This is a genomic window from Mesorhizobium sp. WSM4828, assembly GCF_055811175.1.
The window spans coordinates 1-56,560 of the sequence record NZ_JBVVQK010000021.1 but is presented as its reverse complement, the minus strand read 5'-3'; the positions used below and the strand labels follow the sequence as shown (position 1 = coordinate 56,560).

Here is a 56,560-nt window from a genome sequence, read left to right as displayed (position 1 = left end):
GCCTTTCACCTGCTCCGCGAGCTGGACTCTGAGGGCCGCGAGGCGCTCGGCGAGATCTCGGCGATCGCAGGCGCGATCCACGACGGCTTGATCAACGGCAGCTATCTCTCCGCTGCAGCTCGTTTCATCGATTACTGGAGCGGAGTCGGCACCTTCGACGCGATGAAGCCGGAACTTCAGGCGGCACTCGTGCGGTTTCTGCCGAAGGCCAGCCTCGACTTCCACGCGTTGATCCATGAGTCGATGCCGGCAAGCGAATATGCCCGATTTGACTTTCCGGTCTTGGTATTGCGCGGCGAATTTGCACCAGTTCCGACGCGGCTTATCGCTCGCGAACTCATTTCCCGCGTTCCGGCCGCGATCGGGGCGATTGTTCCTGGCGCCGGACACATGGGGCCGCTGACCCACGCAGATTTGGTGGCGGATCGTTTCCGGCAGATTTTGTTCCATGACACCGCGGGGTCGCGAGCTGCCTGACCGCGGCTTGCTTGCCCTACAGGCAGCGCCAACCTTCAAAGCAGATCCTTGGATATGGAGGAATCACACCGTAGCTTCTATGCGATCACGCACGATATTTCCGGCTGGGTCCTCCGTGTCGGAGAAATCCTCGCGCATCCGCATTTCTGTGTAGAGCCTGTCCGCTTCCGCGAGAGTGGCAACCGCGCCAGCGATCTTGCCGCGCCGCTTCGCGAGCCCGAGAGCTAGCAAGGAGCGGGCAAGCTCTGGCCGCAATTCAACCCGCCTGGCAAGGCTGCAGGCCTGTTCGAGCAAGCTAATGGCCGATCTGGAAGGTTTCAGCTCGGCAAGGCCGCGCAGTACGATGATCTCGCTCCACGGATCGCCGCGTCCCTGTGCAAGCTCGAGCGCATGGCCGAGATTGGCCGCAGCTTCCGGCTCACAGAGGCGCGCGCGCACGCATGCGAGCACGGCGCGCGCGTGACATTCGAACTGGGCAAGATCGAGCCGCTCAGACTCGGTCACCGCCATTTCCAAGGTGGCGCCCGCGTCGTGGTTGCGGCCGAGCAGGAATTCCGCATGCCCGAGCACCGTCAACAGCCACGGCCGCAGTAGAATAGATGCGCTGGTCGCGGCTTCGGAGGACCAAAATTGCAGCGCCTCGACAAGCGTCGGCTCCGGCCCGCGCAGGATGCCCACGACACCGGTGAAATAGGCGGCCGCGCAGCTGTCGATCGGGCGCGCCACTTCGGCAGCGACCTTCTGCAACTCGCCAAGCGAACACTCCGCATCATCGAACCGGCCAAGGCGCGCTTCCGCCTGCGCGCGGTGCCCCAGGTACCAAACCGCACGAGCACCGAGCTGTCCGAAACGCTCAAGACGCCAAGCTTTGGTGAATCTCTCCTCATGCGGAACAAGCCGCTCCAGCACCTGCCGCGCCTCGCTGCGGATCAGAAGCGCCTGTGAAGCGGCCAGATCCGACTCGCTTATGCAGCGCTGCACCCCGTTTGCCGTCGCGCCGCGCTTGAGTGTATCGGCCGGTTCCAGCGCCTCCTCGTAGCGGCCGTGGGAGCTGTTGAGATAGCTCAAATGGAGCAACACGTCGGAGATGAGTTGCGGATCGCCCAGTTCCATGGCCAGTTCGCGCGCTTCCAACAACTGCGGCAGCGCTTTCCGGTAGGCCCCAAGGGCTCCGTAGGCGGGCCGCATCCGCACCCGCAGGTTGATTGCCTGGGCGAGTGTTTTCGGATTTCGGGGCAACGCGGCGACGGCCTTGCGGGCGCTTTCGAGGAACTGGACCGCGGCCGAATAGGCCGAGCGTTCCTCTGCCCGACCCGCCGCTTGCAGCAGATAGTCAGCGGCCGGTTCCCATGCCTCGGCACGAAGCGCGTGTTCGGCCAGTTCCTCGATGTGGTGGTTCAGAGATCCGGCATACAGTCTGTCCATCGCAACCAATGCAGCCCGATGCAGCCTTTTTCGATCCTCCGCCAGCAGGGATTCATAGGTTACCTTCAGGGTCAAGGCGTGCTTGAACGTATATTCCACATGAGGATAGCTCTGGACCTCGAACAGGAATTCCAGACTCTGCAGTTTGGCCAGGCATAGCTCCAGCTCCGTCTCGGGCAGCGGCGATAGTGCCCTCAGCAGCGGATACGGAACATTCTTGCCGATAACCGAAGCGAGTTGGAGTGCCTGCCTTTCCGAGTCGCCCAGCTGCTGAATCCGTGCGGCGATGAGCGATTGAACCGTCGACGGGATGGTGATGGACTCCACCGGCCTCTTGAGCTCGTAGCGGCCGGACTGGCCAGCAAGGGCACCGTCCGCAATCAGTCCGCGCACCATTTCTTCCAGGAAGAGCGGCGTGCCCTCGGCGCGCTCGGCGAGCGATTGCCGAAGTTCCCCTAGGCTGGGATCGGATCCCAGCAGTTCGGTGAGGAACTGCTCCATTTCATCCCGCGCGAACCGCTCCAGCCTTATCTGCTGGAAATAGCCGCGGCGGTTCCATTCGTGCCGGTACTGCGGCCTGTAGGTGGCGAGCAGCATGATACGGTTGGCCCCCATGACCTCGACCAGCCTGTTCATAACGGCCTCGCTCTCGTCATCCATCCAGTGCAGATCCTCGATAAGCACGGCTACGGGCGCGGTTCGGCTCAACGCAACGAGAAAAGCGCTCATCGCCTCGGACACCCGTGAGGTCCGCTCCCGCGCATCGAGATGCCGCCAGGAGGAATCGTTGACCGGCAGGTCCGCGAGGAAGGAAAGCGGTGCCGTATGACGTGGATCCAGATCCAGTTCCGCCTGTTTGAACGCGAACAGGCGCTGGGCTTCCGCCAAGCCGTCTTCGCCGCGGATGCCGCAAGCCGAGAGCAACAGCTTCTTTACAGCGCCGAGAGTAACTGACGAATCAAACTCCAGACCGCCGCATTCAAGCACGGTAAAACCGGCCACCTCGTCGAGGGAGAGAAATTCATGGGCAAGCCTCGACTTACCCATGCCGGGATCGGCGACGATCCCGACGACCTGGCCGTGGCCCTCCCTGACCCTGCGCCACGTTGCAAGAAGGATTTTGAGTTCGAGCTCGCGCGCGACCAGTCCGGTGAGGCCGCGGTTGGCCCTCAGGTGCCAGCGCGACAGAGCGTGATTTTCGCCCAACAGCTCGTAAATGCGTTCGTCGCGGCCAAGGTGCGGATGCTCCGAATGCGCTAAGCGGTGCATCTGCACATAGCCTCCGGCGGCTGCGCGCGCCCGGCCCGTCGCGGCGATCGTCGCACGGTGCAAGGCACGCATCAGCCGGTTGGCCGCACGCGGCGCGGCTCCAGCCAGTTCAACCTTGCTGGCTTCGGTCGTCCATTGCTGCCGTACGATCACCTCGCCGGTGTCTATTCCGGCCCTCAACTGGATCCCGCCCTGGGAAAGCTCCTCCACTGCCAGCTTGGCCGCAAGCGCGGCGCGGCATGCAAGATAAGCGTGATCCTCGGTGGCGCGAGCAAGGCCGAATGCTGCGGTGATTGTCCCGTCAGCAGCCGAGGTGACGACGCCGCCGTGGCTCTCCACGACCTGTATCACCCGATCCTCGACGGGCTGGAATTCGCGGATCGCCTCTTCCGGATCTTCCGCTTCGAGGAGATGCAGGGCACTGACCACTTCCGCAGCGAGTACGGTGATGTACTGCCGAGAGCGGTTGATTCCCAAGGACGCCGGAGGGCCGGCCAATTGCTGCGTCTGTTCAGGGTCGGCAAGGAAACGGCGCGTTTCGTCCGCGAAGATCGCAAATGCCGGTTCATGACCAAGCAGCACATGGTTGACGCTGTCGAGCGCGACGAAACGTGCGCCGGGGATTTTGCCAGCCATCGCCTGGCCATGATCGAACGGAATGACTGCGTCCCCCGTGGCATGCATCACCAGGGTCGGAACGCGGACCCGCGGTAACAGCTCGTCCACGTCGATGACGGCGCCTTCCTCGAAGATGCGATGGGCAATCTCGGGCGAGACAGTATTGCGTTGCAGCTCGTTATACCAATTCCTCTGTTCCGGCGTTGCTTGCGGAATGAAGAGGGAAGTGAACATCTGCCGGAACACCGGGTCGTCTTGGCCCCAGCCTTCCTGTATCAGCGCTCCCATCGCTTCGCGGCGCGCTATTTCGCGCTCATTGCCCCGTTTGCGCCAGCCTTTGGTAAATCCGCCATACAGCACCATCCCGGCCACGCGCTCGGGATGCCGGACGGCATAGGCTATCGAAACGGCGCATCCCTGGGAAATGCCAAGCAGGGAGACGCGGCGCAGACCGGCCGCATCGATGATGCTCTCCAGGTCGGCGACCATGGCTTCGAAGGATAGGTCGGCGGGATACCGGTCCGATAAGCCGTTGCCACGCTGGTCGTAGCGTATCAGCTGGTAGTGCGCGGAGAGGCCCTCGATCCAATGCTTCCACACCGGACTGTCCCATTCGAGCTCGAGATGGGACATCCAGTGCGCGGCCCTTACCAAAGGCGGGCCTTGACCACTCAAGGAATAGGCGAGGCGCGCGCCGTCGGGTGTCGTGCACCGGCGGATCTCCTGCGCGAGGACCCGCTCCGGCGCGGGGCGGAGCTGTATCTCCGCCGCCGGCCAAACCTGTGGGGTGACGGTCTCGCCGGTGGGAGCGGCCTCGGGGTCGGTTGTCGAAGCGCGGCTCTGTACCATGGCGGATTGCCGTGCTGCCTCGCTCAGCCGACGGATGTCGGCTCGAAGAGCCTCGTCTCTGGGCTCCAGCCCGTGCAGGACATGGGCGAACGGAAGCGCCCGCGCCGGCTCATCCGCTAAACGGTCGACGAGTACCCGAAGGATGCGCAGATGCGTCACGTGCAGTTCGTCGGCGGTCGCAATGCGCCAGGCTTCGAATTCCGGACAGCGCGGCAGTGAGACGTCATCCAGGAAACGTCCGCGAAACGCTCCGGCGAGGGCCTCCAGTTTCTCGGGTTCGAGAGCCTCTATGTCGCGAACCCCAAGGCCGCGGAGCGGCGCGATGTCCATTACGATTTCGCTGGTGTTCAGGCGAACTGCGTTGCGGTCGGCTTGCAGGACCTCGCCGTCCCCGAGGTCGACGACCTGTCGGATTTTGGAGAGACTCCAGCGCAGGGCGCCGCGCGGATCGTCCGGTACCTCCCAGAACATTTCGCAAAGGCGCTCGCGCCGCTGGGGGCGCTCTACCAGCGCAAGATAGGCCAGCAGCGCCCGCGTCTTTTTCGAAGGCGGCAAGGAAACGACCTCGCCATGGCGAAGGACCGTCAGATCTCCGAGAACGCGAATTTCGAGCGACACTTTGTTGATCCTAGTGCGCCTGCCAAATTAGCGATGGATTGTATCAAGTCCGTGCCGCTGCCGAAAGCGTTCGTTTCCGGAGCGCGAGATTCCCGCCTGCGCTGATTTGCTCTTCTCTTGGTGGGAAGGCCGACACGGATAAGTACAGGTGAAAGCCGAGCCGGAAGGGATCACGCCCGTTCCGCTCGCTTGACGGTGGCGACGGCACTCTGAAAAGCTCCGGAGGCGAGATCTCACGCTGCCGCGCGCGCCCATCGAGGCAGCAGGCTCTCGGGATTTGCGCATGCGCCGGGCGTGTAGTTTGCGCCGATGAACTCCAGCCGGGCGGCGAGCATGCCTTCCCGCCAGGCGGCAAGCGTATCCATGCAGCCACCGATATGCTCGCCGCCGACAAAGACCTGCGGAATTGTAGGTGAACCGACCCGGGCCCTCAGGGCTTTGCGGATTTCTCCGTCCAGGCCGTTCTTCTGGAATTCAGGAGTATCGATTTCGATGGACCTGTAGGCGATTCCAACACGGTCGAAAAGCTTTCTTACCGTCCAGCAGAATTCGCACCATGTCAGAGCGAACATGACCATCGGACGCTCCGGATCATTGATCGCCTTGTCGACAAGCGCATGCGCTGACTGATCGATTTGGATTTCGTTTACAGGTGCCGATGAAAGGGCGAAGGATGGCGGCCGGTCGAAGCGGTAGCCGGGTGTGGAGCGAGAGATCGCCTCTTCGGCGGGCGACATTTCCTCGCTGATGTGATCGAACAAGATCGTGCTGAGATACCGCTCACCCGTATCAGGCAACATACAGAGCACGTTCCGGTCTGGGCCGACGCGTCGAGCAATTTCCAGTGCCCCGCTCAAGGTTGCTCCGCCGGAGATGCCCGCCAATATTCCTTCTTCCGTCGCAAGCCGGCGCGCGGCTTCCAGAGCACTGGCGCCTGAAACGGGTAAGATCTCGTCCACAAGATCGTCAGCCATCGCGTTGCCGACGATCTGTGGAATGAAATCAGGGCTCCAACCCTGCATCGGGTGTGGCCGGAAGCGAGTATGCGCCCGAGTCGGCAGTCCCTGTTCGTCGAAGGTTTGGGGAATGCCACTCGACAGCAGCGCCGAATTGTCGGGCTCGCAGACTATGATCCGCGTTTCCGCCCGCTCGCGCTTGAGCACTCGCGCCACACCGGCAAGCGTTCCGCCGGTCCCGGTGCCGGTGACCCAGTAGTCGAGTGGACGGTCCTGGAACGCCGCAAGAATTTCGAGCGCTGTCGTGCGGGCATGAATATCGGCGTTGACGGGCGTCTCGAATTGCCGGCAGAGGAACCAGCCGTGCGCTCCGGCCAGTTGGACCGCCTTGGCGAGCATGCCGCTGCCTCGCTCTACCGCAGGGGTCAATACGACCTTGGCACCGAAGAAGCGCATCAGCTTGCGGCGTTCGAGGCTGGCGTTTTCCGGCATGACGATGACGAGAGGGTAGCTTTTCCTCGCGCAAACCATGGCAAGTCCTATCCCCGTGTTGCCGCTTGTCGCCTCGATTACCGTCTGGCCAGGGCGAAGTGCACCGGAACTCTCCGCCTCTTCGATGACCGCGGCGGCGAAACGGTCCTTGACCGAGCCGCCAGGATTGAATGCCTCGAGCTTGGCATAGAGGGAAGCGGAGCCGTTATTGATGCGGGAAAGGCGGACGACCGGCGTGCCGCCGATCGTGTCGAGAATGCTGTCATAGATACTGCTCATCTCAGCTGTCCTTGCTTGGTGACGACGGCACGCCGTCGATTCCTTCGGTCTCTTAAAATGGTAGGGAAGCCGTGGTTTGCTGCGTTCGAACCAACGTGGAATTGAACGGATTTCGACGTTTGAATCAGCGGCTCATCGCCGGGTCGGGAAGGCGGCCGCATGGGACCTGCGCTCTCGCGCCATATGATGCGGCCAATACGCCCAGAACCACGAGATTGGCCGCACCTGCGACAAATGCCGCCAGGAAAGCGGGCCCATAGCTGCCGAAGGTGTCATAGACAAAGCCGCCGAAATAGCCGGCCACGCCCATGCCTACCCAGGCAATCAGCATGACGATGCCGAGTGAATGGCCGAAGCGTTCGGCTGGCGCAAATTGGCGCACGCAAAGGATCAGGCACGTCATGTTTCCGGCAAAGCCGAAGCCAAAAACCGCCGACAGCGCCAGCAGGCTGAGCTGCTGGTCCAGCGCGGGAAAAATCGCGACGCATGCAGTCTGAATAAACGACGCCAGGGCGTAGGCAGAAATGTTACCTGCCCGGTCGGCGAGGAGCCCGAATGCGATCCGCCCGATGGCGCCGAACAGCATGGCGATCAGCAGGCTGAGCGATCCGACATCCGACGATCCGCACACGGCCGTGACGAAGCTCGTGAGATGCATCAGCGGCACGCCCATGCAGGCGCAGCAGAGGAAGGCTGCGGCAGATAGCAGCGTGACCGGGGAAAGATGGCCGCCCTGGAAGCCTGGCTTCGCTGAAAAATGCGCCGGTGCGGCGAGGATCCGATTGACCGGCGGCGCCTGAACCGCCGGCATGAAGATCGCCAGCGCAGCCGTCGTCGCCACAGCCATGATCGCATATGCGAGGCGCCAGCCGACGGTGTCGATCAATGCATTTGCGGCGTAGGGCAGTATACCCTGGCCCAGGGCTCCGCCTGCTGTGACGATCCCTATCGCCAAGCCGCGGCGGCGGTCGAACCAGAGCCCGGTCACAGCAAGTACGGGTGCATAGAGACAGGCAAAGCCTAACCCGCCTAAAGCGAAGTTCGCGGCATAGATCTGCCAGAGCGAAGTGGCGAAGGAAAGCGCGGCGAGCGCGATCACCATGCCAGCCGAGCCGATAAATAGCAGGGTCCTGATATTCAAACGGTCCGCAAGCCGGCCCCAGAACAGCCCGCCCAGGGCCATGCCGACGCTCGACAGTGTGTAGGCAAGGCTTATGTCGGCTCGCGACCAGCCAAACTCAGCCTCAAGCGGCCTGATGAAAACGGATGTGAGCGCCAGGCTGCCAAATCCGAAAGCCATGGCGATCGTGGCGCCGGCCGCAGCCAACAGGCCGCGCAGCCGTATTGCGCTGTCACGAACCTTCCTGCCTGCCGCTGGTGATATTTGATGATTCCACATGTTCCTGCCTCGAAAGACCTCTTCGAAGCGGTCATCGGCCAGCGGTATGGAAGCAGGCGTGTGCGTCAGCGTGGAAAGCTCCAACGCAGGCCGTGGAAACGGCGGTACTAGATGGGGAGCTGCAGCAGCTCGGAAATGACCAGACCGGCTGCTCCTAGGAGGGCGGCCCGGTCACCTGCATCGCCGGCAATGAATTCGATCGCGCCGCCCGGTCGTGACGGAACCATGGCGCGGACATGCTCCGCGATTGCGCCGAGCAGGCAATCGCCGCCGAGCACTACATCGCCATGAATGATGAAAATGTTGGGCGCGACCGTCTGCTGCAGATTGGCAATGCCCACCGCCACATTGCGGGCATAACGGTCGAGCAGCTCAGCCGCCCCTGGCAGCCCCCGTGCCGCCATGTCGACTAGGCGGGCCGAGTCGATCAGGTCGGGTTCGGGCAGAGCCGCGCGGGAGGCCTCGCGCCGGAGCCAGCTCAAGGTGGCGATTGTGTCCCAGCAACCGCGCCTACCACAGCGGCAGGGCTCGCCGTCGAGCTGCACGAAAGTGTGTCCGAGTTCGCCGCCTGCGCCTGCTGTGCCGCGATAGAGATGGCCGTCGAAATAGAGTGCGCCGCCCAACACTTCGCCCGTGTAGACGACCGCGAACTGCCTGACGCCGCGCCCGGCGCCGAACCAGCGGTCACCCACCAGCAAGGCGCGCGGATGGTGGTCGAGCTTGACTGGCAGGCTGAAGCGTCGCCCGAGATCGTCGGCAAGCGGGTAGCGGTCGAGCGCCGGCGCGAGATTGACAGCGACGATCGACCCGCGATCCGTGTCAACCATGCCGCCGACGCCAACACCGATGCCGAGGGGCTTGCGTCGCGCCCTCGAGAGCGTGTCGCCGACGCATTCGGCGATCGCCTCGATGATTGGCTGTACCGGCCCCCTGCCGTCCGGCAGGGCGATCTTGCGTTCCGACTCGATCTTGCCGTCGAGCGTCGCCACGCAGGCGTGCACGGAATCCGGCATAAGCAGCACGCCGCAGATCGGACGGGCATTGGGCGAGAACCATAGCGGCCGGGCCGGCTTGCCGCCGCCTGGACTGGCAGGAATTGGGTCGCTCTCGACCAGTACCTGATCGTCGATCAGCGGCTGCACGATTCCAGAAATAGTGGTGCGGTTGACGCCGGCGATGCGCGCCAATTCGGCGCGACTGGTCGGTCCGAGATCGAACAGGGCTTGCAGCACACGGCCGCGATTGGTCGAGCCGACCATCGAGGAAGACAGCAGCGCCTTGCGCCGGCGCGAAACCCGCTCCGCGCCGGACGCATCGCCGGGCGGCGTGAACAGAGCGCTGCGTCCGCCATTCGGGCGCCCATCGTCGGAATCGTCCATCGTCGGGTTTTTCATAAGGGACATCCTGCCAACTCTTCTAACCTAGGACCTTACCGCTTTCGAGCACTTTGTGCGGGCAAGCAACAAACTATGCATTGCCGGGACAAGATGCGTCGCCAATGTTCAAAGATACGCCATCTATCAGCTCGGCGTCGCCTGACCCGGCCGTTTCCCTATTGGTCGGCGTTTGCCTCTTGAAGAAGCAAAGGCGTTCGCGTTTGCTGCGCCAAAGGTTCCAAGCCTGTTGCTGCTGCATGGTAAGATTTCTGCGATGTCCCCATCGCAACTCTTCTTCGGCTTTGGACGAAGCTCCACCAGAACGGCTTCGTCGGAAACCCTTGCGTTCCAGTCGTAAACTAGTGAAGCAGTGACGCTACCCGCGAGCGTGGTCCCCCAGGTTGGGCGCCATTGTGTTAGCGAAGCCGCGCGCCGATGCAGCATCGATCGTCATGCGGCCGGAAGCATCGAGACCCTGGTCAACCATCCCCGTTTGAGGGATGCTGCAAAACCTGCTCTACCGGCAAAGCGTGAGGCGATAGCTGCATCTCGAGGCAGCAAAAGTGTTACAAAGCACCGGGCTATGCGTGCGACGGACCGGGCGCCGATCCGGTTATCAGCCAATGACACCGAGGGACGGGTCAGCTACGCTGACGCGGCGGCGGACCTGATTCCGCCTGGCCGGCACCTATCCCATGCCCTCCCTCGCTCCCGATGGGTGCCGGCCATCTCTGCACAACGCGAGCGCTTCAGTTCCTCCGGAGCTTAGTGGATCCCACCCTCACCGGCCGGCGCTGTCGCAGCTCGTGCAGACTGCGCTCCCGATCGTGCTGCTGCCGGAGAGTCAGGAACTGGCGCAGACCGGTGCCGCTTGGTCGGCGAGCGGCGTTCATCGGCGATCAAGTAGTCTCGTCACCGCCTCGCGCACAAGCGCGGGGACGCTTTCGGCATCATCCAGATAGGCACTTTCCATCAGGCCGTCCGAAAGCGCGACGAGGAGTGACGCGGTGACGGAAGGAGCTGGATCGCCGTCCTCTGCGAGAAGGTTCTCAAGGCTGTTGTGATACCAAACGCGGCGCGCATTGATCGCCTGCCGCACAGGGCTGGCCGGATCGGGATATTCGGCCGCCGCGTTGAGGAACGGACAACCCCGCCAGCCTCCCGCGGTCACAGCCTCGCTGATACGCGCCATGATAGCCGAGATCATTTTCCGAGGAGATTGCTTCGGAAGCGCCGCCACTGCCGCTCGCCCGAGCCGGTCTAGCTCTTCGAGATAGGCGAGGACGAGGTCATCCTTCGATGGAAAATGATTGTAGAAGGTCGCTTTGGCCACGCCGGCTTCCGCGATGATGCGGTCAATGCCGACGGCATGGATGCCCCCTTCGTAGAAAAGTCGTGTTGCGGTGTCGAGCAAACGATGACGCGCGGAACCTGCTTCAGGGTGGCTTTCGGATTTTTTTTGCTTCATCGCTTGACGTTAACAGACAGGTCTGTATGCTACAAGCAGACAGACAGGTCTATCCAGTGAGGAGTTTGCGACATGGCATCGGTAATCAGGGAAATCATCGTGGAGGCGCCCCCGGAAAACGTGTGGGACGTAGTCGGCGACTTCGCGAACGGGCCGCCGCGCTTTGCGCCCGGCATGCTTGTGGACTGCCGGGTGGACGAGGCCGGCGTCAGGACCATCACCTTCGCCGACGGCACGGCGGCCCGTGAGCGGCTTATCGCTCGCGACGAGCAGGCTCGCCGGATCGTCTGGGGCTGGGTGGCCGACGAAGTGGTTCATGACAACACCTCTATGCAGGTCTTCACGCAGGGTGAAGCCCAAAGCCGGCTCGTCTGGATCCACGACACGCTGCCACATGAACTTGCCGGATGGCTCGCAACCGCGATGGATCGACTGGCGCCGGTCTTTCAGCGGACTTTCAAGAACCGCGATGCCAGGTCCACTGGGAATCGAGCAGCAAGTTAGGAGAGAAAGAAGATGGAACAGCTCGACACAGCCGAAGTTATCCGCCGGTTCAATCAGGCATTCGAGGAACACAACCTGCGATCTTCGAGAACTTGGTCGCACCGGATTGTGTCATGGAGCGCACGCGCTACGAAGGATACGATGTCAACCTGGCGTTCTGCAGGCGGTGGTGGCCGACCGCGTTGACCGGTTCGAGGTCGAAGACACTTTTGTAATGGACGACCGCGCCAACATCCGCTGCTCTGGTCTTTCCCGCTCGCGATAGGTAAGCAACTGAAATCCCTAGCGCCGTATTTGCGACTGGCGGCCGCTAGGTCCGCCAACCAGTTGTAGGCCTGTTCTATCGGTCAAAACCACTGACGCTGAAGCCTCCCATCACCTTGAGGGCAACAACGCCAATGTTCGCCAGCCTGCCACCATTCTCGACCAAGAACTATCAACCGTTGGCTTCCCTTGGGGAGGGATCGGGCGAGAATGCTGGATCGACGCTGCGTAGCTCCTTGCGATGGCGGATCTAAGGTGGTCGCCACAAGCCGTTCATGCCCGGGCTTATGGCGCCATGTCGCAATTGGGCCGAAATCTGCGGTTCGTCTTCGAAACACATCTGCCTGAAGGGGACATTTCCGCAAAAGAGCCATATCTGTCGCGACTGACTCATTGCCGGTGATATGAATACGGCCGGTGGTGAGACTCTATTCAATAAAGTAAGCTTGGCCAATGAATGAACGCATCCAGGAAAGGTGGCCGGATATACCGTACGGTCCTTGGCGCAGCACGTGTTCCGCGCTGCATCTTTATATTCAGATCATAGGGAAATATCGGCTCGCCCGCTCACCGTGGGTGAACCATTCCTGGCATGCGACCCTTTACACTGACGCTCGCGGTTTCACCACCGGGCTAGTGCCAGATGGACCAGGCGGCATCGAGTTGAGCCTCGATCTGATCAACCATGAAGTGGTCGGACGAGCAACCGATGGGCGCATTGCCCGGTTCCCGCTTGAGCCGATGTCGGTCGCCTTCTTTCGCGGGCGCGCGTTGGATCTCATTCGCACTCTCGGTGGGACACCGGAGTTCCATGGCAGGCCGAATGAAATTCCGCAGGCTATTCCGTTCGCCGAAGACAGGATGGAACGCCCCTACGACGCCGATGCTGTGACACGGTTCTTCAGGGCATGTGTGGCAGTGACGAACGTGCTCCAGATTTTCCGTACGGCGTATCTCGGCAAGGTCAGCCCGGTGCATCTCTTCTGGGGAAGTTTTGACATTGCCGTGACACGTTTCTCCGGTCGACAGGCGCCCTCACATCCAGGCGGTATTCCGGCGCTGCCTGACCAAATCACCCGCGAGGCCTACAGCCACGAAGTCTCCTCAGCTGGCTTCTGGCCAGGTGGGGGTGCAATCGACTTTCCCGCATTCTATTCCTATGCATACCCGATGCCGACCGGTTTTGCGGCTGCAAGAATTTCCCCTGAAGCCGCATATTACCATGAAACTCTTGGAGAATTTCTGCTGCCCTATGATGCGGTCCGGCTGGCCAACAATCCAGAAGACATGCTCATGACCTTTTTGGAAGGCACGTATCGCGCCGCTGCTGAACTCGGTGATTGGGACAGGACTGCGCTCGAGTGCAAGGTTGGGAAACCTCGACAACCTCGGCCCATGTGAGGCACAGAGGTTCGACTTAACTGATGACTTTTCCCGACTACTATTCTTCGTCGTTCCGGGCGAACTGGGGCCGACAGCGGTCGGTTCGCTTAGGACATCGCAAAAGCAGAAGCTGCCTTTCGTGCAGCGAACCACCGAGTGTGCGACCTTGAACGAGGATCGACCCGACTATCCGCTATTCAGCGATCAACCTGCAAACAGCCGGAGCGGCAACCATCATCGGCTCCTTTCCGCAGTCTCTCGGTCAAGGAAAAGCCGACCAAGGCCGGACCGACTAGTACAGGGAATTCCCGTTCTTGGGCCGCTGAGCCCCAAGGCCCTGCGCAACTAACCCAACAGGATGTGTCGCAATGAGCGACGAACAGATCATCCGCCTTCCCGGCGCCCTAGAGCACGTGGCGCTCCCATGAAGAACCTGGCCCGTAGCGCATCCCTTGATTCGGAGGACAAGGATGCTCATCAGAATCTGGGATCAAACACTAGGCAACTATCTGATTGGTTCTGTTTCGACCACCGTTCCGATGGCGGGGATCTCTGAAAAGAGAGAATGATTTCGGCCTAGCCTCCGCCTAATTGTCCGGAATCAGACAGAGCCTTGAAGGCCGCCGCACCTTGCCAGTAAATCGTATTGGTCAGGGTTTCAGGGAGGAATTCTCGATGCCTCACTCGTTTCACACAGTCACGATTGAAACAGTAGCCGAAGTCTACGTTCTCTCCAGAAGCAAAGGCCGCTTCCTGTCCATCGGACAGGCAATTTGTGCCCTTCGGAAACTCATGCCGGCTTGCAAGGCGACCGACCACGAGTTGGAGGAGATATTGGCGGCAGCGTGCGTGATTCACAGCGTGCCCGTCGCTTTCGACGCCAAAACAGCCGATGGCGCATGGCTCCATTCGTAGAGGCGGAAATGCCCGCGCTATGATGCGCGCAGGAAAGGCGTTCTAATGACCATGATCCGGTCCGCAAAAAGGTGCACGATCGGCAAGTCATGTGTGATGAAAATATAGGAGAGACCGAGCCTGGTCCTGATGTCGGCCAGCAGATCGATCATCTGCGCCTGGATCGAGACGTCGAGCGCGGAAACCGCCTCGTCGCAGATGATCAGTTCCGGTTCGCTCGCGAGCGCACGCGCAATGGCGATGCGCTGTCGCTGCCCGCCGGAGAACTGGTGCGGGTAGCGGTCAGCGTGCTCCGGCAACAGCCCCAAGTCCGGTCGATGATCACTTCTGAGCCGACATTCGACGCGAGAAGGATCAGCGTGTTCTTGGAATCGATGCGTCTGCCTTCACTGTCGTCCATCATCCCTTACCTATGCTGCCCTGATAGACCAGGACATGGTCGATCTGCCGATCTCGGTGTTTGCCTCTATCAAGCTTGAGCGCCAGCGCGAGAGCGAGCTGAAGCGGTTCAACGCGGCGATCGCACGCTGGCCGGAGGTGGTCGATTGCTATCTGATGACTGGCCAGCGTGATTATCTGCTGCGTGTGGTGGTGCGCGACCTGCACGCCTATGAGCGCTTCCTGAAGGAAAAGCTGACGCGGCTCGATGGCGTCTCCTCGATCGAGTCCAGCTTCGCGCTTGCGCAGATCAAGCGGTCGAACCGGTTGCCGGTCGAGACATAATTTTTAACAAACATTGGCAAGTCAATCACTTAGGTTCCCTCGGTTTTCGAACGGCACGATTCGCCCGGTAACTGGAGCGGCCGTTTTGTCTGCCAGGCAGCATGTTCGTTCGAGGCGTGAGGCCCAAAAGTGGACGGCCCCCGGTCAGGCCAGCCGCTTGAATGGCGTTTCGACCCAAAGCACTGGGTCGGTTATGCGATAGAATTGTCGCGTCGCGGCCAAGGCGGACGGGCCGACATCGACCATGAGGCCGATAATGGTCATGTCATCGCATTTGAATGAAGATCCAAGCTGCCTTGGGCACCAGCCGATCGATGCCAAGCGGTCGAACCAGTAGTCCTCGCAGACAATCGTCAGATTGCTTATGCCTCTTTGAATGCAGAATTCAAGAATTCCGCAGTAGATCACGCCGGCGGCCTGGCAGGGTCGGCCGGGCTGGCGAAAATCCCTGGCCACGAAAAACCTGGTCCACTCATAGATATGGGGTCGGCGCGGAACGCCACCTTCGGCAAGTTGCGGAAAGATTTCGCTCATCAGATGCGGTCTGAGGCTCGGCACCAGGCGTGATCCGGCAACGACACCCCTTCCCGGCTGGATGCCGAGCAGATGAATGGCTTCTGGTGTATCAAACGGGTCGATCTCGCGACTGTCGGGGCGCCTCAGCTCATGCCAGCCACGTTCATCGACATAGATCTCATGTCGCAGGCGGAAGTAACTGTCGAGATCTCCTCGATAGGCAAGGCTGTTTGACGCGTCGACGACGTGGACCTGAATCATTGCTGTTCCTCAAGATGGAACCCCATCCGATCACGCGACGAATGCCCATGAAATACCCAGATCTGGGGATGGATCAAAGTTCGATTTCGCGCCTGCGATAAGCCTCGACGATGGCGTGCACGACATTGGCGGTGCTGAGCTTCTGCTTGATGTTGCGCAGATGGGTCGTCACGGTGTTTTCCGAAATACCAAGTATTCGGGAAACCTCCCATGCGGTCTTCCCGCCAGCGACCCACTGCAGGATTTCACGCTCCCGTTGGGAAAGCTTATGTCTCGGCCGCCTGAGCGAGCTGCCAACGAGTCGTTCAGCAGCCGAGTAAGCATGGCGCGCAAGTGCATGAACGGTGCAGCGCACCGTCGGCGCCAAATCAATTTCGCGTCCGGCAACCGTTACACAGGCCGGATCGCCAAATGAGGCCTGGATTGGAATGCAGATCCCGTCCCAAAGCCCAAACTCTTTTGCCTCCTCCATCACCTTCCTGGCGTTGCCGTTCGTCAGGCCGTGATGGACGTCGCTCCAAAGGAACGGCCCGATCGCACCACGGCACAAAGCAACACAAGGGTCATGGCGATAGTGTCCGGCAGCCATGTAGTGGTCGTACCATTCGCCCGGCCAACCGTTGACAAGGATGTGTCCATCCAACGATCCGGTGTCCTGGCGTGGCAATTCGGTGACGAGACAGGCTGCATAGCCGTGACGTTCGATGCTCTTGCGCAGTTGTCGAACGATTTCGGCGACGCTGCTTGCACGATCAATCAGCGCGGTTGCTTCAAAGATTTGCGTTAGCTGCTGCTGTAAGACGCTCCCATGAACCGCCGACATTTCACGCCCCTTAAATGTACTGAGACAAAGAAAGAATAAATAAGTTGGGCCCGACTGCAAGCTGCGGCATGACGTTTGACTACTATAGTAGGTGGCACTAAAGGGCGCGTTCTGACTGCCTCGCCGTATGAGGCTCAGGTCGGTTTTTGCTCGCAATCTGAGGTTGCTTCGCCAAGGCACCGGCCTGTCGCAGGAACAGCTCGCGGACCTTGCCGGCCTTGATCGCAACTATGTCGGCAAGCTGGAGCGGGAGGAGAACTCACCGACCGTCGATACCTTGGAAGTACTGGCGTTGGCATTGCAGGTTGACGAGGAGCAGCTCATCCGTCGCAACCCTTGATCCACCGGGCCAGGAGGCGCCGGGAGGATCACGATTTTCTGCTACGTCGCCCACGCGGCGTCACTGCTGGGGCATCTTTGCCTGGCCGTTTGATCAATTCCTCGATGTCGACGCTTAGTGCAGTGGCAAGCTTTGCAAGCGATAGAATTGTGGGATTGCGCCGGCCGGCCTCGAGACCACTCAGATAGGCGCGCGTGAACCCTGAACGGAACGACAGTTCCTCTTGAGAGAGGGCTTGTGCGCGCCGGATCCTTTGTACGTTCAAGCCGACAACCACCCGTAGGTCCATGAGGGCATGGTCGTCGTTGCGTACACTTTAGGACGACACACTATAGTGAACATTCGTCATTGACAGGCGCCGACATTGCTGCTTTTCTCATCATATTGCGGAACGCCATTCCGAAATAAGGAACGCCAGTGACAGGAAATCTTTCGTTGGAACGTGGGCTTGCGGTTCTCAATGTCCTCAAGGACGCGGACGAAGCTGTCGGGGTGCGCGAGCTCGCCCGCCGGCTTGAGCAGAGTGCTCCCGCCGTGCAGCGAATTCTCAACACCCTGGCAGAACAGGGCTATGTCGAGCAGTCGCCAGACTCGCGGCGCTACCGGCTCGGTCACTCCGTCCTGGCGCTGGCGCGGAAGATCCTGGGCAGAGATCGCCTGGTCGGCTTGGCTGAAATCGAACTGCAGGCGCTCGCCGCCGAAGGTTGCTTCAACGCATTCCTGGGCATCAGGCGGGGCAATCGCGGTATTTATCTCCTGACCGTGCAAAGCAAGAGTCCGGTCGTCATTCGCTCGTCACCCGGCGAAACGTTCCCATTGCACTCCACCGCACTCGGCAAGGCACTCCTGATGGAGCTGAGCGGCGAAGCAGTCGTTGGAATTCTCGGACGGGGTCCGCTGGAGCAGGTTGCCGTACGCACCGTCACGGACCCGCACAAGCTCGTGGTCCAAATCAGAGCCTCCGAGTCTATCGGCTACACAACCTCCCTGGACGAGAACTTTACCGGGTTGATCGCGGTCGGCGCACCGCTTCGCGATGCATCAGGAATGATCATCGCGGCGATAAGTGTGGCCTACCCCCGGTCTGTAGGGCCGCATGTGGAGATCGCCGAGATTGGTGAGGCAGTAATGGCGGCTGCGGCGCGCATCTCTGCCGGCCTCGGCTTTCCGGAAGCAAAACAGGCTCGGGAATCCCACCATGTTGCTTAACGAAGCCCGCCTGAAACAACGCATGTCGGCAGCCGAGCTTGATGCCGTTATAGCCACGACGCCGGAAAACGTGACCTATATGAGCGGCTTCTGGGCTCTGCCGCAATGGATCCGTCGTGGCCCGCAGGCCTATGTGGTTTGGCCGGCGCCTGACAAGGGCGCGCCTGAAATCATCGCCAGCACCAGCACTCTCGACCTCGTTGCCGATCAGGACGTCTGGGTAAGCAAGGTGCGGCGCTATGGCGACTTTTACGCCGATGTGGGTTCCTCGACCGCCATGGACCGCGCCAGTGAACGACACCTCCAGCTTCGCGAACTGCCGAGGCATCGCGATGCCATTACGGCTCTGATCGCCGCACTGGAAGAAGCCCAGCTCGGCCGCGGGCGGATCGGCGTAGACGAGGCGGGGCTCGCGCCAGGATACCTGGAAATCCTCAGAGCCCATTTTCTCAATGCGTCGTTCCTACCAGCCACCGCGTTGCTTCGCGAGGTTCGTGCTATAAAGACGGCAGATGAGATCGAACGGCTCGGCCAAGTTGCCCAGATTGCCGAACGCTCCATTCAAGCAGCACTCGCCGTTGCTCAGGAAGGCGCCACCGAAGCAGATCTGGCGCGCGCTTTTCACGTCAGGACGGTCGAGGAAGGCGCCCTGCCCGTACTGGGATGCATCGGCTTTGGCGAACGCAGCGCACTCATGAACGTCCAGCCGTCCGACCGCAAGTTGCGGGCTGGAGAAATCATCCGCTTCGACGTCGGTGGCCGGTTTCGGCACTACCGGGCCGACATTGCCCGCATCGCCACGCTGGGCGAGCCGCCGCCGCAGGCGCATCGGCTTCAGCAGGCCCTCCTGCACGGCGTTCAGCATGCCTGCGACATTATCCGGCCCGGCATGGCAGCAGCACGGCTCTTCGAGGCGGTGGTGCGTGTGGTCCAGCGCGAAGGAATTGCCCACTACGAGCGCGATCACGTCGGCCACGGCATCGGCCTTGATGGTTACGATGCGCCGACGCTCTCGGCGGGGAGTACCGACGTCCTTGAAGAAGGAATGGTGCTGTGCGTGGAGACCCCCTACTACGAAATCGGCCGCTGGGGGCTCCAGGTAGAGGACATGGTGGTTGTTCGCCAGGGCGGAGTGGAGCGGCTGACAGAGACGCACGATGCAATCACCCGGGTGCCGTCATGAGCCGCGCGGCAGGTTTTTCCTGTATTCGATGCGGCGCCTTGTTCCCCAGCGATACCAAAATTGATTCACGCGGCTGCCCGATATGCTGCGCCGAAGCGCCAGCCAATCTTAAGGTAATCTACGATCCATCCAGCGCAACATCGGCCGGTTCCGCAGCGGGCGCCGCGCTGCCCTCGCTGTGGCGCTATGCCGACATGCTTCCTTGTGGGCTCAGCGATGCAATCTCGCTGGGCGAGGGCCTGACGCCGCTGCTGAGCGCCGAGAGGCTGGGAAAGCAGCTCGGAGTCCCCAAGCTTCTTATCAAGGACGAGGGCGCAAACCCCACGTGGTCCCACAAGGACCGCTTCTCGACCGTGGCGGTGTCCATGGCACGTTTGAGTGGTGCACGCGTCGTGGCGACTGCTTCGTCGGGCAACGCCGGGGCCTCACTTGCCGCCTATGCTGCACGGGCGGGCCTGAAATGCGTCGTTGTCACATTCTCAGGCACCGCCGGCGCAATGTTGGCGCAGATCCGCAAATACGGTGCAAGCGTCATATCCCTGGCCGACAAATCCCATCGCTGGCCCTTGCTTGCCGCTGGTACTGAGCGCCTCGGATGGTTTGCGACGTCGCCGTTTCACAGCCCCGTGGTGGGCAGTCATCCGGTCGGGATCGAAGGCTACAAAACCCTCGCCTACGAGATCGTCGAACAGATGCATGGAGCCGTGCCGGACTGGTGCGCCTTGCCTGTTTGCTATGGCGACGCGCTTGCCGGGCTCTGGGCGGGATTCAAGGATCTTCTCAGCCAAGGCAGGGTCGATCGGTTGCCGAGACTCGTGGCGGCGGAAGTGCACGGGTCTTTGGCCAAAGCGCTTGCCGGCAATGCCGATCTGGTTGCCGAGGTTCCCGCTGGCTTCGACACGCTGGCCATCTCGATCGGCACCACACGAAGCACGTTTCAGGCGCTCAACGCGCTGCGCGAATCTGGTGGCATGGCGATGCCGGTCGGCAATTTCGGCCTGATAGCCATGCAGCGGCAGCTTGCGGGCACCGAGGGGGTTTTTGCCGAGCTCGCCTCGGTGACGCCATTTGCGGCTATTGAATCCCTGAGACGCGAGGGCACGATCGCGCGGTCGGACAGCGTCGTTGCCATCGTAACCGCGAGCGGACTCAAGGATTTGGATCGTTCGAGCGGCCCTGACCAAGCACAACAATCGTTTCGGTCAGTTGCAGAAGCCTGGGAACACCTTGCCGGGGACCGTGACTATTTCACGTCCTCTCATGAACAACGCGCGACCAGGATATCCTGAAGAGAAGATAGAGGCGATCATGAACAGATGCGACTTCTGATCGACTGATGATCCCGTCCGCCACCGGACGGTATTGCGACTTCCAAAAGCTATCCACGAGAGGCAAATTCAACTCGCTTGGCGAGCGGAACCTTGATTCAATAATGGAAGGGGAATTTTCATGCTTCGCAAAACGCTCATTGGCTGGCTCGCTGCCATCGGTATCGCATTGGCAACTCAGGCGATGGCTGAGGAAACCCTCAGGGTCGGCGTCACGCCAACCGGGGTGCCGTTCACGTTTGTAGATACCGCAACCCGAAAGCCGACTGGCGCGATGGTCGATCTGGCAAGTGCGATTGCCGCGAACCTTGGCACGACCGTCGACTTCCAGGTAAACGCTTTTCCGGCCCTGATCCCGGCACTGACGACCAACAAGATCAATCTGATTTCCGCCAGCATGTTCATAACGGACAAGCGCAAGCAGGTGATCGATTTCAGCACGCCGGTTTACGCCTATGGCGAGGCGATGTTTGTTGCTGCCGGCGACAGCAAGAACTACACGATCGAAGAGTTGAGAGGAGAGACTGTCGGCGCGCAGATCGGCTCGACCTACGCCGACGCTCTGGAAGCGCTTGGCGTCTTCGGTCAAGTCAAGCTCTACGACTCAATCGCTGACATGATGCGAGATGTGGTCCTGGGCCGCATCAAGGCCGGCTTTGGTGACGCCCCGATCGTCGCTTATCAGCTTTCGAAGAACCCCGAACTGGGTGTTCGCCTCGTCGACGGCTATCGACCGATGAAGCAAGGCGAAGTCGCGTTGGCGGTCGCCAAGGAAAATCCGCAGCTTCTCGAAAAGGTGAATGCCTCCATCGCCAAGCTGAAGGAAAGCGGCGAATTAAGCCGAATTTTTGCCAAATATGGCCTCTGAAGCCATCCCCATCGAGCTCGAAACAAGCGTCGGCTGGCAGGACCATAGGATCGCATAGCAATGACCGGCTGTGAGAGCCGGGGAACGTGCCAAGAGGAAGCCGGCCATGACCAATTTCATCGCGCACGCAACGGAATATCTACCGCTTCTTCTTCAAGGCGTTTGGCTGACCGTCATGATAACCCTTCTTGCGCTGTGTCTGGCGACAGCGCTCGGACTTGTCTGGGCGCTGTTCAGGACATCGGGGATACGCTATCTCGCCGTGCCGACGCGGCTCCTTGTCGACTTCGTTCGCGGCATACCACTGCTGGTGGTTCTCTTTTATATCTACTTTGTCGCGCCCGAGATCGGCATCAACCTGACCGCGCTCCAGGCTGGCACGATCGGACTGGGCCTGGCTCACTCCTGCTATCTCGGGGAAACCTTCCGGGCGGGCATCGAGGCGGTCGACAAGGGTCAGGTCGAAGCGGCAAAGTCGATCGGGATGAAGCGTCCGTTGATGATGCGCCGCGTCGTGCTGCCGCAGGCAGTTAAGATCATCCTGCCGCCTTACGCCAACAACATGATCATGCTGCTGAAGGACTCCTCGCTTGTGTCGGTGATTTCGGTTCAGGAGTTGACCATGCAAGGTAAGATGCTTGCGTCGTCCACTTTCGACAACATGACAGTTTTTACCCTGGTGGCACTGCTTTACCTGTGCCTGACGGTTCCGCTGAACCTGTTTATGCGCAGGGTCGAGAGCTATCTTGGAGCGGCGGGATGATCACCTTCGACGACGTGCACAAGTCCTTCGGCGCCCATGAAGTCCTCAAGGGAATCAACGCCGAGATCGCCAAGGGACAGGTCGTATGTCTGATTGGGCCCTCGGGTTCCGGCAAATCGACGCTTTTGCGATGTGTGAACGGGCTTGAGACCTATCAGCGCGGTCGCATCAGCATCGACGGCACGGTGGTGGATGCCGCCTCGCCACAGGTTCACGCCATCTGCACCCGAGTTTCCATGGTCTTCCAACGCTTCAATCTGTTTCCGCATCGCACGGCGCTGGAAAACGTCATGGAAGGTCCGCTCTACGTGCTGAAGGAAAACAGGAACCAGGTCCGCGAGCGGGCCATGGCATTGCTAAATCGCGTCGGGCTGGCCGACAAGACGAATGCCTATCCCACATCATTGTCGGGGGGCCAGCAGCAGCGCGTGGCCATCGCCCGCGCCCTGGCGATGCGCCCGCAGGCCATTCTTTTCGACGAGCCCACCTCCGCACTAGACCCCGAAACGGTCGGCGAGGTCCTGCAGGTCATGCGCGCGCTGGCAGACGAGAACATGACCATGCTCGTGGTTACGCACGAAATTCAGTTCGCGCGAGAGGTTTCCGACAGCGTCCTCTTTCTCGACGGCGGCAGGATCGTTGAGCAAGGCCCGGCGAAGGAACTGCTTCGACATCCGAAACACGAACGCACTAGGGATTTTCTTCACCGGGTCATGCACCCGGTCTGACTACTGGCCGATGTTGGCTTATCGCCTAGTCTGGATTCGGACCTGTCACTGCGTATTGGACAGGCCGCCCAGCCCTGCGAGGACGGCGTTTAAAGTTCTGCGGTTCCAAGGGAATCTCGTCCATGCCGTCTCTTCGGCCGGACGAATTTGCGTGAGAACAGTTGGTTCAAGAGGAATTGAGATTGGCCAATCCTTCAAACCGGCGAGCCAGTCGGGGTTGTAGACTGTATCGGAATGACGATGCCCTTCATCTGGCATTATCACGACGGTGGAGGCTTCCGGATTTTGCCTGGCGAACCAGGCGGCGACCAAGGCTGCGGCGCCGCTGGTCGGCCCCATGAAGAGCCCGTGATCGCGAAACAGCCCATGCGCCATCGCGTAAGCCGGCAATGCGCCCACCCAATGAATATCGTCGATCATCTCATGACGAACATTGTCCGGCAAAACGCTGTTGCCGAGCCCGCGCAGCATGCGACGTCCGACAGGCTGGCCAAAGAGCATGCTTCTGTGGGTATCGACAGCAATCATCCTGAGATCAGGAAAGAGCTCACGCAGGAAGCCTCCGGTTCCACAGAGCGATCCGCCAGTGCCCACGCACCCGACGAGGCAATCGATACGGCCGAATGATCGAACAACGAGGTCGGCGAGACGCGCGTAGGCAAGGCGGTTTTCCGGACTATCGTATTGTCGAGGCCAATACGTGCCCGGGCTATCTTGCAGGGTCTGCTGAAGATACTGGAGCCGGCCGCGCTGATTGCCGTCTCCCTGAGGATCGTCGATGGCCATGACTTTGGCACCAAGTTGTTCCAGTCGCCGCCTGAGCTTCAGGTCGATGAGGCTGGAGGCCGTGACAAGTGTAAGCGCATAGCCACGAGCCGCAGCCAGCATGGCGATGGCGAGGCCGAATGTTCCCGACGTCGTTTCGATGATGTGACCTTCCCGCCTGAGGCGCCCTGACGCTTCCGCCTGATCGACCATGAACCGGGCGGGGATCAGCTTCATGAGGGAAAAGCAGGCGGCGTTGAGGTTGGGTGCGAGTTGGGCAAATCGCGGCGTCTCATAGGCGCGTAAATAGTCTTGCGCCGCGCTCACTGGATTAGCCCCATTTCGGCATTAAGGGCAAACATATGGACGCCTTGGAGGCCTGCGCCGCTCACCTGCCTTGCGAGCTCAGCAGCGCGCGTGGCGGCCCTGGGCGCAGCCGCATCCACAAGGATGCCGATCAATGTTCCGCTGTGGGCCACCTGCACGCCGCACGCGTCATGCGCCCGCGCTATATCCAAAACGGTATTGAAGGATGCCTTCGGCAGATGCCTCTGACTGATACTGGCGCTGATGGTTGCGACACGTCCAAGCAGGCGGGGATCTTGTTCCCGGATGGAGCGGTTCGCCAGTCCCCGCAGAACACGGAACAGCCCGATTTCCTCACCATCATAGCGTGCCCGCGGCATGCTCAGCGTATCGATCGGCCGGGCCCCGCCGTCCCTGAAACCCACCAAGAGAAGGGGCGGGAACTCGCCACCAAAATGTTCTATCGTACGGCCCTCCCGGTGGGCGAAAAGGATAGGTTGGTCGCCATAGGCAATGGCGTCACTTGCGCCTTCCGCGGCCACCGCCAGTCGCGCAATTGTTGACTGGCGCAGCGTGAGGCCTGCTGCAGCTGCCACCGCACGAATTGCAGCAATGACGTCTGCGGTCGAGGAGCCATAGCCGTGCCCGATCATAATAGGGCTTTCGATCGTAAGTTCTCCACCTCCTCCAGCTACTCCGATATGCTCCAGCGTGAGGGCCGCGGCGCGTGCCGCTTTGGTCCGGTTTGCAGGCCGCGGTCGAATCCCAATTTGTTCATGCGGCCAGAAGGTCGCTAGCGACTCTTGCGAAGTGAGCGGCAGGGTTAGAAGTCCGCGACAAAGCCTTCCGTTTTCCCCCTCAAAGGCGCCTTGGAGGAATTCCCCATGATGGGCGTGCGCTCGTCCGACTCCTACCGCCAGAGGCAGCCTGATAGTCTCGTTGTTGATGTTGCTCGAATTTGTCCGATGGCCGGATCTCGGCATCCCTGTCTTTGTCACTACGTCATCTCCTCACCTGGAACTTGGCAGATGATGCGTATGACTGATCCATGCTGTCACTCGCCAAATCTTGGTAGCGCCACTGGCGGCGCATCATGCAAAGATACCGACAAGATCGCCCCATCAATTGGACCGCTTATCCCGTTCGCTTAGGTGCTAACCATATCTAGCGATTGTTGCTGACGGATCGCCTCGCCTGCCCTATTGGCGTCGGCATGGCGAGGCGCTGTTTCCGACCGGTGGAAGAACGACAAGCCACCGTCGATCGAGAAGTTCGTGGAGACTTTCCGCGACGATTACGCATCCGCCAATTACCTCTTCAAAAAGCGCTGGCCGGGCGGCTTCGCATGCCCACGCTGCGGTTCCAGGAAAGCATGGCCCCTCGAGGCGCGGCCGTGGCTTTTCGAACGCGCGGGCAAAGGGGAGAGGCCTGGGTGCCGCAAGCAGACCTCGGTGATCGCCGGGACGGTCATGCAGGGCACGCACCTGCCGCTGCGCAAGTGGTTCCTGGCTGCGTACCTGATGGCGACGCACTCCAATTCCATTTCGATGCCGCAGCTCCAGCCTAACTAAGCTGGGCGTCTCCTACACAAACCGCCTGGCTGGTGGACGAGTCCGCCATCCCGTATTGGCGCAAGGAGGACGCGCTGGAGAGGGGTGGCGGAGCAGCACAAGCAAACCAGATATGGATCGCTGGAGCGGTCGAGACAGTCGGCAACCATGGGGTCGGACGCATCAGGCTCGCGCGCATTGCGGACCGGTCGACTCAAAGCATCGTTCCGTTCGTGGTAGCGAACACCCTTCCCGGAGCGGCGTTGCAGACGGATTCCCTTGCGTCGTACGGCAAGGTGCCCGGCCGTCGTCTCAGGAGGGTCAATCTGAGCAATAGGACCATGCCCGCCGACATCCTTTTCAAGTGGATTCACGTCGTTTTTGCGAACCTGGAGCGCTGGGCGCTGGCACAGTCCATAGCTTCCGGGAAAAGCATCTCGACGCCTACCTCGGCGAGTTCGCTTTCCGCTGGAACCGGCGGCGCCATTTTCAGCGCAATGGAAACGATGCTCGGGATAGGCTAGCGACTCGAGCCCGTCACCTACCGCGGCATTGTCGGCGATACGACGCAGTGAAAGAAAGAGCATATCGGCGAAAACGTGCCACCCGAACAAACGGATAATCGTGCAGGATCTCGCGAGCTACTACCGCGTCCACAGGATGAAGGTACTGGAGGAACTCACCTGGTGGGTGGGTCGCCTCAAGGAGGAGGATCCTGACGCGTATGGCGGCTTCCAATGGGATTTCGACGGCGTGCGAGAGTTCGATGAGCGGCGCCATTACACGCGCCGAAAGGCAGAGCGGCCAGTGCTGGCGCAGCGGCGGCCAGGCGAGGAACGGCTGACGGGAAGGCGCTACACCAGGCCGGATCCGCTCATACCCGGATACTGGCGTTGCCTCCCGTCCGGCGGCCCGCCGCGTTGGCGACCGAGTAGCCGCGCGCTGGAGTGGCCGTTCCGACGGCCCCTCGCTATGGCGGCGGGGCAGCCACTTCGTCCTCCATGTCGAGGGATTCTTCGACTGCTCCTGGGTTCCGGGCAATGGTCCATAGGAGCGTATTCGCCGCAGCATCCGGTTCCGAGCGACCTTGCTCCCAGTTTCGAAGCGTTGCCAGATCGAGGCCATACCTCACGGAGAACGCCTCCTGGGATAGCTTCGTGCGATCCCGGACTTCGCGAACGCTTATCGGCCGCGGCGCATGAACCTTCGCGATCACTCCTGCGGACGAGAGTTCATCCTTCAGTGCCCGAAGGTCGTCGACGCAAGGAACCGTCACGAATGCCTTGCCTTGATCAACCATCGCCGTCAGGACCGCGTGGGCCGTCCTCAGCGGCAGCTGTCTCCTGACGAGAGCCCGAGCAGCCTCAGGAGTATTTGCGCCGTGTAGAAAGCTGAGGCTCAGCCGGACGGGAGAGCCTGACGACACCCGGACGACGTCCCGGGTTCGCACCCGTTGTCCGAACCGCTCCATGAACTTCGATGTAGTCGACATTAAGCTTCTCCGCGATCACTCGACCGAGCTTGCGCAATTTGGACCAACCCCACTGGACCTGGGCATCGCCCCCAATATGGAGGTCACGGACGACCAGATGGTTGCTGCCCATATCCACGTCCCCCAAGAGCTGAAGCACGCCATCCGGCGTGACGACATCAAAGAGGAGGCATGGGTCCTCCGAAATGTCAGCGTCCAGAATGAGTTCGATATCATCGGGCTGCACATGCGATCTCTACGCAAGTTGCTTATAGAAAGTATGTCGGGTGCTGGCGAGCGTCAAGGCCTAACCGATCCCCGCTTGGCGGGATGCTGGCCCGAATCGTGCCACCTTGGCCCAGTCTACGCTAATCGACCGGGAGAAGGGGGACAGACGCAGCACGCATATACTGTGGCCACGTGAGCGAACGGGATAAGCGGTCCAATTGGTGCGTCAAATACTGGACTAGATACAGCAACACTAGCAGACATCGGTTGGCCATGCGGACAACCGTTCCGAAATCAGTGCGCCATGCACCGTGTCTTCATTATTGTTCTTGTAAGGAGGGTCGGACTGCTCACCTCGTGTCAATACTGAGATTTGGCGATAGCCGGCAGCGGCCAAAAGCGCTCAAACGCGTCTTGTCGCCAACTTGACTTTGAGCAGAGATGCGGAGCTCCATCCAACTTGCGACCCTCAATTATGCACTTGTGGTCGCGGAGGAGGGCAGCTTTCTTCGCGCCTCCCGACGCACAGGGATCGATCACACCGCGCTCAGCCGGCGCATCCGCGACCTGGAATTCGCGGTAGGTACGAGGATATTCCATCGCCATGCTCGCGGCGTCGGCCCAACCCCGGCCGGCGAACGCTTCCTGGAGCGTCTGCGCTCCGTGCTGCTCGAGCTCGACAACACGCTCACTCTGGCCAGGTCCGGCACCAAAGATGAACACCAAAAGCTTTGCATCGGCTCCAACGGGATCATCCTCGCCGGGCGGGCCTTGGATGCAATCATCGAGTTCGGGCAATCTCATCCCAATGTGACCGTCAGCTTGACAGAGAGTCCTTATCCTTCGCCTGAGGCTGCTCTGGGTGCCACCCGGGTCGACCTGGTCGTGACCTCCTCCTCCCGGTTTACCGGCGGCGCGTTCGAATTGACGCTGTGGAAAGACACGCTGGCTGTCGTCCTTGCCTCAAATCATTCTCTAGCCAGCCGTTCCGTGATCGAGTGGCACGAATTGCACCAGGAAACGTTGCTGGTGCGCAGGGGCGAAGCATTTCAGCTCGCCGACGCTGTTGGACGCGGCGTGCAGTTTCCTCCAATCGTCGAACATCACGTCAGTGCCGGCATCCTTTTGCGCCTTGTCGGAAACGGGCTTGGAGTCGCTCTGATCCACGATCGAGATGCCGACAGTGTTCCTCACGATGCGGTCTGTCGCAAGCTGCGGATCGGCGGCAAACCAATCCAGATCTCCAGTTTGGCCCGTTGGCACCCCGACAACGCCAATCCTGCCCTGCCGACCTTCATCTCATTCCTGCGCGATCGATATTCGTCCTGACAGTCATCCGACCCGCATAACCCGAACAGTCACCCGGTTTCGGAGTGTGTCGGGCCCCGGCAAACGCACTGTCAGTTGTCATGAACCGGGTCAGCATTGGCGGGATCGGTTCAGGCCAATCTCGCCAAGACGTCGGCGCTATTAACGCCCTTGCCTTGCAAAGCTGGAACTATACTCCACAATTGCAAGGATGATCGAACTCCGGATCAGCACAGAACTTACCGAGACGCTGGACAGCATGCCCGCTTTGGCGCTGCTCGGGCGACTGGTCGGTAGGACGACCGAGAAGTTCCGCCCAACCTCTGAGTCTTTGGACGCCTGAGACCGCGCCGAAACTGTCGGAGCGGCACGTCGAACTGACTCACCGTCCATTTGCTTCTCCTTTGTATCACGGCGCGCGCATGCACCGTCTCCAGGCAGATCGCCGGCAGGCCGAGTTCTTCAGTTCCTGATGCAGCCACGGCGACAGCGGGCCGGCTTCGTGGCCGACGCGGCGCAGGCGCGCTAGAAACGGCTTCAGCACCGCAACAGCGCCTCCTGGATCGGTCACCACGGCTGCCTCCAGGTGCACCGCGCCATGGTCGTCGTCGACGCAAACCGCCGTCTCGTCCATCGCCACGTCCAGTTCACAAAAGAGAGTTCCATCGTCTGCCTCCGGCGCTGTTTCACAGCCGCAGCATGTGCAGCCGAGTCGCCACCCCGGCCTGACCATGCAGCGCTACAAGGGCCTTGGCGAAATGAACGCCGAGCAGCTCTGGGAAACGACGCTCGACCCGAATGCGCCCGCTCTTACAGGTCAAGGTCAATGACGCGACCGATGCGGACTCATTGTTTTCACGGTTGATGGGCGACGAAGTCGAGCCAAGGCGCGAATTCATCCAGGAAAACGCGCTGTCGGTCGCCAATCTGGATATCTGAGCCGCGATCCAGAGCCCGATCGGCAGATATGATGTACATTGGTGCGCGTCGGCGCACCAATGCTGTCTGCTGCATTGCAACAGAGACCACAAGGGCCGCCGGAACGGAAAAGCTTTCGAGGCATTGTAGTTGATCACAATCCCCGCAGGAGGCATCCATGGGACGTGGCATTTTGCTCTGGCTTCTCGGAGTCCCGATTCCGATCATTATTCTGATCATGCTGTTCGCAAGGTAGGGGGCTTCGATGCCGTCCACCCTAACGACTGTCGACGTTTCCGCACCGACGGAGTCCTCTTCCCCCGCCGTCAGCTGGGGGCCAATCGTCGCCGGGGCCTTTGCTGCCTCGACACTTACCTTCATTCTGATGCTGCTCGGCTCCGGGCTTGGGCTGAGCATGGTGTCGCCATGGTCCGGCTCGGGTGCGTCAGTCACCACTTTCGCCGTTTCCACCGCCGTTTGGCTGATCGTCGTGCAATGGCTGTCATCGGGCGTCGGCGGCTACCTTGCCGGGCGGCTGCGCACCAAATGGGTCGGCATCCACACCGATGAAGTGTTCTTCCGCGATACCGCTCACGGCTTCCTGGCCTGGGCGCTTGCGACGCTGCTCGTCGCCGGGGTGCTCGGCACGGCTCTTTCGGCCGCGATAGGCACCGGTGTGCAGGCTGCTTCGACTGTGGCATCCGGCGCGGCAATGGGCGCTTCGGCAGGTGCAACTGCAAACGCTGGTGGCGCCTCGACCGACAACGCCACATCGTATTTCGTCGATACGCTGTTCCGCCCGGCCGATCCGGCAAGGCTCGCTGCCGCCAACCCGGAGAGCGACGCCGCGGCAACGGCGCAGGCATCGCGCATTCTGATCGCGAGTGCCGCAGCAGGCGAAATATCGGCCGAAGACAAGACCTATCTGTCGCGGCTGGTGGCCGCCCGCACAGGTCTGTCCGAAGCCGATGCCACCGCTCGTGTCGATGCAGTAATCGCCAAAGCGCAGGACGCCAAGGTTAAGGCTCAGCAGGCGGCCGACACTGCCAGAAAGGCAGGCGCCACCTTCTCGCTGATCGGCGCGCTGTCGCTGGTCGTCGGGGCCTTCATTGCCAGCGCGGCTGCAGCACTTGGCGGCAGGCAGCGCGACGAAGAGGAAGCGATTTTCCTGACCAATCGTTGATCGGTGACTCATGCAAATTCGATCGTGAGGCTTGCCCGTCGATTTGATGACGAATGACTAGTGGGCCGAGCATCCCGAGGCATGGTTGCACGGGCTCCGACGGCCTGCCGATCGGCGGTGAGCCAAAGCCGGTCAGCGATACGCTCGAAGGCGACCCCGACGAGGTGACGTGGTCCAGCGCTAACCTTGAAAGGCGCATTGCGCCAGCGCGCCGCACGGTCAGTCCGCCCCAAAGAGACTCGGAACGGGGCGACGAAGCGGGCGGGTGGCCACCCCGGAAACCAAGCGAAGGCCCCATCTGAATTCCGATGCGCGAGTGCGTCGATCAAGCTTGCCCCACATGAGATTCGTGCATCCCGACCTTCTTCACCAGAGCCCGCAGTCGGCTGGTGGGGCGAGGCAGAAACTTTGAAAAGCTTCCAGGAACCCCAGTCGATCGCGAATTGCAGAACCTTTCAACGACGGGTATGGGGCCGGAGAACGAGCCCGCTGCGCGCGATTGGCGCGTGGGGTAAGTAGAGATCGCGAACCGCACGTCGCGCTCGCATTGAGGGCGGTTCGGCTGCGTGTGCGGTAGCCCCGAGTAGGCTAGCTGCCAGCACAAGGGCGATCCGGGATTTAGCCAAGATCGGGGAGCATGTCACCGAGGCCGATCGCCTCGAAGGCGGCCCTCATTGGCGGATCAAAGCCGGGATCGATCCGGGCGCTCCCGTAGCCCTGCTCGACATGCCAAGCATCGGTCTGGCGTAGGGCTGCGGCGAATTCCTCGGGCGTTTCGGCCTCGCGCGTGGCCCTCGCAATAGTTAACGATCGTCAACGCGGTCGGCGAGGTCTAGTGCCGTCCCGCTTGGTATCGATTACCCCCGCCCGATCGGCCGGTTGGAAGCGAAACGATCGGCCGCTCGTCTTAAGCCATTCGGTTTCATCCGGCATCCCTCGCATTTCGCGGCCGGGCAAAAAGATGCCGCCGAGCCTTGCGGCACGGCGGACCTTTTGCTTTCGCAATGTTCTCCCCCGATCAGGCCTCAAGGATCGCCACGATCTCGTAGGTGTCCGGATCGACGATGACGATGCGTCCGTCGGCCAGCACGAAATACTCGTAGCGTTCATAAGCCGGGACGATCTTGACGATACGGGGCGGCAGTCGGTGCAGGCGGATCTTATGCCGCGGCACCTCGACGCCGACTGAGACGTCGAAGTCGACACTCGCGACCGGCTGGACGTGGGTCTCGTGGATGATCTGCGTGATCTGCGTCTTCTGCTCGACCGTCACGTTGTTGATCGAGGCCGTCTTGTTCTCGTCGGTCTGGACCTTGGTGTTGCCCTGGGCGTTCTGCTCGGTGGTTGTACCGGTCTTGCCCTGGGCATTCTGCTGGGTCTGCATCTTGGTCGTACCCTGGGCGTTCTGCTCAGTGGTTGTGCCGGTCTTGCTCTGCGCGTTCTGCTCAGTGGTTGTGCCGGTCGTGCCCTGGGCATTCTGCTCAGTAGTCTTCATCTTGGTCTTGCCCTGGGCCTGCTCGTTCGTCTTCGAACCCTTCGGGCAGTTGGCCATGCCGGTCTGGCACTTGGCCGTACCCTGAGCCTGCTCTTCGGTCTTGGTGCCAGCCTGACCCTGGGCCTGCTCGCTGGTCTTCATCTTCGTCTTGCCCTGAGTCTGCTGCTCGGTGCTGGTGCCGGCCTTGCCCTGGGCCTGCTCATCGGTCTTTACCTTGGCCTTACCGTGAGCCTGCTCCTCGGTGTTGGCGCTGGCCTTGCCCTGAGCATTCTGCTCGGTCTGCGACTTCATCTTGCCCTGGGCCTGCTCGCCCGCCTTGCCGCCCTTCTGGCAGTCGGCCTGGCCAGCGGCGCAATTGTCGCCTCCGCTCGGCTGCGCGGATTCAGTCTGCGCCATCGCGGCGCCGCAACCGACGCCGAGCGCGATCATGCTCGTGATCAGAAGATGTTTCATCTGATTTCTCCTCGGAACCTCGGTCCCTTCATCCTGATAAACCCCAGCCGAAAGGCATTGTTCCGAATTTGTCCGCAAACCCCGGTTACGTTTTGTTAAAACGCCCACGGCAAATTTTTCAGGAACAAGGCCCGGCCGGCCGTCGGCTTGGTCAGTTCTTGAGATCGCAGGCGCAGCGTAGAAGGCAATTTGCCGGTGCTCTTCTAGCCCCAAGGCGGGGCCCTCTATATCGCCGGCAAGGCGTCTTTAGGGGACGATGTCTGCCGTCGAGCATCTCGCTGGCCGCCCTCGGCGGTCGATATGAGGCGCATTGCAGTTCGCAGGCTGGTTGTATCTGCGGACTGACGCCGGTCGAAATCATCGGTCAGGGCGGTCACTTCTAGCAAGAGACCGTCGTTGGAGGAGAGGAGCCGAGTGCCGTTCCTGCAACCAGCCGTTATCAAAAAGGCGGTAGATTTGGCGCCCCCACCTTCGACGACGTGGTCGCGAAGGCGAATCGTTCTTTATGGGGCTTCGTAGAGCTCCAGCGGCAATCCGTCTGGGTCGCTGAAAAAGGTAAACCGTTGGTCTGTATATGGGTCGATCCGGATTGGCTCAACAGCAACGCCAGCGGCTTCCAGGCGCATAATTACAGGATCAAGCTTCGCCACGGCAAATGCCAGATGTCTCAGGCCTGTCGCCTCTGGGTGGGACGGCCGCATCACTGGTGCAGGGAAGGAGAACAATTCCAGCTGGACGGACCCGATCCGCAGGTCGGTCTTCCATGACTGCCGCTCTTCCCGATAGACCTCCCGGATCAGATCGAGGCCGAGGAGTTCGACGTAGAACCGTCGCGACCGGTCGTAGTCGGTGCAGATGAGCGCTACGTGGTGAATGGCTTTCAGCATGCTACGAACTCTAGCCAAGCTGGGATATGAGGCCAAGGTCATCATCGGGTACGCGTCACTTTATTTAGTCGCCGTTTATGTCGCCGTTCGCGAGGGGCGTCTCGCCCTTACGGATCTTCATCTCCATCCAATCGGCAGCATGATGTCGCCGCCAGACAGTAATCAAATCCGTCATGTCGGCGTGCCTCCCGATAGGCAGCTATTAACGCCGATCCTGCCAAAAGCTGTCGAAGGGGAAGTCCCCTTCTCGGTGCCGTCCGAGCGCAACATCTGCCGAAGATGAACGCACGGCAGCTTCCAGGATGGCGAACTGATGGCTGGACGGCGACAATCAGGCGCTTAGCCGCCAATTTTTCGCGCCCAAGATTGACCGGTCCGCGTCAAGGGCCAACCTTTGCAGCGGATAATCGACCTTAACATTGTGCTGATTAAACGGCGCCCCGAAATGGCTGGCCGTGTCAACCCCTGAAGATCCGACCGGGATTCTTGGTTTTGCCGGATCTGTGGTACTTATGAACGCGTGTGGTGGGCATCCATCGCCAGGGTAGACTTAAATGGCTGCCAATAGGGCAATCGCGCCCGCGATCGAGGATTGCTACGACGCCGCTTTCGAATTCGGACGGTGGCCGGAGGCGCTTCAAAACCTTGCCGATGCCCTAGGCGCTACGAATTGTGTCATTCGCGCCTGTGACGACACCTATCCTTTCCGGAGCGACCAGCGCAAGCGGACCACACCGACGGCCGATTCGACGGAACATGCTGAATTTTCGGCGCTCTGGCTCAAGAACATCGAAGGTGCTCCCGATCCCCGTTGCGAGGGGTTGAGGCTGCGGGCGAAACCCGCAACCTGCTTCACCGTCGAGGACGAACTCACCACCCCGAGGAGAGAAGGTTTCTCCCCTACTATCAGGAATAGCGCGCCCTGGGCACCGCGAGTGGTGGGCAGCCGTCTACTTTGGGTGAAGAAACACAAGTGGTTCCTGTCGATGTTTCGCGATGCCCGCACCGGGGCCTTCAATTCGTCCGAGGCCGACCATTTTCTGCTCGTGGTGCCGGATCTGAAGCGGATCATCAGCCTTGCCGAGAAGAATCTCGCTGGACCCGACGCTGGCAGTTCTTAACCAATTCAATTTTGGCGCGGCGCTGCTTGATCGTCGTGGCTGCCTGATGCGTTGCAACGAGCATGCGGATGCTTTGTTCGGCTCCGGCCTTGTGGTCCGCCACGGCCGCATCCACGCAACGGATCGGGAGAGCAATACCCGTCTGCAGCGGATGATCGGGGCTGCCGTCTCAAGCGCACTGGACGGGCCGTTACTGGTCGAGCCTGAAATCATCGCCCGCGAAGGATCGTTCTGGCTTCTAGCCGAGGTCGTGCCGATGACTTCATTCGTGCGTGACTTGTTCAACGGCGGCGACTTTCTGCTTTGCTTCACCGACCTAGTGACGGAACGGGCGCCATCGGAACGATTGCTCGGTCAAACATTTCAATTCACGGCGGCCGAAGCGCGACTGGCCTAAAGCCTGAGCTCCGGCGATGGAATCGATGCGGCGATTGGCCATGAAACCGCGCGAACCCAACTCCGGGCAATCCTCGCCAAAACCGGAACGCATCGCCAGGCCGAGCTCACGGCGCTGCTGTCGCGCTTGCGAACGCATTCACACCCTAAATGGCGCCCTCACCCAATCGGGTGAAGCGCGCAGATAACTAGCCAAAGCACACTCTCCTATTGGGTCTGAGATCGCGCCTATGGCGCCGGGGAGCGCCGAATGAAAACGTTGTTTGGCCGGAAATTTCGAGGACATCCGCCGAAGATAGAGCGGCTCACAAGGGCGTTCGTCATCGCATTGGCGCTGCTTGCCAGCTATCCCTGCTTACCATCGGCGGGGGTCGAACCAGGAACGCTCGGCGTAGATCTTGAACTGGTCCTCGCTGTGGACGTCTCATCCTCGATGAGCCTGTCGGAGCAACGGATGCAGCGCGACGGGTTACGTCAATGCATTTCGGCACCCGGACCTGGCGAGAGCCATAGGATTGGGCGCACGTGGCACGATCTCGGTTTCGTATTTCGAATGGGCTGGGCCGAACTATCAGCGCGTTCTCCTGCCCTGGACGACTGTCGGTAGTTACGCCGACGCAAGACAGTTCGCCGATGCGCTGGCAATCAAGCCTATAAGCGGACAGCCAGGGACCTCCATTTCGGGCGCGTTGCTGTCGTCGGGTGACCTGTTTTCGCAGAGCCGCACCGTAGGCCCGCGCCGGATGATCGATATATCGGGAGATGGTCCCAACAATGCCGGCCTGCCGGTCGCACCGATACGGGACAGACTGACGGGCTCCGGCATCACTATCAACGGCCTGCCCGTGTCGCTGCGGCGCGGTGGTTCCAACCCCTTTCAATCCTATGGTGCGCGCTATCTCAATCTTTACTACGAGCATTGCGTCATCGGCGGCCCAGACGCATTCGTGATAGGGATTGACGATCTCAACCTATTCGAAGTCGCAATTCGCCAAAAACTGGTTCGGGAGATCGCTGGCCTTGCCTCGCGACCCAGGCTCGCGTCCTATTTGGCAGGCGGCCCCGTGTTCGACTGCTCCATGGTCGGAACCACCGCGCGGTAGCCCACAGCCGGCCTGACAATTTAAAAATGGCCTTTCTCTGTTCTCATCGATGCACCACCCGATCGGCACCTGGGAGAGACGACCCCGGCGTTCTGGATCAGCCGCTAGCTCGCCTGTCTGCGTCTCAGCTTGGAGTGGCACTTGGCTCCAGAATTTGGTGGCTGGCCACTCGTGTTTTGGTGCGCCGGCAGGTGGTCCGCTTCGAAATCAAACAAGCCGCTCTCGTTGGCAACGCCTGATGCTGGCGCAACCGCAACCCCAGAATGTCGCCAACAGGCAGCGCCAGCGGTTCACCTCAATGGCCGGAACGCGGCGCTTTGCTGCCATTCGAAGGATGGGAGATGAAGTTCTCTAATCAGGCGCAAAACTGCCGCTCACTTCGTGATAGATTTTAAAGCCGGCTTCAATTCAGAACCGCCTCGGCCAAAGGCTATCTTTGAGCCAAGACGATGTTGGTTGCATGTGATTGGGCAAACAGGCCGACTTCCTCGGTCGGCTATAGTCAAGCCGCCTGGGTTTTCATGTCTTCGCCGCTAACCATTTTTGTCACAGCGGAGAAATCGAGCTTGCCTGAGCCCAGGACCGGCACTTTCGCAACGACGCGCACCTCGGCCGGCACCATCAGGTCCATGGCGCCGTTGGCCTTGGCGAAGGCCAGGAATTCGGCACGCGTGGCGTTGGCCGCCTCGGTGATGAGGATAAGCTTTTCGCCCTTGCGCGCATCTGGCACGGCGGCGACCGCCGAGAGCGAGCCTTTCCACAATTCGCCCGCCAGCGCCTCGACGGCGGCCAGCGAGATCATCTCGCCACCGATCTTGGCAAAGCGCTTGGCGCGGCCGCGAATGGTGATGAAGCCGACGTCGTCGACGGCGACGACGTCGCCGGTGTCATGCCAGCCGTCTTCGAGCGGCTCGAGCACGCCCGGCTTCTCGGTGCGCAGATAGCCTGCCATGACGTTGGGCCCGCGCACGAACAGCCGTCCGCCATCCTCGACGCCAGGCACCGGGTCCAGGCGATACTCCATACCCGGCATAATTTTGCCGACACTGCCGGATCGGTTGTACATCGGCGTGTTGATGGAGATCACGGGCGCGGTTTCGGTCACGCCATAGCCTTCGAGGATGCGCAGGCCAAACTTTTCCATGTAGGTGGCGCGGGTCGAAGGCTTGACCGGTTCCGCTCCGGCAAAGCAATACCGCACTGAGCGGAAGTCGTAAGGGTGTGCGGTGCGGGCATAGCCGGCAAGAAACGTATCGGTGCCGAAGATAATCGTTGCGTTCGAGGCGTAAACCAACTCCGGCACGATCCGGTAGTGCAACGGCGAGGGGTAGAAATAGACCGGCACGCCCGAGATCAGCGGCAGCACTGTGCCCGCCGTCATGCCGAAGGAATGGAAGATCGGCAGCACGTTGAAGACCTTGTCGCCCGAATGGAAGTCGATACGCGAGGCTGCCTGCGCGGCATTGGCCAGGATGTTGCGGTGGGTGAGCACCACGCCCTTCGGCGTGCCTTCGGAACCTGAGGTGAACAGGATCACCGCTGGATCTTCCGACTTGCGGGCGACCCGGGGTGCGCTTTTGCGCAAAAGGGCGAGCAGCTTGTCCTTGAGACCAATGGTGGCCCGCAGCTCATCGAGCCAAACGATGTCGACCGATCGGCCGAGTTCCTCGATCACGGCGCCGAGTTTCGCTTGTTCGACAAAGGCGCGCGAGGTCAGCACCGTGCGCACCTCGGCGGCTTTGCAAGCGGAGACGATGTTGGCTGCACCGGCAGTGAAGTTCATCATCGCCGGAACCTTGCCGGCCGACATGACGCCGAGCAGCGTCGCACAGGCGCCATTGGCGTTGGGCAGCATGATACCGAGCGTCTGCTGGCCGGCATAGAGAGTCTTGAATTTGTCGCCAAGCACTGCGGCGGCTGTCAGCAGCTTGCCGTAGCTCAGCGAACCGGTGACCGGGTCCTGCACGGCGAGCTGCTTCATGCCGCGTTCCTCCGCCGTCTGGATGATCTTCTCCAGCACGGTCTTGTCGATGTCCTGGGTGCGGAAGACGAGATCCGACATGACCTGGTAGAGGGCAGCGCCCGCCGCGGCGCGGCGTTTCCGGCCCTTCAGATCCTGCGCTACTCGAAGTTTGACAGGCTCCAGAATGGTCACCTTGACTTTCGGGAACAGCCGGCGGCGAACATGCTGCGAGGTCAGCCGCGAAAAATAGCTCTTCTCCAGCCCGTCGATGCGCACGGGCACGACCATCGAGCCGGTCTTGTCGGCCACCATGGCGGCACCGTCATAGACCTTCATCAGGCCGCCGGTCACGGTTATCCGGCCTTCGGGGAAGATGACAAGCGGATCGCCGCCTTGCACGACCTTGATAAGCGTGCGGGTCGACATCGGCTTGGCCGGATTGAGCGGCAGGGCGCGCGCAAGTTTCATGAACGGCTTCATCCACCAGGCCTGGGCGATGGTGTAGTCTATGGCAAACACCGGCTCCTCATCGGTCAGCGTCAAAGCCAGCGGACCGTCGAGGAAACTGACATGGTTGAGCGCCAGGATTGGTGCCGGGCCGGCCGCCTTGAGGTTTTCCAGCCCCTCCACCTCCAGCCGATGGAAGGCTCGGAACAGAATGGAAACGAAATCGCGGAAGGCGTTTGTCGGCAGGTATTTCAGCATCAGCCAGGCGGCGACCACGTTGAGTAGGGCGAGGCCGAACAGGATGCCTCCCGTGGAGACCCCTGCCGCCTGGATCGCGGCGACGAGTATGCCGCCTACCGTCATGAAACCTGCATTGACGATGCTCACCGCGGCGACCACGCGAGCGCGGCTGGCTTCCGGCGCCCAGGCTTGCACGGCGGCGAAGGTCGGCACGACAAGAAAGGCGCTGGCAATAGCCATGCCGGCAAGGTCGACCGCAACATGGACCGTGCTTGGTCCCGCGAAGAATGTTGCGAGCGTTTCGGCCCTGGGCGAAGGCTGCATGCTCCAGATGGTCCAGGCCAGGTCCAAGCCGAATAGTGCCATCAACGTCGTGCCAACCGGGGCTGGCAAGAGCACGATGCGGCCCTGCGACATCCATGCAGCTATGGCAGAGCCAATGGCGATCGAGATGGCGAACACCGCTAGATAAGCCGTGACAGCGATTTCTCCGCCACCGAGCGCATCCTTGACCAACGTAGGCAGGATCGAAAGGACAATGGCCCCGATCAGCCAGAACCACGACGTCATCAGTCCGGCGCGCCAGATTCGCTTGTCGGCACGCAGGCCGTTGACCTGTCGCCACGTCGAGCGAAAGATGTTCCTGTCTATGACGAGGTCGGGTGCAGCAGAACCGGTTGACGGAATGTATCGGCTGACAAACCAGCAACCGATGGCGAGGATCATCATCATCGGCCCGAAGACCGAGACGCCTATGCCATCGGCCGAGACGACGCCTCCGGCGATAGTGCCGCCGAGAATGGCGGCGAAGGTTGCCGATTCGATCCAGGCATTGGCGCGAGGCAATTCCTTGCGCTCGAGATGATCCGGCAGGATGCCGTACTTGATCGGTCCGAACAGTGCCGAGATGACGCCGAACATGAGCAACGCCATCATCAGCACCGGGATCGACGACAGCGCGATCCCAACGACTGCGACAGCCGCAGCGGCGATCTCGGCGAATTTCAGCCGACGGGCGATGAGCGCCTTGTCGAACCGGTCGGCGATCTCGCCACCAAGGGCGGACAGGAGCAGGAAGGGAGCCATGAAGACGGGACCCGCCAGGCTGACCAGCGATGCTGCCGTGTCCGCCGCGAGGGTGAACAGAATAAGGAACACCAGCGTGTTCTTGAGCAAATTGTCGTTGAAGGCGGACAGGAACTGCGTCCAGAAGAGAGGCGCAAATCGCCGTGACGTCATCAGATGACTGTTGGTATGGCCGTTCGTGGCGATTTCCATAGCGGCGACTTCCATTGGGCAGACCCTTGAATTGCTCGATCAGCAGTCTTGTGCGGTTTGAGCTCTTGTAGTGGGAACCCGGTTACACTTCGTTACTGCGGCTCGCATCAATCAGCGGCTTTGGGTCTTGGCGACTTCCGGCCGGTTCATGAACCGGCTTGCCTCTTCCGCGTCTCGCAGGGTTTGGCGATGGTGATCGAGGGATCCTGGACGCCTGGTCGCGGCCGAACCGAAGCCTTGCCCCCTGAATTTGATGCGCTCGTCATCCAAGCGGCCATAGCGAAAGTGGCGTGGTCAATGTTTGCAGGCGCTTGAACCCCTGGGAGCTAGCTGTTGGAGGTCATCGATAGTGCCGTTTGGTTTCAGGTCTAGGTTGGGCCGGCCCTGGTCTGTTTCAGGTTCGATACAATCAAGCCGGTCTTGCTACAGTCTTAGTGTTGACGCAGCGGCGCGTCTCGCTCATCTGCGTCCACTGGCTGCGGCACACAACCCGCGATTAGACCTGCTCCATGCGGACGGGGAGCAGACGATGATTGCGTGTGATTGGAGAAGCTGCGGGGTGGCTCTCTGTGCAGACTACCATCAGACCGACCGCTGGCTTTCATTACGCTGACTTCGTGTCAGAACGCATTCGGCCAAATGCCCTGTCGGTTGCCATGAAGCGTGCCAGCATCGGCGCGATCAGCTTTGTCGGATCTGCGATTGTCTGGCCGCTTTCACGGCCAAGCACATCGGCATAAGCGACAAGGTCGCGATGAACGGCGGCAGGCAGTTCGACCGTGATCTTGACCGGACGGTCATCGGGAATGGCGGAAAGTCTCAGCTTGGTCATGATGGATCCTTCGCGCCGTACGGCGCCAGCACCAGGTCGTGATTGACGATGACGCGAACCGGGAAGCCGGGCCGCACGGTGAGCGTCGGCTGGACATTGAGCTGACTGCGCACGAGCTGCTGGCCAATGTCGGAGGCCGAATCATGCGCGCTTTCGCGAATGGCCTTGGCGATTTCGCTTTCGTCGTCGCTGGACCCAAGCGACGTCCCAATGCCCAGCAGTGTCGAGAGTGCCGCGGCACGGAACATCTGGCCCCAATGATGGTCGACCTCGTCTTCCAGCCCGGAAAATCCTTCAGCGTCTGCGCCCTGCTGGCGCTCCAGCACGATTGAAGTGCCGTCAGGCATGATCAGCCGGCTCCAGACCAGCAGCACGCGCGACTGGCCGAAGGCGACGTGGCTGTCGTACTGGCCGATCAGCCTCGCACCCTGCGGGATCAGGAGATGGGATCCTGTCGGGCTGTCGTAGACATTTTCCGTGACTTGAGCGGTGATCTCGCCGGGCAGGTCTGAGCGGATGCCGGTGATTAGGGCAGCTGGAATGACCGTGCCGGCTTGCACCACATAGGGCGAGGCCTTCTCGGCGAGCCGATCGGTACTGACGGTGCGACGGTCTGGCTCGGCATTGACGAAGGCCAGCTTGCCATCCTGCATGTTTTGCGCGGCACCAGGATCCATCGGTGGCGGCCCGGGCGGCAGAGTCAGACCAGATAGGATGTTGGGTTCTGTATTTCTGCTGCCAGCACCCTGTCGTGCGGGACCAGCTCTCGTGCTCGTATCGGTGAAGAGCTTCGCCACGCGTGCGGCCTCGATCTCCGCCAGTCGGCGCTGCTCCTCCGGACCAGCGCGCGGTCCATCGTTGGACCCTCCAGCCGGCTGGCCGCGCTCCTGGGCACGCAAGATCGGCCGGCCCAAATCGCCAGGCAGAGCGGGGCCGAGTTGCGGAACACCGGCATAGTCCTTCGGCAGCTTCTGCAGCCCGTCGGCCGTTGAGCGGTTTTCGGTGGTGAAGAGCTCGGGCGGCTGTTCGGTCCCGCGCTGTCTGGTGTCGAGCGCCCAAATCAACGTGCCGAGGATCGCAGCGCTGACAACTCCACCAACGCCAATCAGCACCTTGCGCGACAGTCGCGTGACCCTGGCCGGTTCGGGCCGCAGGCGCAGTTCGGCTCGAATGTCCTGGTCGGGTGCGTTTACAGATTCGCTCATCGGAAAAGCCTCGTGCTGGGCGAGGTTCGTTTGCCGTCCGTGCGCACGATGCGGACGCGCTTTTCGCTCGTCTTGTCGCCGAGCCTCAGTTCAGCGGCGGCAAACAGCCGATCAACGACGTAGTAATTCTGGCGAGCACGGTAGTTGACCAGTTCCGAGCCGCCCGATGGGCCGATGACGAAGAGCGGCGGCATTTCGCCCTGCCCTATGCCTGACGGGAACTCGATATAGACTTTTGCGCCGTCGTCGAAGGCGCGAAGCGGCCGCCAGGGTGCTGCGTCGCCTTCGATGCGATAGCGGAAATTCAGCTTCTGGATGTCGACGCCGGACGCAACCGGCTGTGCGGCGGAAGCCTGCGCGTTCTGGCGCCGCAGCGCAATCAGCTGGTCCTGCGGATACTGCCAGGAGACGGAAGCCATGTAGGTGTTTTCGGTCGAGCGCAGCTCGAGATGATAGGTGCGGCGGTCGCTGTTGATGACGAGATTGGTCTGTAGATCCGGCCGTGTCGGCTTCACAAGAATATGGACCTGCTGACGCTCCCCTGCCCCGCTTTGTGTGTCGCCGATGATCCAGCGCACCGTATCGCCGGCCGCCACAGGCCCGGAGCCGACAAGCTCCTCGCCGGGCTGCAAGGCGATGTCGGTGACCTGGCCGGGCGCGGCATAGATCTGGTAGAGCGCGCCCTCACTCCAGGGATAAAGCTGGATGGCATTGACGAACCCGTCGCGAACCGGCTGCATCCTCGCTGCCTCGTTCGCCTGACTGATCCGCTGCTTTGGATCGGCCGGCTCCGGCTTCAGCTTCGTGGGCTCGACCGGTTTCAACTGACCCGGCAGCGGAAGCGTTTTCGGCACCTCCACCACCTTGACCGGACCAGGCGGGTCGATCTTGCGCACGGCCGGCACCGCATCGTCATAGGCGATCTGCGGCGGAATGTATTTTTTCGAAGCACAGCCGACGAGCGTCGTCGCTGACAGCAACGCCAAGGCAAGCATTTGTGCCTTGGGTGCATTGCGCGTGGCCGGTCTCGCCGATCTTCTTGTTCGTGCCACAGGCATCATGAAAGCTCCTTCGACCAGCTGATCGCATTGACATAGACGCCGAGCGGATTGGCTTTGAGCCGATCGGCGTCGCGGGGTTGCTGAATCACGATCGTGAGGATTGCGGTCCAGCGCTCGGTGCCGGCCAGGTTGCCGTTCTCATAGCGGCGCTCGATCCAGGCGACGCGGAAGGAATCCGGCGAAGCACGGATGACGCTGGAAACCTCGATCGCGATCTGGAGTTTGCCCACTTTAGCAAAAGGGTCATTTGAGCGGGCGTAATCGTTGAGGGAAACGGCGCCTCTGTCCGTGGTGTAATCGTAAGCGCGCAGCCAATTTTGGCGAACGATGACCGGGTCGGCCGGAATGCTTCTGACCTGTTCGATAAAGCGGGCGAGATGCCAGGCGATCTGGGGATCGGTAGGCCGATAGTCGGCAACGGCCGGGGCGACAAGCTGCGTCTCGCCAAACTTGTCGACCTGAACCACCCAGGGAACCACGGAGCCGCGCGTCGATTGCCATACCAATGCGGACGCAAAACCGCCGGCCAGGACGAGAGAGCTGAAGGCCATCAGCCGCCAGTTCTTCGCCTGGACGCGAGCCGAGCCGATGCGCTCGTCCCAAATCTGGGCTGCACGTTGATATGGCGTCTCGGGGTGAGGCGTTTTTGCGTAACGAACGAAAGGGCGTCTAAAGGGGGTCATCGGCGGTCGTCCTGATCGAGGGAAACATTCATCGAGCCGCCGCCATCATCACTCGAGTGGACCGAATGGGCGGCGATGCTGGCGCCATGCCTCATGGCCTGACTGCGTTTCATGCGTTTTGCCCATGCGGGCGCAGAGTCGGCGCTGGCCTCGGTGGTCGGCCAGTCACCGGAGGAAGCGGTGCCCGGCGAGTGGATTCCACTCGTCGCAGTCCAAGCCGCAAAGCGCCCGGCCTCATAGCTGTCGGACAGGGCCGACGCAGCACGCGACATGGCCTGCCTCACCGGTCGAACGGCAGCGCTGGCACCAGCCTTTGCGAGCCCCGCCATGCCGGCGGCGACCGAGCCGGCGCCACCTCTTCCAGATGTCGCCGCGCCAAGTTCCCAGGCGGCCGAAGTGCTGCCGGCCAAGTGTGCGCCGCCGCGTGCCGCGGCGGCCGATATGCGCCCACCGGCATTGAGCGCGCCCGCAGCACCGCCCACTGCGGCGTGGGCACCCACAGCGCCAGCCACGCCAAGGCCGCCAGCGGCGAGGCTTGTGCCAACAGCGGCGCCTGCGCCCAGCTGCGGGGCGCCGGAGACAAGTCCCGTCGCAATGCCGGGACCGAAGATCGACAGCCCCATCAGCGACAGGGCGCCCAGGACAAGCGACAGCGCATCCGTGATTGTGGGCTGTTCGGCGCCGAAGCCTTGGGTGAACTCGCCGAACAGGCCGGAGCCGATGCCGACGATGACGGCAAGGACCAGGATCTTCACGCCGGAGGCAACGATGTTGCCGAGCACTTTTTCGGCGAGGAAGGCGGTCCGGTTGAACAGCGCGAAGGGGATCAGCACAAACCCGGCAAGCGTCGTCAGCTTGAATTCGACCAGCGTGACGAAGATCTGGACGGCCAGAAGAAAGAACGCAATCAGTACGATCGCCCAGGCGATCATCAGCACTACGATCTGGACGAAATTCTCGAAGAACGAGACGTAGCCCATCAGTTGGCCGGCGGCCTCGAGAATCGGATTGCCGGCATCGATGCCGACTTGCGCGACGCGGCCCGGCTGCAGCAATGCCGAGCCTGAAAGTGCCGAACCTCCAGCCTTCAGGCCGAGCCCGGAAAAGCTCTCGAAGACGATGCCGGCCAGACGATTGAAGTTGCCGATGATGAAGGCGAAGAAGCCGATATAAAGCGTCTTCTTCACCAGGCGATGCAGCACGTCCTCGTCAGCACCCCAGGCCCAGAACAGGCCGGCCAGTGTGACGTCGATCACAATCAGGGTCGAAGTGAGAAACGCAACTTCCCCGCCGAGCAGACCAAATCCGGAATCGATGTAGCGAGTGAAAGTCTCGAGGAAACGGTCGATGACGCCGGTGTCGTTCATGGCGCTACCGTTTCCGGATCGAGCCGGTCTTCCGCGCGAGGCGGTGTTGGCGGTTGGAGCGGCGGCAGGCGACCTGGGTCCTTTTCGATCATCGGAGCGGCGTTTGGCGGGGATGGCCGCAGGAAGCGTCGGCGGCCTTCCGCCCAGGCTTTTCTGCAGGCGTCGTCATCAATCGCCGCGATGCCGATGTCCCGGCATCGGGCAAGGACCCTTGCCGGCTCGCCGCCCGGACGTGCTGAGCGCGGGGAGGACGCGTCCTGCGAGCCGTCGCCGCGCAGCGCCATGAAGGCGGCGGTCATGGCGGCGCCAAGGGCAAGAACGGCTATCATCCGGGCGGCGATCTTGAGATCCATGCGGCTTTCACCTCAGTCGTGGAACATTTTTACGGATGACGGGCTGTAGCTCCTGCCCGTCATGAAACGGCTGAACTGTTCCCTTGCCTGCTCCTGTGCGGCCGCCCTTCTCGCTTGCTCAAGGGCCTCGGCTCTTCCTTGTGCCGCCAGCATCGCGGTGAGATCGGCAACTTGCTTGGCCTGCACGGCAAGAAGCTGGTTGCCGGCCTGCGCCGCCTGCAGCACGCCGACAGCCGACTGGCTGGCGCTGATCAGCGCGCTCGTCTGCGCTTGTGTCCCTGCGATGTTGTCGACCGCGACGGCGCCGGTCTTCAGCGAATGCTCGAAGGCAGACACCGAGGTCTGCCAGCGTTGACGCGCGCCCTCGACAAGCTGCTGGCTGGAGAGATCCGAACCGAAATTCTCGTAAGTCGAGGTAAACTGGCTCTCGATGTCCTGGATGCTGTAGGCCAGCTTCTCGGCCTCGCCGAGCAGGCTCTTCATCTCGGAAAAATTGCCCTCGATCTGGCCAAGCAGCGAGGTCGGCAGCGACGTGAGGTTCCTCGCCTGGTTGATCAGCATCTGTGCTTCATTTTGCAGCGAGGTGATCTGATTGTGGATCTGCTCCAGGGCACGCGATGCCGAAAGCAGGTTTTCGGCATAATTCTTCGGATCGAACACGATCAGCGCTGATGCTGGCGCCGATGACAGCGCCGTGGCGACGGCAATGGCGCCGACTGCCGCCATGCGGCGGATACGGCTGCCCGTAAGAATGGAATTCATGACGAAATCTCCTCTCTGGACTGGTCGATCACATTGGTGAGACCTGGGATGAGGTCGGCCGCCCAGGAGAGACCGCGCTCCACTAGCCAGGCCTCGAGGAAATGGTCTCGGCCGGCCTCGGCGATTATCCGGTCGATCGCGGCCTGGTCCGATTTGGACGATGTGGCGCAGAGTGCCAGCGCGATCGGACCGAGCCCCAGTTCGAACAGACGGTTGCCGCGGCGGCTTTGACAGTAATAGTCGCGCTTCGGTATCGCCCGGGCGATGATCTCGATCTGGCGATCGTTGAGGCCAAAGCGCCGATAGATCTCGGTGATCTGCGGCTCGAAAGCGCGCTCGTTCGGCAAGAACAGCCGCGTTGGGCAGCTTTCAACTATCGCCGGCGCGATGGGCGATCCGTCGATGTCGGAAAGCGACTGCGTGGCGAAGACCACGCTGGCGTTCTTCTTTCTCAGCGTCTTCAGCCATTCGCGCAGCTGGTCGGCGAAACCGCCATCGTCGAGCGCCAGCCAGCCCTCGTCGATGAGCAGCAGTGTTGGCCGTCCATCCATCCTCTGCTCAATGCGGTGGAACAGATAGGCAAGCACCGCGGGAGCAGCACCTGTGCCGATCAGGCCCTCGGTTTCGAACGCCTGGACGGAGGCCTCGCCAAGACGCTCATGCTCGGCATCAAGCAGCCGGCCATAAGCACCTCCGATACAATAGGGACCAAGCGCCTGTTTCAGCGCCGAGGACTGCAGCAGCACGGACAGGCCAGTCAGCGTCCTCTCCTGGACTGGCGCAGAAGCCAGCGATGTCAGTGCCGACCACAGATGTTCCTTGACCTGCGGTGTGATGGGCACGCCTTCGCGCAGCAGAATGTCGAAAAGCCAGTCGGCCGCCCAGGCCCGCTCTGGCGTATGATGGATGCGGGCAAGCGGCTGCAGCGAGACGGTATGAAGGTCGTCCGACAGATCGGCCAAGGCGAGGAAGGGCAAGGGATCGTCAGACCCCTGCCCGCTTGCGGCATTACTTCCGAGACTGTGCCAATCACCGCTCATGGCGAGCATGGCGGGACGGATTGAGCCGCCGAAATCGAAGGCAAAGACCTGGCTGTTTTCGTAACGCCGGAACTGAAGCGCGATCAGCGCCAACAGGACCGACTTGCCGGCGCCCGTCGGGCCGATGACGAGGGTGTGGCCGACGTCTCCAACATGCAGGCTGAACCGGAACGGTGTCGCGCCTTCCGTTCTGGCGAAGAACAGCGGGGGCGCCCCAAGATGCTCGTCCTCGATCGGACCTGCCCAGACCGCGGAGAGCGGAATCATGTGCGCCAGGTTGAGCGTCGATAGCGGCGGCTGGCGAATATTGGCATAGATGTGGCCAGGAATACCGCCCAGCCAAGCTTCGACGGCGTTGACGCCTTCGGCGATACAGGTGTAGTCCCTACCCTGAACGACCTTTTCGACCAGACGCAGCTTTTCTTCGGCAATCGAGGGGTCGGCATCCCAGACAGTCACGGTGGCAGTGACATAGGCTTGGCCGATCTGGTCAGAGCCCAGGTCCTGGAGCGCCGCGTCCGCATCGGCCGCCTTGTTGGCGGCATCCGTATCGACCAAGACGGACGCCTCGTTGGTCATCACCTCCTTGAGGATCGCGGCGACGGATTTCCGTTTCGCGAACCACTGACGGCGTATCTTCGCCACCAACTTGGTCGCGTCGGTCTTGTCCAGCATGATCGCCCGCGTCGACCAGCGGTAGGGGAAGGCAAGGCGATTAAGATCGTCGAGAATCCCCGGGAACGTCATCGTCGGAAACCCGGTCACGGTGAGTGTGCGCAGATGCGCATCGCCAAGCCTCGGCTCTAACCCGCCGGCCAACGGCTGATCGACAAGCAGGCTATCGAGATGCATCGGCGTTTCTGGCACGCGCACGCGATGGCGCTTGGTCGAAATGGTTGAGTGCAGGTAACTCAGCGTCTCTCCATCGTCGAGCCAGTCAGCTTCGGGAACGAAGCCCTCGATGAGGTTGAGCACGCGGTCGGTGCGATCGACAAAACTTTTCAGGAGCTCCCACGGATCGACGCCGGTCTTTTCGCGGCCTTCGTAGAGCCAGCTCTCCATGCGCGACGCTTCCTCGGCCGGAGGCAGCCACACGAAGGTGAGGAAGTAGCTGCTTTCAAACAGCACAGCGGAGTCTTCGAACTGTTCGCGACGCTCGATTTCGAAAAGTGCGGATGCGCAATCCGGGAACCGGCTGTCCGGGTAGCCGCTGGCAGGATTGCGCTGCGCTTCGACAAAAATCGCCCAGCCGGAGCCGAGCCGGCGCAGCGCGCCGTTGAGCCGCGCGGTCGTGCCGACCAGCTCGGCCGGCGTCGCGGAGTCCAGATCCGGCCCGCGAAAACGCGCTGTCCTTTGAAAGCTGCCATCCTTGTTGAGCACCACGCCCGGCGCCACCAGGGCAGCCCACGGCAGATAATCGGCGAGACTGGCACTCTTCTTTCGGTATTCCGCGAGGTTCATCATGATGAGGACCTCAACAGCCGAAGTGCGAGGGATAGCGAAGGTGCCGGCGGGCCACGTCGACGAACTGCGCATCACGCCTTGCCGCCCAAACGGCTGCGAAATGCCCGACGGCCCAGATGACGAGCCCGGCGATCCATAAACGAAGCCCCAATCCGATCGCGCCGGCCAGCGTGCCGTTGGCGATGGCGACCGCACGCGGCGCGCCGCCCAGCAGGATCGGTTCGGTGAGCGCGCGATGCACCGGCACGAAAAAGCCGCGGACTTCCTCCTCCATCAGATCAGCGCTCCGCCGCCGAAGGAGAAAAAGGACAGGAAGAACGAACTTGCCGCGAAAGCGATCGACAGCCCGAACACGATCTGGATCAGCCGGCGAAATCCGCCCGATGTGTCGCCGAAAGCCAGCGACAAGCCGGTGATGATGATGATGATCACCGCCACGATCTTGGCGACTGGCCCTTCAATCGACTCGAGAATTTGCTGAAGGGGCTCCTCCCAGGGCATGGATGAACCGGCAGCATGGGCGGGCGCGATCGTCATGATCGCGGCGGTCGCGGCATACGAAAGCTCCACCGCAAATTTGCGGATAGCCGATGAATTGAGGCGGATCGGGGTCATTCTGAAGCTCCAAGGGGCGAGTGGTGATTGACGGGCATTGTGGTCTCGAGATTTGCTTCCAGCGTGCGGTAGTCGCCGGTGGCCGGATCGAGCCCGTCGACCAAGGCGATTTCGACGAGCCGGCGCGAGGAGCCGCGGCCGGCGAGGACGGCGATGAGATCTATGGTTTCGGCTATCAGCGCCCGCGGGACCGTAACGACGGCCTCCTGTACGAGCTGTTCCAGTCGCCGCAGTGCGCCAATGGCTGAATTGGCGTGAATGGTGCCGATGCCGCCGGGGTGGCCGGTGCCCCAGGCCTTCAGCAAATCAAGCGCTTCGGCGCCCCGTACCTCGCCGATCGGGATGCGGTCGGGCCGAAGCCGCAATGATGATTTCACCAGATCGGACAGCGAGGCGACACCGTCCTTGGTGCGCAGCGCTACAAGATTGGGCGCAGCACACTGCAACTCGCGTGTGTCCTCGATCAGCACAACCCGCTCGGCTGTTTTAGCCACCTCCGCCAAAAGCGCGTTGACCAGCGTGGTCTTGCCCGTCGATGTGCCGCCGGCTACCAGCACGTTCTTCCGTGTCTGCACGGCAAGCTGCAGGACGTCAGCCTGGCCATCAGTCATGATGCCGGCGGCGACATAGTCTTGAAGCTTAAAAACCGCGACTGCCGGCTTGCGGATGGCGAAGGTTGGTGCCGTGACGACAGGCGGCAACAGGCCTTCGAACCGTTCACCGGTCCCGGGCAGTTCAGCCGAAACGCGCGGCGAGCCCGAATGCACCTCCGCACCGACATGGTGCGCGACCAGCCTGACGATCCGTTCGCCGTCGGCCGCGATCAGGATTTCATTGCTTGCAACAAGTCCTTCAGTGAGCCGATCAATCCAAAGGCGACCGTCGGGATTGAGCATCACTTCGACGATGGCCGGATCGTCAAGGAAGGCTGCAATGGCCGGGCCGAGAGCGGTGCGCAGCATGCGCGCGCCGCGCGACACTGCTCCCTTGGTGGCATGATAATTGGTGGCCACGATGGTCCCCGTTTCTCGCGGCGGACTGGTTGGTGCCGCGCTCGGGGATAATTAGAAAAAGCATGAACACCGACCCTGCAATAAGTAAAACCGGCTATCGTGGCATGACGTGCAGAGACTTGCGAAATTCGGTGCCAGGATTGCGACGCACAAGTCACCCGGTGGACGAGAGGACATCGCCGCTCCAGCAGAACAGGCGACCGTATCTAGGAGAAGGCAGACTTACTGCTCGGGATCGACCAAGCCGGATGGCTTTGGCCTAGACCACCGACCAGTGTCATCGATGCTCCGAGGCTTCAAGGAGTGGCGTCCCAACGAGAATTAACGGCTCGTTAAGCATGTCTGTCAGGATGGGGGGATGGCTGCCACCGCTCATGGACGGTTGCCGGAACGCTCTCTATTTATGAGGCCGATATGCATCATCTACCAGTAAGTGTCGCCTTGGCCATTTCGCTTCTGTTCGGTTTGGTTGTCGTTGCGATAGCGTCAAAGGATCAGCCGGAGAGCGCTGGGCGGCAGGCGGCGCACCGGCTGGTAACGCTGCCTTGAGATCTCCGACCAGGGATCCAGGCGCGTCCGACAGGCCACTCGTAGCTCACACATTCACGGCCGCGACGCTGGTCGCGCGAATAAATGATGAGCCTCGTCGAAAACGACCTTTGGCAGGACCCGAAGCTCGCTTGCTTCGTAGGAGATGCTCGAGATATTGCGTCGTCAGCGGGCAATGAGTTGCGCTTGGGCCAGGTCGCGACGGCGCTTGATTGGGTCGCGATCAGCTCGTTTTGAGACCAGAATTTATGAGCGGCAAAAATACGCGGATCGGGAACCACGAACCGCAACGGTCTGCCTTCTTCATCTATGGCGATTGCTTCGAAAGCAGGGGCATTTTCCAACCATGCCAGGCCGGCAATCTCGTCGGCCACCAATTCGTCGTCGGCCTTCCCGACAGTTTCCCGACTCTGCTTCCACGCCGGGCTTGCGAGCGGTTTGATCAGATCGACGAGGTATCCGTCGCGGTTTACCGCGCGGAACGGGGCGGATGAACGTTCGAAAGAGCGATCGACCTTGCGCAAAAGGTTGATGAGCGCCCCATGTTCAACGTTGGCGACAGACACGATCCTGAGGGACTGGCGCGAGTCCATGAGGCGATCGATATTTTGTGTCGATGTGATTCCGGGATCCACGAACACTCCGGCCGCGGCCTCATAGGCGAAAATCGCATTCGTGCCTGCGATACGAATGCCTCCCCCAAGAAGACCGGCGCCGTCCATTGCCCTGATAATTCTTGCGGCGATCAGGGGAACACGTCCGAGCCGGAGCGCCCGAATGACAGCAGATTGGCGCTCCATCTGCTGCTGTCGCGCAGACAGCGTTTCTTGGGCGAACGCGCGAGCTGCTTCCCAATCCGCCTTGAGAGCTTCGCTCTCCGGCGAGCGCCGGCCCTCTGTCTTTTGGTGTCGTACGCCCGCGGAGTCGTAGTAGCTTCGCATTAAGTGGTCGATGCCGTTCACGGTGTGCCAGACTAGGGATCCCCGAAAGCTCTTCGCCTTCCGTTGGGCCTCTTTGAGCGCAATGAAGCGTTGGTCGGAATTGACTTTCTCCCGACGTTGATCGTTGTTTAATTCAACAAAATCAACGAATTCAACAGTTACCCTGTGTTTAGCTCCGAGCTGTTGCAAGACAGAATAGGTAGCGGAGCGGCACATTCCAACAGCTCTCACGTGATTCCATCGCGGCTGTTGAAGTGTCTGTATTAATTAAAATAGATGACGGAGCAGCTTTTCCGCGGCAGCGCACGAGGCAATAGCGCCGCTCGAACCCGGCCTCGCTGCATCCGTTCGATCCGCAGAATTCGTCTGTTTTTGATGTCGAGGCGCAGCGGCCGAATTTCCCCGAATAGCTCTCCGTGCTGCGCAGCCCGGCATGCTCGAGCGCTCGAAATCGAACAGATCATCGCCCCGATCCGGCGATCTACTTCCGCCAGCGCAGCTCCGGCAGATCGGAAAGCTCGGCGTCGAGCCATCATTTGGTCGCGGCCGGCTTCCCCCAGCTAATGCCTGTACAGACGGAAGGCCGACCGGTGAGCTCGGCACCCCCGCGCCACCAGCCGCTCGAATAGGGGCCGGCTTAAGCGGGCGATCGCGGTCCTGCGGGTCTTGGCAGGTAGGGAGTCTTCGGCGAGCAGGATCGCCACCTTTTCGTCGGCATCCCTGCGGCTAAGTTTCGGTTATCGCTGACGCGCCAGATCCAGATGGTGGCCGGCGCCGCCGCCGCGGCGCGGGCCTTGGCGAGGCAGCAAGTATGTTGACGATTCTGGAGGCCATCGTACAAAATGCTAGCAAGCTAGATTTTGGAGTTTCTCGTGTCCCTGAACATCAAAGATACGGCCACCGTGGCTCTCGCCGACGAGCTCGCGCGTCGCCAGGGTGTCCCTCTGAGCTGGCGCTGCTGGGCCGCGTCTTCGATCAGTTGAGAGTTGAGGGCCAATCCGCCCATCAGCGTGAAGTCCTCGCGTCCCGGATCATTGCAAACTACATGGCCGGAGTAGTGGACGAAGCAGACCTTGCTGCGACTTCCAAACAACTGCTGGGACGGTAGAAGGCACCCATCTCAGAAGCGCCAAGCGGATGTTGATTGAGCGCCATCAGGTCGCTGGCGGCCTGGCATATAAGACCGTTACTTCGGCCGGCCCGCTCTTCCCGGCGGCCTTGGGTCCCCAATCGGTAGTGAGAGTGGACTGGAAGACGATCTTACCGTGCTGAAGGACGAAATTGTCCGCGCCACCAGTGGCCTCGAACCTTGACGAACTGGCAGATCAGCAGTGTGAAGGGACCGCACGCCTGTTTTGAGAAACATAGTCGAACTCACCTTCGGGCAATTGGTCGCGCAGACGTTTGGACGACAGGCGAACGGCATCATGGCTCACCAGTTCGAATTAGCGGTCAAAGCGACTACGTCCTCGGCATAGTTGCGCCTGAGATCCTCCTCGAGATCACCGGTGGCGCGCAGCTTAGATGGCCTTCGAAAACCTGCTCTGCCGAGCGCGCCATGCAACCTCTCCATTTTGCGACACCGAAGAGACTGCATGCAGCCTCACAGTCCTGGTGGTGCCGAACGGATGCCACGACAGGGCGCAAAGGTAGGGTGGAGATGCCGCATCGACCGACGGGTTAAGTATTTTCGGGACTCTCGGGCTTGAAAGGCTTAGTCTGCTTGATCGGCGATAAACATTCAGGGCATCGTCGGCTGTGAGCGAGCATCGTGCTTCCGCCCCAATTCGGGAGGGAGCCATGACCAGCCCCAACAATTCGAAAATTGGACTCGCATACTCAGAAGACCGCGATCGGGCGCCACAGCCAGTTCCTGGCGCAGAGCCTGCATACAGAAACGAACTGCTGCGGCGCATGTCTCCGGCCGATCTTCAATTGCTCAGCCCTCACCTTCACAGCAGCTTTGTGCCATTGAGGACCCAGCTCGAGACGGCAAACACTCCGATAGACACGGTCTACTTCTTTGAAACGGGAATCGGCTCGGTGGTGGCGAAACTCCGGCCGGAGGTCGACGCCGAGGTTCGCGTCATTGGTTTCGAGGGCATGACCGGCTCGGCGCTGATCATGGGTGGCGATCGATCCCCGCACGACTGCTACATTCAAGTGGATGCCGAGGTTCTCAGCATGGACGCCGAGCCATTCACAAAGGCGCTTTCCGACAGCCCGACGCTGCGGCTTTTTCTGCTGCGTTATGTGCATTACGCCTGGATCCAGGCAAGCTATACAGCGCTCGCCAATGCGCGTTTGAAACTGGAAGAACGATTGGCCAGATGGCTGGTCATGTGCAACGACCGCATAGAAGGCGACCGGCTGCCGATTACCCATGAATTCCTGTCGGTGATGTTGGGCGTACGGCGGCCGGGCGTCACCGTGGCACTTCAACTGCTGGAAGGCCGCGGCCTAATCAGGTCAAATCGTGGTGAGATCATCCTCCGCGACCGAGCTGGGCTCATCACATTGGCAAACGGTTCGTACGGGCAGCCGGAGGGGGAGTATGCCCGCCTGATCGGCGAGCCGGCATCTCCATGATCCAAGCCAATGTCGAATGAGCTCTGCGGCGCCAGAACGGTAAGCATTCCCTGCAGACGTCGTTGTTTCGGCCTCAGCGGCGGCGCCGCCGGCAACAATTTCACATTCGATGGCAGTTGGAGGCCTCACCTCTCAGCCAATCCGATGGCGAAGGACATGCAGTGCTGAGGGTTCGAACCGACAACGGCGACTACATTCTGAACAATCTGACTGACGAAGTTCGTCGATGGAATGAGACAAATTACAGCTATCTGAAGCGGCAGGGCATCGCTAGGGCGGTGGGTCTCGATCCGCGGAGGGCAAACCCTGCTGGTTGCGGCCTTGAGTAAAAGACGCCGAGTCTCTCCCTTCCCGCAAGCATCGATACGTTGAGGCTGGAGCCTCGACAGGGCAGCTGTGGAGGAGAGCGGGATATGCCTATTTGTCCCCGGCGCGGGAACCACCTTTCAGCCACGGTCGAAGTCTTACCCGTGGCATTGCGGATCCCGAAGGAGCGGGCGGTCGAGGGAGCACCGATCCTTAGGTTGCGATGAACATTGGCCGAGCGGACCTGGCCACCCGCTGGAGCGTACAAATAGGCAAATTGGAGTGGAACAGTTTTTCGCCTATCTCAGAATACGGCATGCGCAAGCCAGCGTCGACGTTACTCCGACCGATCCCGCACACTCCACAGTCGGTGACGTGCAGCCGCGCAACCGTGTGAGAAAGCATACCAATGCGGCGGAACAAATCATGACCATTTCTCATTGTGGTGATCACCAAGGGAGATTGATCATGGGCGACCGGCATAACCCAAAAATCGAGGCATCGGCAAATGTCGAAAAGGATCCGGAAGATTGGGTCAGCGGAGATGACCCAATGACTCCCGCACAAGCCTCCTATTTGAAAACTTTGACCGAACAGGCCAATGACCCTGATGCCTATGCTGACAGCCTAAGCAAGGCGGAAGCTTCTAAACGCATTGATGCGCTCCGGGAGAAGTTAGGCCTGTAGCGTCCGCTCGCGGCTTTGCGTCTCCAGCGAAGGACAGCCAGTCGGGTCGGATTGGGACCGTTTTGCTGCAGATTGTGATCCGCGCAATTAATCTTTCTGGATTCAGCGCGTTGCTGCTCGAACTTACACGGTGGAACAGCCCGGCATCCGCCCTAAGCTCACCAAGACCTCGCGCCCGCCGGTCCAATCCTGCTGTCGAAACAGATCAGGACGTCCCGATGAGGGCGATCGTCAGCAGAGACACAAAAAGGACAAGGGCGATTGCGGCGCCCCAGAAGAAAACTTTTTCGGTGCCGCGTTGCTCTTCCTCGCGAGATATGTCTTTCGCCATTGCCTGCATCCTTTGCGAAGGTCAGCGACTGAGCAACGTGCCGTGCCAAGACTCGGTTCCCGGTAAACGCACTGTGAGAAAGCTCGCGGAGGGAAACTCCAACCGTCGGTTGGTGGACGCATTGCAGCTGATGCATCTAAAGTTCGCGTGATCCGCGCGCACAGGGCATGCCCGACCCCGAGCCCCCGCCCGGTGCAACAGCGCTTGATCGGCCCCGCCGCATCAAACTGTGCGGCGGGCTTTTTTTATTCACGCGATGGAACACCGGCGCGCAGGGAAAGTTCTGTCCCGGCAGCAAACTCTTTCCCTCATATTTTTTGCTGCCAGATCGGATATCTCCGATCGGCCCGCGTCGTTCTTATCCTCCGGCGACGCGGGCTGGCTGTCCTTGCTATCGGTCGAGGGGCCACAGAACAAACGAAAGCACGATGCTGATCAGAATCCCGGTGCCGATCGGAGCATAAAACGTGGAGTTCTCACGTTGGAGCTTGTCGCCGGTCCCGGTCAAGGTCGCGGCATATGTGAGGCGGGAGCGCCATTCTTTTTATCGAGCCGGTGAAACATTTCTCATGGATCGCAGTTCTTGGATCCAGAGGAGTTGAATAAGGGCAACCTG

50 protein-coding genes and 5 pseudogenes (1 of these 55 cut by a window edge) are annotated in these 56,560 nt (G+C 61.1%); 24 read left to right on the top strand and 31 right to left on the bottom strand.

Going from position 1 to position 56,560, the window contains the following annotated elements; genetic code table 11:
* Positions 1-477, top strand: partial view of an alpha/beta fold hydrolase gene (locus tag AC0L2X_RS22265; RefSeq protein WP_473600349.1) — the 3' portion only. 351 nt of this gene lie to the left of the window's left edge; the window shows 477 of its 828 coding nt (coding positions 352-828); its start codon lies off the left edge, out of view; its stop codon occupies positions 475-477.
* Positions 478-540: 63 nt separating this feature from the next.
* Here AC0L2X_RS22265 and AC0L2X_RS22260 read toward each other — a convergent pair whose 3' ends face one another.
* The 5 genes from AC0L2X_RS22260 to AC0L2X_RS22240 form a co-directional block, all read right to left on the bottom strand.
* Positions 541-5,256 (bottom strand): alpha/beta fold hydrolase, encoded by a 4,716-nt coding sequence (locus AC0L2X_RS22260; protein ID WP_473560027.1) that lies wholly within the window; start codon positions 5,254-5,256, stop codon positions 541-543.
* Between the two features lie 233 nt (positions 5,257-5,489).
* Positions 5,490-6,983 carry a pyridoxal-phosphate dependent enzyme gene (locus AC0L2X_RS22255; protein ID WP_473560028.1) on the bottom strand — a complete coding sequence of 498 codons (1,494 nt, stop codon included), beginning with the start codon at positions 6,981-6,983 and terminating at the stop codon, positions 5,490-5,492.
* A gap of 124 nt (positions 6,984-7,107) precedes the next feature.
* Entirely contained in the window at positions 7,108-8,283 is a 1,176-nt protein-coding gene (locus tag AC0L2X_RS22250; protein WP_473600389.1) for an MFS transporter, read from the bottom strand.
* 206 nt (positions 8,284-8,489) lie between these two features.
* Positions 8,490-9,776 (bottom strand): ROK family protein, encoded by a 1,287-nt coding sequence (locus AC0L2X_RS22245; protein WP_473560033.1) that lies wholly within the window; start codon positions 9,774-9,776, stop codon positions 8,490-8,492.
* An 871-nt stretch (positions 9,777-10,647) separates the two neighbouring features.
* Positions 10,648-11,226 (bottom strand): TetR/AcrR family transcriptional regulator, encoded by a 579-nt coding sequence (locus AC0L2X_RS22240; RefSeq protein WP_473600348.1) that lies wholly within the window; start codon positions 11,224-11,226, stop codon positions 10,648-10,650.
* A 72-nt stretch (positions 11,227-11,298) separates the two neighbouring features.
* Here AC0L2X_RS22240 and AC0L2X_RS22235 point away from each other — a divergent pair, with 72 nt between their 5' ends.
* Together AC0L2X_RS22235 and AC0L2X_RS22230 are read left to right on the top strand one after the other, a co-directional pair.
* A complete protein-coding gene (locus tag AC0L2X_RS22235) occupies positions 11,299-11,730 on the top strand; it encodes an SRPBCC family protein (RefSeq protein WP_473560037.1) in 432 nt (143 codons plus the stop codon).
* A 717-nt stretch (positions 11,731-12,447) separates the two neighbouring features.
* A complete protein-coding gene (locus tag AC0L2X_RS22230) occupies positions 12,448-13,395 on the top strand; it encodes a DUF5996 family protein (protein WP_473560038.1) in 948 nt (315 codons plus the stop codon).
* A gap of 935 nt (positions 13,396-14,330) precedes the next feature.
* Here AC0L2X_RS22230 and AC0L2X_RS22225 read toward each other — a convergent pair.
* Positions 14,331-14,600: pseudogene (locus AC0L2X_RS22225) on the bottom strand (ATP-binding cassette domain-containing protein); the annotation flags it as partial.
* 103 nt (positions 14,601-14,703) lie between these two features.
* Here AC0L2X_RS22225 and AC0L2X_RS22220 point away from each other — a divergent pair.
* Positions 14,704-15,015, top strand: a pseudogene (locus AC0L2X_RS22220) (Lrp/AsnC family transcriptional regulator); the annotation flags it as partial.
* A 144-nt stretch (positions 15,016-15,159) separates the two neighbouring features.
* Here the strand turns inward: AC0L2X_RS22220 and AC0L2X_RS22215 are convergent.
* Together AC0L2X_RS22215 and AC0L2X_RS22210 are read right to left on the bottom strand one after the other, a co-directional pair.
* Positions 15,160-15,792 (bottom strand): acyl-homoserine-lactone synthase, encoded by a 633-nt coding sequence (locus AC0L2X_RS22215; protein ID WP_473560040.1) that lies wholly within the window; start codon positions 15,790-15,792, stop codon positions 15,160-15,162.
* A 73-nt stretch (positions 15,793-15,865) separates the two neighbouring features.
* Positions 15,866-16,615 (bottom strand): autoinducer binding domain-containing protein, encoded by a 750-nt coding sequence (locus AC0L2X_RS22210; protein ID WP_473560042.1) that lies wholly within the window; start codon positions 16,613-16,615, stop codon positions 15,866-15,868.
* A 127-nt stretch (positions 16,616-16,742) separates the two neighbouring features.
* Here AC0L2X_RS22210 and AC0L2X_RS22205 point away from each other — a divergent pair, with 127 nt between their 5' ends.
* Positions 16,743-16,955 (top strand): helix-turn-helix domain-containing protein, encoded by a 213-nt coding sequence (locus AC0L2X_RS22205; protein WP_473560044.1) that lies wholly within the window; start codon positions 16,743-16,745, stop codon positions 16,953-16,955.
* Between the two features lie 28 nt (positions 16,956-16,983).
* Here the strand turns inward: AC0L2X_RS22205 and AC0L2X_RS22200 are convergent, their stop codons facing one another.
* Complete coding sequence (locus tag AC0L2X_RS22200) at positions 16,984-17,244, bottom strand: helix-turn-helix domain-containing protein (protein WP_473560046.1); 261 nt, start codon at positions 17,242-17,244, stop codon at positions 16,984-16,986.
* 128 nt (positions 17,245-17,372) lie between these two features.
* Here AC0L2X_RS22200 and AC0L2X_RS22195 point away from each other — a divergent pair, with 128 nt between their 5' ends.
* The 6 genes from AC0L2X_RS22195 to AC0L2X_RS22170 all read left to right on the top strand — a co-directional run bounded on the left by AC0L2X_RS22195 (position 17,373) and on the right by AC0L2X_RS22170 (position 23,034).
* On the top strand, positions 17,373-18,164 hold the full coding sequence (locus AC0L2X_RS22195) for an IclR family transcriptional regulator (protein WP_473600347.1): 792 nt from the start codon (positions 17,373-17,375) through the stop codon (positions 18,162-18,164).
* On the top strand, positions 18,154-19,347 hold the full coding sequence (locus AC0L2X_RS22190) for a M24 family metallopeptidase (RefSeq protein WP_473560050.1): 1,194 nt from the start codon (positions 18,154-18,156) through the stop codon (positions 19,345-19,347). The genes AC0L2X_RS22195 and AC0L2X_RS22190 overlap by 11 nt, the downstream gene beginning before the upstream one ends.
* Positions 19,344-20,636: a threonine synthase gene (locus AC0L2X_RS22185; RefSeq protein WP_473600346.1), complete on the top strand. Its 1,293-nt coding sequence runs from the start codon at positions 19,344-19,346 to the stop codon at positions 20,634-20,636. Before AC0L2X_RS22190 ends, AC0L2X_RS22185 begins: the two co-directional genes overlap by 4 nt.
* Before the next feature lie 160 nt (positions 20,637-20,796).
* Positions 20,797-21,543 (top strand): ABC transporter substrate-binding protein, encoded by a 747-nt coding sequence (locus tag AC0L2X_RS22180; protein WP_473560053.1) that lies wholly within the window; start codon positions 20,797-20,799, stop codon positions 21,541-21,543.
* 106 nt (positions 21,544-21,649) lie between these two features.
* Positions 21,650-22,306, top strand: a complete 657-nt coding sequence (locus tag AC0L2X_RS22175; protein ID WP_473560055.1) for an amino acid ABC transporter permease — start codon at positions 21,650-21,652, stop codon at positions 22,304-22,306.
* Positions 22,303-23,034, top strand: a complete 732-nt coding sequence (locus tag AC0L2X_RS22170; RefSeq protein ID WP_473560057.1) for an amino acid ABC transporter ATP-binding protein — start codon at positions 22,303-22,305, stop codon at positions 23,032-23,034. The genes AC0L2X_RS22175 and AC0L2X_RS22170 overlap by 4 nt, the downstream gene beginning before the upstream one ends.
* 45 nt (positions 23,035-23,079) lie before the next feature.
* Here the strand turns inward: AC0L2X_RS22170 and AC0L2X_RS22165 are convergent, their stop codons facing one another.
* Together AC0L2X_RS22165 and AC0L2X_RS22160 are read right to left on the bottom strand one after the other, a co-directional pair.
* Complete coding sequence (locus tag AC0L2X_RS22165) at positions 23,080-24,126, bottom strand: pyridoxal-phosphate dependent enzyme (protein WP_473560059.1); 1,047 nt, start codon at positions 24,124-24,126, stop codon at positions 23,080-23,082.
* The gene (locus tag AC0L2X_RS22160) at positions 24,123-25,088 is read right to left on the bottom strand and encodes a GHMP family kinase ATP-binding protein (protein ID WP_473560107.1); all 966 of its coding nucleotides are present in this window, start codon (positions 25,086-25,088) and stop codon (positions 24,123-24,125) included. Before AC0L2X_RS22160 ends, AC0L2X_RS22165 begins: the two co-directional genes overlap by 4 nt.
* A gap of 291 nt (positions 25,089-25,379) precedes the next feature.
* Here AC0L2X_RS22160 and AC0L2X_RS22155 point away from each other — a divergent pair, with 291 nt between their 5' ends.
* Both AC0L2X_RS22155 and AC0L2X_RS22150 read left to right on the top strand, forming a co-directional pair.
* On the top strand, positions 25,380-25,676 hold the full coding sequence (locus tag AC0L2X_RS22155) for a transposase (RefSeq protein WP_473560061.1): 297 nt from the start codon (positions 25,380-25,382) through the stop codon (positions 25,674-25,676).
* A gap of 32 nt (positions 25,677-25,708) precedes the next feature.
* Positions 25,709-26,179 (top strand): transposase, encoded by a 471-nt coding sequence (locus AC0L2X_RS22150; RefSeq protein WP_473560062.1) that lies wholly within the window; start codon positions 25,709-25,711, stop codon positions 26,177-26,179.
* A 446-nt stretch (positions 26,180-26,625) separates the two neighbouring features.
* Here AC0L2X_RS22150 and AC0L2X_RS22145 read toward each other — a convergent pair whose 3' ends face one another.
* Both AC0L2X_RS22145 and AC0L2X_RS22140 read right to left on the bottom strand, forming a co-directional pair.
* Positions 26,626-26,955: a helix-turn-helix domain-containing protein gene (locus tag AC0L2X_RS22145; RefSeq protein ID WP_473600388.1), complete on the bottom strand. Its 330-nt coding sequence runs from the start codon at positions 26,953-26,955 to the stop codon at positions 26,626-26,628.
* Positions 26,956-27,019: 64 nt separating this feature from the next.
* Positions 27,020-27,373, bottom strand: coding sequence for a hypothetical protein (locus tag AC0L2X_RS22140; RefSeq protein WP_473560116.1), 354 nt, complete (start codon positions 27,371-27,373; stop codon positions 27,020-27,022).
* 422 nt (positions 27,374-27,795) lie between these two features.
* Here AC0L2X_RS22140 and AC0L2X_RS22135 point away from each other — a divergent pair, with 422 nt between their 5' ends.
* Positions 27,796-28,683: a LysR family transcriptional regulator gene (locus tag AC0L2X_RS22135; RefSeq protein WP_473560064.1), complete on the top strand. Its 888-nt coding sequence runs from the start codon at positions 27,796-27,798 to the stop codon at positions 28,681-28,683.
* 397 nt (positions 28,684-29,080) lie between these two features.
* On the opposite strand, the pseudogene AC0L2X_RS22130 reads toward AC0L2X_RS22135, so the two are convergent.
* Positions 29,081-29,296 (bottom strand): annotated as a pseudogene (locus tag AC0L2X_RS22130) (IS110 family transposase); the annotation flags it as partial.
* Between the two features lie 85 nt (positions 29,297-29,381).
* Here AC0L2X_RS22130 and AC0L2X_RS22125 point away from each other — a divergent pair.
* Positions 29,382-29,601: pseudogene (locus AC0L2X_RS22125) on the top strand (hypothetical protein); the annotation flags it as partial.
* Between the two features lie 244 nt (positions 29,602-29,845).
* Positions 29,846-30,763 carry a hypothetical protein gene (locus AC0L2X_RS22120; RefSeq protein WP_473560066.1) on the top strand — a complete coding sequence of 306 codons (918 nt, stop codon included), beginning with the start codon at positions 29,846-29,848 and terminating at the stop codon, positions 30,761-30,763.
* Between the two features lie 1,018 nt (positions 30,764-31,781).
* On the opposite strand, the gene AC0L2X_RS22115 is transcribed toward AC0L2X_RS22120, so the two are convergent.
* Together AC0L2X_RS22115 and gloA2 are read right to left on the bottom strand one after the other, a co-directional pair.
* Positions 31,782-32,711: a DUF1236 domain-containing protein gene (locus tag AC0L2X_RS22115; protein ID WP_473560068.1), complete on the bottom strand. Its 930-nt coding sequence runs from the start codon at positions 32,709-32,711 to the stop codon at positions 31,782-31,784.
* Positions 32,712-33,214: 503 nt separating this feature from the next.
* Entirely contained in the window at positions 33,215-33,598 is a 384-nt protein-coding gene (gene gloA2 / locus AC0L2X_RS22110) for an SMU1112c/YaeR family gloxylase I-like metalloprotein (protein ID WP_473560070.1), read from the bottom strand.
* On the opposite strand from gloA2, the gene AC0L2X_RS22105 reads away from it, so the two are divergent.
* The 5 genes from AC0L2X_RS22105 to AC0L2X_RS22085 all read left to right on the top strand — a co-directional run bounded on the left by AC0L2X_RS22105 (position 33,585) and on the right by AC0L2X_RS22085 (position 36,218).
* Entirely contained in the window at positions 33,585-33,881 is a 297-nt protein-coding gene (locus AC0L2X_RS22105) for a hypothetical protein (protein WP_473560072.1), read from the top strand. The two genes, gloA2 and AC0L2X_RS22105, sit on opposite strands and share 14 nt — an antisense overlap.
* A gap of 271 nt (positions 33,882-34,152) precedes the next feature.
* A complete protein-coding gene (locus AC0L2X_RS22100; protein ID WP_473560074.1) occupies positions 34,153-34,719 on the top strand; it encodes a hypothetical protein in 567 nt (188 codons plus the stop codon).
* Positions 34,676-35,116 (top strand): hypothetical protein, encoded by a 441-nt coding sequence (locus AC0L2X_RS22095; protein ID WP_473600345.1) that lies wholly within the window; start codon positions 34,676-34,678, stop codon positions 35,114-35,116. Before AC0L2X_RS22100 ends, AC0L2X_RS22095 begins: the two co-directional genes overlap by 44 nt.
* Before the next feature lie 249 nt (positions 35,117-35,365).
* Positions 35,366-35,722, top strand: a complete 357-nt coding sequence (locus tag AC0L2X_RS22090; protein WP_473560077.1) for a DUF1194 domain-containing protein — start codon at positions 35,366-35,368, stop codon at positions 35,720-35,722.
* Entirely contained in the window at positions 35,631-36,218 is a 588-nt protein-coding gene (locus AC0L2X_RS22085; protein ID WP_473560079.1) for a DUF1194 domain-containing protein, read from the top strand. Before AC0L2X_RS22090 ends, AC0L2X_RS22085 begins: the two co-directional genes overlap by 92 nt.
* Before the next feature lie 502 nt (positions 36,219-36,720).
* Here the strand turns inward: AC0L2X_RS22085 and AC0L2X_RS22080 are convergent.
* The 13 genes from AC0L2X_RS22080 to AC0L2X_RS22020 all read right to left on the bottom strand — a co-directional run bounded on the left by AC0L2X_RS22080 (position 36,721) and on the right by AC0L2X_RS22020 (position 52,247).
* A complete protein-coding gene (locus AC0L2X_RS22080; RefSeq protein ID WP_473560081.1) occupies positions 36,721-40,146 on the bottom strand; it encodes an acyl-[ACP]--phospholipid O-acyltransferase in 3,426 nt (1,141 codons plus the stop codon).
* A gap of 604 nt (positions 40,147-40,750) precedes the next feature.
* Complete coding sequence (locus tag AC0L2X_RS22075; RefSeq protein WP_473560082.1) at positions 40,751-40,978, bottom strand: DUF2274 domain-containing protein; 228 nt, start codon at positions 40,976-40,978, stop codon at positions 40,751-40,753.
* Complete coding sequence (locus AC0L2X_RS22070) at positions 40,975-42,183, bottom strand: TraB/TrbI/VirB10 family type IV secretion system protein (RefSeq protein ID WP_473560084.1); 1,209 nt, start codon at positions 42,181-42,183, stop codon at positions 40,975-40,977. The genes AC0L2X_RS22075 and AC0L2X_RS22070 overlap by 4 nt, the downstream gene beginning before the upstream one ends.
* Positions 42,180-43,178, bottom strand: coding sequence for a P-type conjugative transfer protein TrbG (gene trbG, locus AC0L2X_RS22065; RefSeq protein ID WP_473560111.1), 999 nt, complete (start codon positions 43,176-43,178; stop codon positions 42,180-42,182). Before trbG ends, AC0L2X_RS22070 begins: the two co-directional genes overlap by 4 nt.
* 62 nt (positions 43,179-43,240) lie before the next feature.
* A complete protein-coding gene (trbF, locus tag AC0L2X_RS22060) occupies positions 43,241-43,927 on the bottom strand; it encodes a conjugal transfer protein TrbF (RefSeq protein ID WP_473560085.1) in 687 nt (228 codons plus the stop codon).
* On the bottom strand, positions 43,924-45,294 hold the full coding sequence (trbL, locus tag AC0L2X_RS22055) for a P-type conjugative transfer protein TrbL (RefSeq protein ID WP_473560087.1): 1,371 nt from the start codon (positions 45,292-45,294) through the stop codon (positions 43,924-43,926). The genes trbF and trbL overlap by 4 nt, the downstream gene beginning before the upstream one ends.
* A complete protein-coding gene (trbK-alt, locus tag AC0L2X_RS22050) occupies positions 45,291-45,647 on the bottom strand; it encodes a putative entry exclusion protein TrbK-alt (protein WP_473560089.1) in 357 nt (118 codons plus the stop codon). The genes trbL and trbK-alt overlap by 4 nt, the downstream gene beginning before the upstream one ends.
* Before the next feature lie 12 nt (positions 45,648-45,659).
* A complete protein-coding gene (trbJ, locus tag AC0L2X_RS22045) occupies positions 45,660-46,409 on the bottom strand; it encodes a P-type conjugative transfer protein TrbJ (RefSeq protein WP_473560090.1) in 750 nt (249 codons plus the stop codon).
* Positions 46,406-48,913, bottom strand: a complete 2,508-nt coding sequence (gene trbE / locus AC0L2X_RS22040; protein WP_473560092.1) for a conjugal transfer protein TrbE — start codon at positions 48,911-48,913, stop codon at positions 46,406-46,408. Before trbE ends, trbJ begins: the two co-directional genes overlap by 4 nt.
* Positions 48,914-48,923: 10 nt before the next feature.
* Positions 48,924-49,187, bottom strand: a complete 264-nt coding sequence (locus tag AC0L2X_RS22035) for a VirB3 family type IV secretion system protein (protein WP_473560094.1) — start codon at positions 49,185-49,187, stop codon at positions 48,924-48,926.
* Positions 49,187-49,450, bottom strand: coding sequence for a TrbC/VirB2 family type IV secretion system protein (locus AC0L2X_RS22030; protein ID WP_352492921.1), 264 nt, complete (start codon positions 49,448-49,450; stop codon positions 49,187-49,189). The genes AC0L2X_RS22035 and AC0L2X_RS22030 overlap by 1 nt, the downstream gene beginning before the upstream one ends.
* A 74-nt stretch (positions 49,451-49,524) precedes the next feature.
* Positions 49,525-50,490 carry a P-type conjugative transfer ATPase TrbB gene (gene trbB, locus AC0L2X_RS22025; RefSeq protein WP_473560112.1) on the bottom strand — a complete coding sequence of 322 codons (966 nt, stop codon included), beginning with the start codon at positions 50,488-50,490 and terminating at the stop codon, positions 49,525-49,527.
* A 545-nt stretch (positions 50,491-51,035) separates the two neighbouring features.
* The gene (locus AC0L2X_RS22020) at positions 51,036-52,247 is read right to left on the bottom strand and encodes a GSU2403 family nucleotidyltransferase fold protein (protein WP_473560096.1); all 1,212 of its coding nucleotides are present in this window, start codon (positions 52,245-52,247) and stop codon (positions 51,036-51,038) included.
* 1,698 nt (positions 52,248-53,945) lie between these two features.
* Between AC0L2X_RS22020 and AC0L2X_RS22015 the strand changes: the two genes are divergently transcribed.
* The 3 genes and pseudogenes from AC0L2X_RS22015 to AC0L2X_RS22005 all read left to right on the top strand — a co-directional run bounded on the left by AC0L2X_RS22015 (position 53,946) and on the right by AC0L2X_RS22005 (position 55,613).
* Positions 53,946-54,620 carry a Crp/Fnr family transcriptional regulator gene (locus AC0L2X_RS22015; protein WP_473560114.1) on the top strand — a complete coding sequence of 225 codons (675 nt, stop codon included), beginning with the start codon at positions 53,946-53,948 and terminating at the stop codon, positions 54,618-54,620.
* A gap of 143 nt (positions 54,621-54,763) precedes the next feature.
* Positions 54,764-54,992, top strand: a pseudogene (locus AC0L2X_RS22010) (transglutaminase-like cysteine peptidase); the annotation flags it as partial.
* 216 nt (positions 54,993-55,208) lie between these two features.
* On the top strand, positions 55,209-55,613 hold the full coding sequence (locus AC0L2X_RS22005; RefSeq protein WP_473560098.1) for a DUF3072 domain-containing protein: 405 nt from the start codon (positions 55,209-55,211) through the stop codon (positions 55,611-55,613).
* A 205-nt stretch (positions 55,614-55,818) separates the two neighbouring features.
* On the opposite strand, the gene AC0L2X_RS22000 is transcribed toward AC0L2X_RS22005, so the two are convergent.
* Both AC0L2X_RS22000 and AC0L2X_RS21995 read right to left on the bottom strand, forming a co-directional pair.
* The gene (locus AC0L2X_RS22000; RefSeq protein ID WP_473560100.1) at positions 55,819-55,944 is read right to left on the bottom strand and encodes a hypothetical protein; all 126 of its coding nucleotides are present in this window, start codon (positions 55,942-55,944) and stop codon (positions 55,819-55,821) included.
* A 391-nt stretch (positions 55,945-56,335) separates the two neighbouring features.
* Positions 56,336-56,452, bottom strand: a complete 117-nt coding sequence (locus tag AC0L2X_RS21995; protein WP_473560101.1) for a DUF2905 family protein — start codon at positions 56,450-56,452, stop codon at positions 56,336-56,338.
* Positions 56,453-56,560: the final 108 nt, after the last annotated feature.

What these genes read in the sequence shown, in the direction of transcription:
- trbF (WP_473560085.1), bottom strand. Translation starts at nt 43,927, where the DNA reads ATGACCCCCTTTAGACGCCCTTTCGTTCGTTACGCAAAAACGCCTCAC.
- AC0L2X_RS22145 (WP_473600388.1), bottom strand. Translation starts at nt 26,955, where the DNA reads ATGGTTGATCAAGGCAAGGCATTCGTGACGGTTCCTTGCGTCGACGAC.
- AC0L2X_RS22080 (WP_473560081.1), bottom strand. Translation starts at nt 40,146, where the DNA reads ATGGAAATCGCCACGAACGGCCATACCAACAGTCATCTGATGACGTCA.
- AC0L2X_RS22020 (WP_473560096.1), bottom strand. Translation starts at nt 52,247, where the DNA reads ATGTGCCGCTCCGCTACCTATTCTGTCTTGCAACAGCTCGGAGCTAAA.
- AC0L2X_RS22185 (WP_473600346.1), top strand. Translation starts at nt 19,344, where the DNA reads ATGAGCCGCGCGGCAGGTTTTTCCTGTATTCGATGCGGCGCCTTGTTC.
- trbG (WP_473560111.1), bottom strand. Translation starts at nt 43,178, where the DNA reads ATGCTTGCCTTGGCGTTGCTGTCAGCGACGACGCTCGTCGGCTGTGCT.
- AC0L2X_RS22175 (WP_473560055.1), top strand. Translation starts at nt 21,650, where the DNA reads ATGACCAATTTCATCGCGCACGCAACGGAATATCTACCGCTTCTTCTT.
- AC0L2X_RS22075 (WP_473560082.1), bottom strand. Translation starts at nt 40,978, where the DNA reads ATGACCAAGCTGAGACTTTCCGCCATTCCCGATGACCGTCCGGTCAAG.
- AC0L2X_RS22105 (WP_473560072.1), top strand. Translation starts at nt 33,585, where the DNA reads ATGGCTTTCAGCATGCTACGAACTCTAGCCAAGCTGGGATATGAGGCC.
- AC0L2X_RS22215 (WP_473560040.1), bottom strand. Translation starts at nt 15,792, where the DNA reads ATGATTCAGGTCCACGTCGTCGACGCGTCAAACAGCCTTGCCTATCGA.
- gloA2 (WP_473560070.1), bottom strand. Translation starts at nt 33,598, where the DNA reads ATGCTGAAAGCCATTCACCACGTAGCGCTCATCTGCACCGACTACGAC.
- AC0L2X_RS22160 (WP_473560107.1), bottom strand. Translation starts at nt 25,088, where the DNA reads ATGCCGAGATCCGGCCATCGGACAAATTCGAGCAACATCAACAACGAG.
- AC0L2X_RS22205 (WP_473560044.1), top strand. Translation starts at nt 16,743, where the DNA reads ATGAGGCTCAGGTCGGTTTTTGCTCGCAATCTGAGGTTGCTTCGCCAA.
- AC0L2X_RS22250 (WP_473600389.1), bottom strand. Translation starts at nt 8,283, where the DNA reads ATGGCTTTCGGATTTGGCAGCCTGGCGCTCACATCCGTTTTCATCAGG.
- AC0L2X_RS22230 (WP_473560038.1), top strand. Translation starts at nt 12,448, where the DNA reads ATGAATGAACGCATCCAGGAAAGGTGGCCGGATATACCGTACGGTCCT.
- AC0L2X_RS22190 (WP_473560050.1), top strand. Translation starts at nt 18,154, where the DNA reads ATGTTGCTTAACGAAGCCCGCCTGAAACAACGCATGTCGGCAGCCGAG.
- AC0L2X_RS22115 (WP_473560068.1), bottom strand. Translation starts at nt 32,711, where the DNA reads ATGAAACATCTTCTGATCACGAGCATGATCGCGCTCGGCGTCGGTTGC.
- AC0L2X_RS22090 (WP_473560077.1), top strand. Translation starts at nt 35,366, where the DNA reads ATGAAAACGTTGTTTGGCCGGAAATTTCGAGGACATCCGCCGAAGATA.
- AC0L2X_RS22030 (WP_352492921.1), bottom strand. Translation starts at nt 49,450, where the DNA reads ATGACGATCGCGCCCGCCCATGCTGCCGGTTCATCCATGCCCTGGGAG.
- AC0L2X_RS22200 (WP_473560046.1), bottom strand. Translation starts at nt 17,244, where the DNA reads ATGGACCTACGGGTGGTTGTCGGCTTGAACGTACAAAGGATCCGGCGC.
- AC0L2X_RS22000 (WP_473560100.1), bottom strand. Translation starts at nt 55,944, where the DNA reads ATGGCGAAAGACATATCTCGCGAGGAAGAGCAACGCGGCACCGAAAAA.
- AC0L2X_RS22100 (WP_473560074.1), top strand. Translation starts at nt 34,153, where the DNA reads ATGGCTGCCAATAGGGCAATCGCGCCCGCGATCGAGGATTGCTACGAC.
- AC0L2X_RS22245 (WP_473560033.1), bottom strand. Translation starts at nt 9,776, where the DNA reads ATGAAAAACCCGACGATGGACGATTCCGACGATGGGCGCCCGAATGGC.
- AC0L2X_RS22210 (WP_473560042.1), bottom strand. Translation starts at nt 16,615, where the DNA reads ATGTCGGCGGTTCATGGGAGCGTCTTACAGCAGCAGCTAACGCAAATC.
- trbL (WP_473560087.1), bottom strand. Translation starts at nt 45,294, where the DNA reads ATGAACGACACCGGCGTCATCGACCGTTTCCTCGAGACTTTCACTCGC.
- AC0L2X_RS22035 (WP_473560094.1), bottom strand. Translation starts at nt 49,187, where the DNA reads ATGGAGGAGGAAGTCCGCGGCTTTTTCGTGCCGGTGCATCGCGCGCTC.
- trbK-alt (WP_473560089.1), bottom strand. Translation starts at nt 45,647, where the DNA reads ATGGATCTCAAGATCGCCGCCCGGATGATAGCCGTTCTTGCCCTTGGC.
- AC0L2X_RS22180 (WP_473560053.1), top strand. Translation starts at nt 20,797, where the DNA reads ATGCTTCGCAAAACGCTCATTGGCTGGCTCGCTGCCATCGGTATCGCA.
- AC0L2X_RS22170 (WP_473560057.1), top strand. Translation starts at nt 22,303, where the DNA reads ATGATCACCTTCGACGACGTGCACAAGTCCTTCGGCGCCCATGAAGTC.
- AC0L2X_RS22120 (WP_473560066.1), top strand. Translation starts at nt 29,846, where the DNA reads ATGCCGTCCACCCTAACGACTGTCGACGTTTCCGCACCGACGGAGTCC.
- trbB (WP_473560112.1), bottom strand. Translation starts at nt 50,490, where the DNA reads ATGCTGCGCACCGCTCTCGGCCCGGCCATTGCAGCCTTCCTTGACGAT.
- AC0L2X_RS22255 (WP_473560028.1), bottom strand. Translation starts at nt 6,983, where the DNA reads ATGAGCAGTATCTATGACAGCATTCTCGACACGATCGGCGGCACGCCG.
- AC0L2X_RS22015 (WP_473560114.1), top strand. Translation starts at nt 53,946, where the DNA reads ATGTCTCCGGCCGATCTTCAATTGCTCAGCCCTCACCTTCACAGCAGC.
- AC0L2X_RS22235 (WP_473560037.1), top strand. Translation starts at nt 11,299, where the DNA reads ATGGCATCGGTAATCAGGGAAATCATCGTGGAGGCGCCCCCGGAAAAC.
- trbJ (WP_473560090.1), bottom strand. Translation starts at nt 46,409, where the DNA reads ATGAATTCCATTCTTACGGGCAGCCGTATCCGCCGCATGGCGGCAGTC.
- AC0L2X_RS22135 (WP_473560064.1), top strand. Translation starts at nt 27,796, where the DNA reads ATGCGGAGCTCCATCCAACTTGCGACCCTCAATTATGCACTTGTGGTC.
- trbE (WP_473560092.1), bottom strand. Translation starts at nt 48,913, where the DNA reads ATGATGAACCTCGCGGAATACCGAAAGAAGAGTGCCAGTCTCGCCGAT.
- AC0L2X_RS22070 (WP_473560084.1), bottom strand. Translation starts at nt 42,183, where the DNA reads ATGAGCGAATCTGTAAACGCACCCGACCAGGACATTCGAGCCGAACTG.
- AC0L2X_RS22240 (WP_473600348.1), bottom strand. Translation starts at nt 11,226, where the DNA reads ATGAAGCAAAAAAAATCCGAAAGCCACCCTGAAGCAGGTTCCGCGCGT.